Annotated in this window: 50 protein-coding genes, 1 tRNA gene and 1 pseudogene (2 of these 52 cut by a window edge); 36 read left to right on the forward strand and 16 right to left on the reverse strand. The window is 61.3% G+C overall.

The genetic code is table 11. From position 1 onward, the window contains the following. The 6 genes from surE to rlmD all read left to right on the forward strand — a co-directional run. Window positions 1-281 carry the 3' portion of a 5'/3'-nucleotidase SurE gene (gene surE, locus PAN31117_RS13425; protein ID WP_039399092.1) on the forward strand. 481 nt of this gene lie to the left of the window's left edge, so only the last 281 of its 762 coding nucleotides appear in the window; its start codon lies off the left edge, out of view; it ends in the stop codon at window positions 279-281. A 209-nt stretch (window positions 282-490) separates the two neighbouring features. After that, window positions 491-1,465, forward strand: coding sequence for a protein-L-isoaspartate(D-aspartate) O-methyltransferase (locus tag PAN31117_RS13430; RefSeq protein WP_442417693.1), 975 nt, complete (start codon window positions 491-493; stop codon window positions 1,463-1,465). Window positions 1,466-1,550: 85 nt separating this feature from the next. Continuing rightward, window positions 1,551-2,324 carry a peptidoglycan DD-metalloendopeptidase family protein gene (locus PAN31117_RS13435; protein ID WP_150738702.1) on the forward strand — a complete coding sequence of 258 codons (774 nt, stop codon included), beginning with the start codon at window positions 1,551-1,553 and terminating at the stop codon, window positions 2,322-2,324. 15 nt (window positions 2,325-2,339) lie between these two features. Further along, window positions 2,340-3,434 (forward strand): RNA polymerase sigma factor RpoS, encoded by a 1,095-nt coding sequence (rpoS, locus tag PAN31117_RS13440; protein ID WP_150738620.1) that lies wholly within the window; start codon window positions 2,340-2,342, stop codon window positions 3,432-3,434. 107 nt (window positions 3,435-3,541) lie between these two features. Next, on the forward strand, window positions 3,542-4,318 hold the full coding sequence (locus PAN31117_RS13445) for a 3'-5' exonuclease (protein WP_039399083.1): 777 nt from the start codon (window positions 3,542-3,544) through the stop codon (window positions 4,316-4,318). Window positions 4,319-4,471: 153 nt separating this feature from the next. After that, complete coding sequence (rlmD, locus tag PAN31117_RS13450) at window positions 4,472-6,007, forward strand: 23S rRNA (uracil(1939)-C(5))-methyltransferase RlmD (protein ID WP_281349175.1); 1,536 nt, start codon at window positions 4,472-4,474, stop codon at window positions 6,005-6,007. A 175-nt stretch (window positions 6,008-6,182) separates the two neighbouring features. On the opposite strand, the gene PAN31117_RS13455 is transcribed toward rlmD, so the two are convergent. Then, window positions 6,183-6,884 (reverse strand): Bax inhibitor-1/YccA family protein, encoded by a 702-nt coding sequence (locus PAN31117_RS13455; protein WP_150664926.1) that lies wholly within the window; start codon window positions 6,882-6,884, stop codon window positions 6,183-6,185. A gap of 408 nt (window positions 6,885-7,292) precedes the next feature. On the opposite strand from PAN31117_RS13455, the gene ndk reads away from it, so the two are divergent. From ndk to PAN31117_RS13540, 17 genes and pseudogenes are all read left to right on the forward strand, one after another. Further along, window positions 7,293-7,718, forward strand: a complete 426-nt coding sequence (gene ndk, locus PAN31117_RS13460) for a nucleoside-diphosphate kinase (protein ID WP_039399079.1) — start codon at window positions 7,293-7,295, stop codon at window positions 7,716-7,718. A 59-nt stretch (window positions 7,719-7,777) separates the two neighbouring features. Next, window positions 7,778-8,899, forward strand: a complete 1,122-nt coding sequence (gene rlmN, locus PAN31117_RS13465; RefSeq protein ID WP_039399078.1) for a dual-specificity RNA methyltransferase RlmN — start codon at window positions 7,778-7,780, stop codon at window positions 8,897-8,899. A 261-nt stretch (window positions 8,900-9,160) separates the two neighbouring features. After that, window positions 9,161-10,249: a helix-turn-helix domain-containing protein gene (locus PAN31117_RS13470; protein ID WP_174990948.1), complete on the forward strand. Its 1,089-nt coding sequence runs from the start codon at window positions 9,161-9,163 to the stop codon at window positions 10,247-10,249. An 18-nt stretch (window positions 10,250-10,267) separates the two neighbouring features. Further along, window positions 10,268-11,548: a flavodoxin-dependent (E)-4-hydroxy-3-methylbut-2-enyl-diphosphate synthase gene (ispG, locus tag PAN31117_RS13475; RefSeq protein ID WP_039399076.1), complete on the forward strand. Its 1,281-nt coding sequence runs from the start codon at window positions 10,268-10,270 to the stop codon at window positions 11,546-11,548. An 82-nt stretch (window positions 11,549-11,630) separates the two neighbouring features. After that, window positions 11,631-13,007 carry a histidine--tRNA ligase gene (gene hisS / locus PAN31117_RS13480; protein WP_046291602.1) on the forward strand — a complete coding sequence of 459 codons (1,377 nt, stop codon included), beginning with the start codon at window positions 11,631-11,633 and terminating at the stop codon, window positions 13,005-13,007. A 32-nt stretch (window positions 13,008-13,039) separates the two neighbouring features. After that, window positions 13,040-13,669, forward strand: coding sequence for a tetratricopeptide repeat protein (locus PAN31117_RS13485; RefSeq protein WP_150738622.1), 630 nt, complete (start codon window positions 13,040-13,042; stop codon window positions 13,667-13,669). A 104-nt stretch (window positions 13,670-13,773) separates the two neighbouring features. Beyond that, window positions 13,774-14,961, forward strand: a complete 1,188-nt coding sequence (gene bamB / locus PAN31117_RS13490) for an outer membrane protein assembly factor BamB (protein ID WP_174990953.1) — start codon at window positions 13,774-13,776, stop codon at window positions 14,959-14,961. Between the two features lie 79 nt (window positions 14,962-15,040). Further along, the gene (der, locus tag PAN31117_RS13495; protein WP_150576863.1) at window positions 15,041-16,378 is read left to right on the forward strand and encodes a ribosome biogenesis GTPase Der; all 1,338 of its coding nucleotides are present in this window, start codon (window positions 15,041-15,043) and stop codon (window positions 16,376-16,378) included. 126 nt (window positions 16,379-16,504) lie between these two features. Further along, the gene (gene hfq, locus PAN31117_RS13500; RefSeq protein ID WP_010807283.1) at window positions 16,505-16,741 is read left to right on the forward strand and encodes an RNA chaperone Hfq; all 237 of its coding nucleotides are present in this window, start codon (window positions 16,505-16,507) and stop codon (window positions 16,739-16,741) included. A 97-nt stretch (window positions 16,742-16,838) separates the two neighbouring features. Beyond that, window positions 16,839-17,918, forward strand: a pseudogene (gene hflX, locus PAN31117_RS13505) (GTPase HflX); the annotation flags it as partial. Between the two features lie 343 nt (window positions 17,919-18,261). Then, window positions 18,262-19,584 carry an FtsH protease activity modulator HflK gene (hflK, locus tag PAN31117_RS13510; RefSeq protein ID WP_084009692.1) on the forward strand — a complete coding sequence of 441 codons (1,323 nt, stop codon included), beginning with the start codon at window positions 18,262-18,264 and terminating at the stop codon, window positions 19,582-19,584. 12 nt (window positions 19,585-19,596) lie between these two features. Further along, window positions 19,597-20,496 (forward strand): protease modulator HflC, encoded by a 900-nt coding sequence (gene hflC, locus PAN31117_RS13515; RefSeq protein WP_039399063.1) that lies wholly within the window; start codon window positions 19,597-19,599, stop codon window positions 20,494-20,496. Between the two features lie 71 nt (window positions 20,497-20,567). Continuing rightward, a complete protein-coding gene (locus PAN31117_RS13520; protein ID WP_052252941.1) occupies window positions 20,568-20,759 on the forward strand; it encodes a DUF2065 domain-containing protein in 192 nt (63 codons plus the stop codon). A gap of 38 nt (window positions 20,760-20,797) precedes the next feature. Next, window positions 20,798-21,958: an ATP phosphoribosyltransferase regulatory subunit gene (locus tag PAN31117_RS13525; RefSeq protein WP_150738625.1), complete on the forward strand. Its 1,161-nt coding sequence runs from the start codon at window positions 20,798-20,800 to the stop codon at window positions 21,956-21,958. A 73-nt stretch (window positions 21,959-22,031) separates the two neighbouring features. Further along, on the forward strand, window positions 22,032-23,372 hold the full coding sequence (locus PAN31117_RS13530) for an adenylosuccinate synthase (RefSeq protein ID WP_150738626.1): 1,341 nt from the start codon (window positions 22,032-22,034) through the stop codon (window positions 23,370-23,372). A 26-nt stretch (window positions 23,373-23,398) separates the two neighbouring features. Further along, entirely contained in the window at window positions 23,399-23,935 is a 537-nt protein-coding gene (locus PAN31117_RS13535) for a phosphoribosyltransferase (protein WP_046291611.1), read from the forward strand. Window positions 23,936-24,258: 323 nt separating this feature from the next. Continuing rightward, entirely contained in the window at window positions 24,259-24,852 is a 594-nt protein-coding gene (locus PAN31117_RS13540; protein WP_174990949.1) for a DUF4189 domain-containing protein, read from the forward strand. Window positions 24,853-24,903: 51 nt separating this feature from the next. Here the strand turns inward: PAN31117_RS13540 and PAN31117_RS13545 are convergent, their stop codons facing one another. From PAN31117_RS13545 to PAN31117_RS13560, 4 genes are all read right to left on the reverse strand, one after another. Then, on the reverse strand, window positions 24,904-26,982 hold the full coding sequence (locus PAN31117_RS13545) for a M3 family metallopeptidase (protein ID WP_150738628.1): 2,079 nt from the start codon (window positions 26,980-26,982) through the stop codon (window positions 24,904-24,906). A 362-nt stretch (window positions 26,983-27,344) separates the two neighbouring features. Next, a complete protein-coding gene (folD, locus tag PAN31117_RS13550; protein ID WP_150738629.1) occupies window positions 27,345-28,196 on the reverse strand; it encodes a bifunctional methylenetetrahydrofolate dehydrogenase/methenyltetrahydrofolate cyclohydrolase FolD in 852 nt (283 codons plus the stop codon). Between the two features lie 331 nt (window positions 28,197-28,527). Next, window positions 28,528-29,175 carry a response regulator transcription factor gene (locus PAN31117_RS13555; RefSeq protein WP_150738630.1) on the reverse strand — a complete coding sequence of 216 codons (648 nt, stop codon included), beginning with the start codon at window positions 29,173-29,175 and terminating at the stop codon, window positions 28,528-28,530. Continuing rightward, entirely contained in the window at window positions 29,172-31,655 is a 2,484-nt protein-coding gene (locus PAN31117_RS13560) for a PAS domain-containing sensor histidine kinase (protein WP_246189066.1), read from the reverse strand. The genes PAN31117_RS13555 and PAN31117_RS13560 overlap by 4 nt, the downstream gene beginning before the upstream one ends. Window positions 31,656-31,996: 341 nt before the next feature. Between PAN31117_RS13560 and aceE the strand changes: the two genes are divergently transcribed. The 4 genes from aceE (at window position 31,997) to lpdA (ending at window position 38,905) form a co-directional block, all read left to right on the forward strand. Continuing rightward, window positions 31,997-34,684: a pyruvate dehydrogenase (acetyl-transferring), homodimeric type gene (gene aceE, locus PAN31117_RS13565; protein WP_150738631.1), complete on the forward strand. Its 2,688-nt coding sequence runs from the start codon at window positions 31,997-31,999 to the stop codon at window positions 34,682-34,684. A 97-nt stretch (window positions 34,685-34,781) separates the two neighbouring features. Continuing rightward, window positions 34,782-36,464 carry a dihydrolipoyllysine-residue acetyltransferase gene (gene aceF / locus PAN31117_RS13570; protein WP_150738632.1) on the forward strand — a complete coding sequence of 561 codons (1,683 nt, stop codon included), beginning with the start codon at window positions 34,782-34,784 and terminating at the stop codon, window positions 36,462-36,464. Between the two features lie 78 nt (window positions 36,465-36,542). After that, window positions 36,543-37,124 carry an Ntn hydrolase family protein gene (locus PAN31117_RS13575; RefSeq protein ID WP_039403532.1) on the forward strand — a complete coding sequence of 194 codons (582 nt, stop codon included), beginning with the start codon at window positions 36,543-36,545 and terminating at the stop codon, window positions 37,122-37,124. A 20-nt stretch (window positions 37,125-37,144) separates the two neighbouring features. Further along, on the forward strand, window positions 37,145-38,905 hold the full coding sequence (gene lpdA / locus PAN31117_RS13580) for a dihydrolipoyl dehydrogenase (RefSeq protein ID WP_150738633.1): 1,761 nt from the start codon (window positions 37,145-37,147) through the stop codon (window positions 38,903-38,905). Window positions 38,906-39,172: 267 nt separating this feature from the next. On the opposite strand, the gene PAN31117_RS13585 is transcribed toward lpdA, so the two are convergent. After that, complete coding sequence (locus tag PAN31117_RS13585) at window positions 39,173-39,733, reverse strand: phasin family protein (RefSeq protein WP_150576875.1); 561 nt, start codon at window positions 39,731-39,733, stop codon at window positions 39,173-39,175. 505 nt (window positions 39,734-40,238) lie between these two features. Here PAN31117_RS13585 and PAN31117_RS13590 point away from each other — a divergent pair. From PAN31117_RS13590 to pbpG, 4 genes are all read left to right on the forward strand, one after another. After that, window positions 40,239-41,180, forward strand: coding sequence for a histone deacetylase family protein (locus tag PAN31117_RS13590; protein WP_150738634.1), 942 nt, complete (start codon window positions 40,239-40,241; stop codon window positions 41,178-41,180). 71 nt (window positions 41,181-41,251) lie between these two features. After that, window positions 41,252-42,235 carry a DMT family transporter gene (locus PAN31117_RS13595; protein WP_150738635.1) on the forward strand — a complete coding sequence of 328 codons (984 nt, stop codon included), beginning with the start codon at window positions 41,252-41,254 and terminating at the stop codon, window positions 42,233-42,235. 88 nt (window positions 42,236-42,323) lie between these two features. Then, entirely contained in the window at window positions 42,324-43,115 is a 792-nt protein-coding gene (locus PAN31117_RS13600; protein WP_246189067.1) for a nitroreductase, read from the forward strand. 188 nt (window positions 43,116-43,303) lie between these two features. After that, window positions 43,304-44,572, forward strand: a complete 1,269-nt coding sequence (pbpG, locus tag PAN31117_RS13605; RefSeq protein WP_150738636.1) for a D-alanyl-D-alanine endopeptidase — start codon at window positions 43,304-43,306, stop codon at window positions 44,570-44,572. Between the two features lie 120 nt (window positions 44,573-44,692). Here pbpG and PAN31117_RS13610 read toward each other — a convergent pair whose 3' ends face one another. Next, window positions 44,693-45,520 carry an IclR family transcriptional regulator gene (locus PAN31117_RS13610; protein ID WP_150738637.1) on the reverse strand — a complete coding sequence of 276 codons (828 nt, stop codon included), beginning with the start codon at window positions 45,518-45,520 and terminating at the stop codon, window positions 44,693-44,695. A gap of 290 nt (window positions 45,521-45,810) precedes the next feature. Here PAN31117_RS13610 and PAN31117_RS13615 point away from each other — a divergent pair, with 290 nt between their 5' ends. The 3 genes from PAN31117_RS13615 to PAN31117_RS13625 all read left to right on the forward strand — a co-directional run bounded on the left by PAN31117_RS13615 (window position 45,811) and on the right by PAN31117_RS13625 (window position 49,455). Beyond that, on the forward strand, window positions 45,811-47,133 hold the full coding sequence (locus tag PAN31117_RS13615; protein WP_150738638.1) for a hypothetical protein: 1,323 nt from the start codon (window positions 45,811-45,813) through the stop codon (window positions 47,131-47,133). 101 nt (window positions 47,134-47,234) lie between these two features. After that, entirely contained in the window at window positions 47,235-47,960 is a 726-nt protein-coding gene (locus tag PAN31117_RS13620) for a (Fe-S)-binding protein (RefSeq protein WP_150738639.1), read from the forward strand. 85 nt (window positions 47,961-48,045) lie between these two features. Beyond that, window positions 48,046-49,455 (forward strand): lactate utilization protein B, encoded by a 1,410-nt coding sequence (locus tag PAN31117_RS13625; protein ID WP_150738640.1) that lies wholly within the window; start codon window positions 48,046-48,048, stop codon window positions 49,453-49,455. Window positions 49,456-49,545: 90 nt separating this feature from the next. Here PAN31117_RS13625 and PAN31117_RS13630 read toward each other — a convergent pair whose 3' ends face one another. From PAN31117_RS13630 to PAN31117_RS13655, 6 genes are all read right to left on the reverse strand, one after another. Beyond that, window positions 49,546-50,205 (reverse strand): amino acid ABC transporter permease, encoded by a 660-nt coding sequence (locus PAN31117_RS13630; protein ID WP_039399031.1) that lies wholly within the window; start codon window positions 50,203-50,205, stop codon window positions 49,546-49,548. 119 nt (window positions 50,206-50,324) lie between these two features. Beyond that, a complete protein-coding gene (locus PAN31117_RS13635; RefSeq protein WP_150738641.1) occupies window positions 50,325-51,122 on the reverse strand; it encodes a transporter substrate-binding domain-containing protein in 798 nt (265 codons plus the stop codon). A 51-nt stretch (window positions 51,123-51,173) separates the two neighbouring features. Further along, window positions 51,174-52,202 (reverse strand): quinone-dependent dihydroorotate dehydrogenase, encoded by a 1,029-nt coding sequence (locus tag PAN31117_RS13640; RefSeq protein ID WP_150738642.1) that lies wholly within the window; start codon window positions 52,200-52,202, stop codon window positions 51,174-51,176. A 164-nt stretch (window positions 52,203-52,366) separates the two neighbouring features. After that, the gene (locus PAN31117_RS13645) at window positions 52,367-53,155 is read right to left on the reverse strand and encodes an arginyltransferase (protein ID WP_150738643.1); all 789 of its coding nucleotides are present in this window, start codon (window positions 53,153-53,155) and stop codon (window positions 52,367-52,369) included. Further along, window positions 53,152-53,916: a leucyl/phenylalanyl-tRNA--protein transferase gene (gene aat / locus PAN31117_RS13650; RefSeq protein ID WP_150738644.1), complete on the reverse strand. Its 765-nt coding sequence runs from the start codon at window positions 53,914-53,916 to the stop codon at window positions 53,152-53,154. Before aat ends, PAN31117_RS13645 begins: the two co-directional genes overlap by 4 nt. Before the next feature lie 65 nt (window positions 53,917-53,981). Next, entirely contained in the window at window positions 53,982-54,596 is a 615-nt protein-coding gene (locus PAN31117_RS13655) for an NUDIX hydrolase (RefSeq protein ID WP_246179626.1), read from the reverse strand. Between the two features lie 211 nt (window positions 54,597-54,807). Here PAN31117_RS13655 and PAN31117_RS13660 point away from each other — a divergent pair. Both PAN31117_RS13660 and PAN31117_RS13665 read left to right on the forward strand, forming a co-directional pair. Next, window positions 54,808-54,884 (forward strand) — tRNA-Met (locus tag PAN31117_RS13660). 157 nt (window positions 54,885-55,041) lie between these two features. Beyond that, entirely contained in the window at window positions 55,042-55,536 is a 495-nt protein-coding gene (locus PAN31117_RS13665; RefSeq protein WP_150738645.1) for a GNAT family N-acetyltransferase, read from the forward strand. On the opposite strand, the gene PAN31117_RS13670 is transcribed toward PAN31117_RS13665, so the two are convergent. From PAN31117_RS13670 to PAN31117_RS13680, 3 genes are all read right to left on the reverse strand, one after another. Further along, window positions 55,505-56,389 carry an EamA family transporter gene (locus tag PAN31117_RS13670; RefSeq protein ID WP_150738646.1) on the reverse strand — a complete coding sequence of 295 codons (885 nt, stop codon included), beginning with the start codon at window positions 56,387-56,389 and terminating at the stop codon, window positions 55,505-55,507. The genes PAN31117_RS13665 and PAN31117_RS13670 overlap by 32 nt on opposite strands. A 372-nt stretch (window positions 56,390-56,761) precedes the next feature. Further along, on the reverse strand, window positions 56,762-57,022 hold the full coding sequence (locus PAN31117_RS13675) for a pyocin activator PrtN family protein (RefSeq protein WP_150576891.1): 261 nt from the start codon (window positions 57,020-57,022) through the stop codon (window positions 56,762-56,764). Between the two features lie 11 nt (window positions 57,023-57,033). Further along, window positions 57,034-57,671: the 3' portion of a rolling circle replication-associated protein gene (locus PAN31117_RS13680; protein WP_246189068.1), read on the reverse strand. Its footprint extends 145 nt past the window's final position; 638 of the gene's 783 nt are visible here — the last part of the coding sequence; its start codon lies off the right edge, out of view — the gene reads right to left on this strand; the stop codon is at window positions 57,034-57,036.

Consider the following 57,671-nt stretch of genomic DNA (forward strand, 5'->3'; position numbering starts at 1 on the left):
TTCCCAATTTGCCGTATGAGCGCCTCAAAGGCGCGCTGTCGACGCGTCTTGGGAAGCGACATCAATCGCAGCCGGTCATCCGTCAGGTGAATCCGCGCGGTGAAGCGATTTATTGGATCGGTCCGGCTGGCGACGCGCGCGACAGCAGCGAAGGCACTGATTTCCATGCCGTGGCGCACGATTACGTCTCGGTCACCCCCTTGCAACTGGATCTCACGCATACCGCACGACTTGGCGTTGTGCACGATTGGCTGGCCAGCGCAGGGGTGGCCCAACGATGACGACACCGCCGAAGCGTTTTCCTCTCCCTCTGGCCGAAGTGATGACCCGCCGGCAGCGCAAAGCGCCGGTGCTCGACAAGGCGTCGCGTGCGAGCCCGGCCGGTGCGCCGCCCGCCGCGATGACGCGTGGTGCGTCGCAAGCGAATCAGGGAAGTGGGAAGGCGTCGACCGGCGGTAGCAGTAACAATTTGCGGGTGGCGTCGACACCGATGGCGGGTGCGTCCGCGCGACCCGCTGGTGCACAGACCTCGCACGCGGTCGTGCCGAAGGGTTTGGCGCGGCCGGCCGTCGCGCCGCACGCGCAACCAGCACCGCACGCCTCGCACGTCGTTAAACACGCACCGAAGCCGGCAGCCAAGGTGCACGGTGCGGGGGTTGGCCAGAAGGGCGGTTCCGCTGGCGGCGCCGTGGGCAAAGGCACAGCCAAGTCGATGACGAAGGCGGCCGCGACGCCAGTCGGGACGGCCAAGCCTTCAGCGGGCGTAGGCGCGGGGGCCATGGTGCGTACGAATACTGCGTCGGTCCTGAATTCGCCGGAGGGTATCGGGCTGACATCGGAGCGCGTGCGTGCACGCATGGCTGAACGCGTCGCGGCATCGGGCGTCAAACACCCGGGCGTGCTGGCGGCGCTTGCCACCGTGCCACGTCATGGCTTCGTCGACGCCGCGCTTGCCAATCAGGCTTACGAGGATGCGGCGCTTCCCATCGGGCATGGGCAGACGATCTCGAAGCCGTCGGTCGTGGGGCGCATGATCGAGCTGCTGCTCTCGAGCGGACGTCCGCTGGAAAAGGTGCTGGAAATCGGCACCGGATGTGGATATCAGGCAGCGGTGTTGTCGTGTGTTGCGCGGGACGTGTACTCCATTGAGCGGGTTCGTCCGTTACATGAACGTGCCAAAGCCAATTTGCGTCCGTTGCGCGTGCCGAATATTCGCCTGCATTACGGCGATGGGCGGCTCGGATTACCTGCGGTCGCACCATTCGACGGCATCGTGATCGCTGCCGCCGGCCTGGAAATTCCGGACGCGCTGGTCGATCAGTTGGCCGTCGGCGCACGGCTTGTCGCCCCGGTGGGCGGCGAGCAACAAATTTTGACCCTCATCGAGCGCATCGGTGCGCGCCAATGGCGCGAGACGCAGCTTGATAGGGTGTTATTCGTCCCCTTAAAATCGGGCATCATTTAAGCCCGTCGGGTCTATTCTGCGGAGGAATTGAGTGAATTTGCGAGCGGGTTTCCAACAACGCGTCGCCAGTGTCCTGTTGCTGAGCATGCTGGCAGCGTGCGCATCGCGACAAGTCGGGGCGCCGGTCGTCGACCGTACCGTAGGCGGTACGACGACCGACAGCAGTCTGCCGGGCGCGACTGCGCCGGTGATCGACAATACGCCGGTGCCGCCGGGTTTCTATCGCGTCAAACCGGGCGACCGCCTGTACCGCATCGCGCTGGAGAACGGGCAGAACTACAGAGATATCGCACGCTGGAACAATATCCAGAACCCGGATCAGATCGAGGTCGGTCAGGTTTTGCGCGTGAAACCGCCTGCTGGCGACACCGGTACGCCGCTGCCGCCGCCGGTGGCCAGCACACCGCCGACCAATGGCAGCAGCCCGGCTGCCGTGGTGCCGCCGCCTGCGACGTCGTCTAGCGCTACCGCGCCTTCTGCAGTCTCCAGCGGTGCGCTACAACTGTCGTGGCCGGCCGCCGGCAACATCATCGGCCACTTCGACGACTCGAAGAACAAGGGCGTGAATATCGGTGGCAAGGTTGGCGACGCCGTCTTTGCCGCAGGTGCAGGCAAAGTCGTATATTCGGGGGCGGGTCTGCGCGGCTATGGCAACCTCGTCATCATTAAACACGACGGGACCTTCTTGACGGCGTATGCGCACAACAGCAAACTGTTGGTCAAGGAAGGCGACTCCGTGACACGGGGTCAGAAAATTGCCGAAATGGGCAACTCGGATGCAGATCGCGTGATGCTGCACTTCGAGGTGCGTAAAGATGGCAAGCCTGTAGATCCGGAGAAGTATTTGCCGCCTCGATAAAATAGGCAGGGTCGAATGCTCAAGAGAAAGCGTCGCACTTCGCAAGAGGAAGACCTCGCTGTCCCGGAGTCCGATCAGGAAGCAGACGATCGGCAGTCTCGGCAGGATGAGGACGTGGACGACGCTTTCGACGAGCGCGAGGCGGAGGATGATGACGCCTCGTCATCCGAGGGGGAAGGGGAGGCGTCCTCTTCCACTACCGGACGCAAACGCAAGTCCGCCGACGCCGACGACTTCGGCACTGTGCTGCAGGCCGAACTCACGGCCGACACCGTTCAGCACTATCTCAATCGCATCAGTGTCAAACCGCTGCTAACGCCTGCGGAGGAGCTCGACTACTCTACGCGCGCGCAAGCAGGCGAATTCGCGGCGCGTCAGGTCATGATCGAGCGCAATCTGCGACTCGTCGTGAGCATCGCGAAGGGGTACCTCAATCGTGGCGTGCCGTTGCTCGATCTGATCGAAGAGGGCAACCTCGGTCTGATGCACGCCATCGAAAAGTTTGATCCGGGGCGTGGTTTCCGTTTCTCAACGTACGCCACCTGGTGGATCCGTCAAAGCATCGAGCGCGCCATCATGAATCAGGCGCGTACGGTGCGTTTGCCGGTGCACGTGATCCGGGAACTCAATCAAGTCTTGCGCGCGAAGCGTCACCTTGAGAAGAGTGCCGCTTATGTCGATGGTGGCGAGCAGCGCGACGCGCGCATCGAAGACATCGCCGATCTGACGGGGAAGACACCCGACGAAATCACCGATATTCTTGCGCTCAACGAGCATGTGGCGTCGCTCGACGCCCCGCTTGAAATCGACCCTGGCAGCAGTTTGCTCGATCTGCTTTCCGACGATCGCAGCGAGGCGCCGGAACACGAGGTTCAGCATCGCGAACTGGAAGACCTCATGCGGCTGTGGTTGTCGCGTCTGTCGACCAAGCATCGCTATGTCATCGAACGCCGATTCGGACTCAACCGTGTCGAGCCTGCGACGCTGGAAGAACTGGCCGACGAAATGGGCCTCACGCGTGAGCGCGTGCGCCAGATCCAGCAAGAGGCGCTCGTGAAGCTCAAGCGCTATTTCGCCTCGAACGGCGTGCGCAAGGACGCGGTGCTCTGATATTCGGTGCGCCACCGTCGCGTGCGTGGCCGTTACTTGCTGCTCATTTCTCTGATGCGTCGGCGTCGAATGCCGATGTTTTCTGATTTTTTCTTCTGATTTTCATCATGCCATCTCCCGTTCTCGTCTTCGATATTGAAACGATCCCAGATGTCGATGGCCTTCGCAGGCTTGAGCCCGCGTACGCCGGGCTGTCGGACGACGCCGTTGCCGAAGCGGCATTTGCTGCCCGTCGCGAAAAAGTGGGGCACGACTTTTTGCCGCTGCATTTGCAACGCGTGGCGGCGATCTCCTGCGTCTTTCGCGACCGCGACGGCTTTCGTGTGAAGTCGCTGGGCACGCTTGAGGACGGGGAGGGGGCGCTGGTGTCCGGCTTCTATCGCACCATCGAAAAGTACGCCCCGCAACTCGTGTCGTGGAATGGCGGCGGTTTCGACCTGCCCGTGCTCCACTATCGCGCCATGATTCACGGGATTTCCGCGCCGCGATACTGGGACCTGGGAGAGGACGATCGCGAGTTCAAATGGAATAACTACATCAGCCGTTATCACCAGCGCCATCTGGACCTGATGGATGTGCTCGCTATGTATCAGGCGCGCGCAAACGCACCCCTGGACGACCTCGCCAAGCTGTGCGGTTTCCCGGGTAAGCTCGGTATGGACGGCAGCAAAGTGTGGGAGGCGTATCGCGACGGCAAGCTAGAAGAGATCCGAAATTATTGCGAGACCGACGTGGTGAATACGTATTTGGTCTATTGCCGGTATCAGCTAATGCGCGGAGGCCTGCGTCAGGCTGAGTATGAGCAGGAGATCGAATTTGTGAAGCGCTCGCTTGAGCAGGAGCCTGCTGCACACTGGAAGGAGTATCTCGGCGCCTGGGGGTAATCCGTCGCACGCTTGTCCCGCACTTTCGTCTCGCACCTTCGTCCATTTCGGCGATTCGGGCGATTCGGGCGGGGCGGCCAACATTGGCCGTGTCTCACTTGCGGACGAATCGATTAAAATGCCGGGTTTGCTGTCGCACATGAGAACAAAGACGTGACCCGCTCCTCCCGAAACTCCTCGCGCGGCCGGCCCAGTGCCGAGCCCGGCATCATCGATATCGAATCGCTCGACATGGAAGCGCGCGGCGTTGGCCGCACCGCACCCGAGGGCGAACCGGGTACGCCGGAATTCAAGCCCGGCAAGGTCATTTTCGTCGAAGGCGCACTGCCTGGCGAGCGCGTCACGTATCTGAGCTATCGCCGCAAGCCCAAATTCGAGCAGGCGGAAACGGTGAACGTGCTTCGGTCGAGTCCGATGCGTGCCAAACCGCAATGCCCGCATTTCGGCAAGTGCGGCGGATGCTCAATGCAGCATCTGGAGCCGCGCGCGCAGATCGCCATCAAACAACGTGTTCTCGAGGATAACCTCGCCCGACTCGGGAAAGTTAAAGCCGAGTCGATGCTTCGTCCGATTCAGGGCCCGGACTGGGGTTACCGCTTCCGCGCTCGCCTGACGGTGCGCTACGTGCCCAAGAAGGGCGGTGTGCTGATCGGTTTCCATGAGCGCAAGAGCAGTTACGTCGCCGATATGGATTCGTGCGAAGTGTTGCCGCGTCACGTGTCGGACATGTTGGTGCCGCTGCGTCGTCTGGTCGAATCATTGTCGATTCGTGAGCGTCTGCCGCAAATCGAACTGGCGATCGGTGCCGATGTCACGGCGCTAGTGCTGCGCATTCTTGAGCCACTGACGCCTGCGGACGAAGACAATCTCCGCGCGTTTGCGGATGCGAATCACGTTCAGTTCTGGGTGCAGCCGAAGGGGCCGGACACGGCCGTGCCGTTCTATCCGCTCGAACCGGAACTCCATTACACGCTGCCGGAATACCAGATCCGGATGCCGTTCAAGCCGACGGACTTCACGCAGGTCAATCATCAGATCAATCGCGTGCTCGTGCATCGTGCCCTGCGTCTGCTCGCGCCTCAGTCGAACGAGCGCGTGCTCGATCTGTTCTGCGGGCTGGGCAACTTCACGTTGCCGCTGGCACGTCGTGCCGGTACGGTGATGGGGATCGAGGGCAGCACGGCGTTGACCGAGCGTGCACTGGCTAACGCGCAACGCAACGGCGTCGCCGAGCGGACGGAGTTCGCGTGCCGCAATCTGTTCGATATCACGGCGGACGATATGCGTGCGCTCGGCGCGTTCGACCGCTATCTGATCGATCCGCCGCGCGAAGGCGCGCTGGCGGTGTCGAAGGCGCTGGCCGAGCTGGCGCAGCAAGGGTACGAAGGTCTGCCCAAGCGTATCGTGTACGTCTCTTGCAGCCCGGCGACCTTGGCGCGCGACGCTGGTTTGCTGGTGCATGAGGCTGGATATCGTTTGACGCTTGCGGGTGTCGTCAACATGTTCCCGCACACTTCGCACGTGGAATCGATGGCCGTCTTCGAGCACGAGAGCATCGGGCAGCCGTGGGTGCCGCGCGTGCGCATGTCGGGCGATGCGGAGGATGTCATCGAGGGTGCCGCCGACGAGGGTGTCGAAGCGATTGCCGGCGCGGCCGGTGGTGAGGGTGTGATCCACGAGAACGTCTGAGTGTTCGACGGCGGGCCCGGTCGGACGGGCCGGGATATCGCGCGCCGGGTGGGCGATGGCCCACCGCGAATCTGAGCCCGCCAAAGAAAAAGCCAGTCTCGAAGGACTGGCTTTTTTATTGCTGCTGGTCAGCGGCGCTAGCGGTCAGGCTGACCGCCGGCCGTTGGTTCTCCGCTTAGTTGCGGTTGCCGCCCAGCACGCCGAGGATGGCGAGCAGGTTGGTGAAGATGTTGTACAGGTCAAGATAGATCGCGAGCGTCGCGGTGACGTAATTCGTTTCGCCGCCGTTCACCACGCGCTGCACGTCGAACAGGATGTACGCCGAGAAGATCGCGATGGCGAGGACCGAGACCGTCAGCATCAGCGCCGGCAGATGCAGCCAGATGTTGGCGATCGAGGCGAGCAGGATCACGATCACGCCCATGAACAACCACTTGCCCAGGCCGCTGAAGTCGCGCTTGCTGACCGTGGCCACCGTTGCCATCACGGTGAAGATCACGGCCGTGCCGCCGAACGCCAGCATGATAAGCGATGCGCCGTTCGAAAAGCCCAGCACGAAGCTCAGCAAACGCGTGAGCATCAGGCCCATGAAGAACGTGAAGCCGAGCAACAGTGCCACGCCGACGCCGCTATTCTTGAAGCGCTCTATCGCGAACATGAAGCCGAAAGCAATCGCGAGGAACAGGATCACGCTGACCATCGGGCTGCCCGCAAACAGCGCGAAGCCATAAGTCACACCCAGCCAGGCGCCCGCAATCGTCGGCAGCATCGACAGTGCGAGCAGCCAATACGTATTACGCAGCACCTTGTTGCGCACCTGTGCGGTCGCGACGCCCCCCGTTCCGCCGTAGCCGAAGCGTTGGAAATCCTGGTTCATATATTGTGTTCTCCGTGGTCGTTGTGCCTGTTGGCGGGGCCGGCAGGCGCCTGATGACGCATACGATGACCGGCAACCCTTGCCGGCAAATCCCCCGCAGCCGTTGGTCTGGCTTGTCGTCGAAGTGCAAGGATACCGAAATCTCCCGCGGAAAGCGCTCGGACGATTCGTGAAATCTCGGGGCAAAAGTCCCAATTTCAATCGATCGTTGCGCCCTTCAACCCTCCCATCGAGGGAAGGTGCTGGAATCACACCCTTGTGTCAACTTCGCGAAAAGCCGGATCGTCCCGGCCGTCCTGCGTTTGAGCGGTACGCGCACCGTAGGTTCCATCCCCATCATAACAGCCTTCGTGCTACAATTACGGGTTCATGTTGGTTACATAACTGCTTAATTTTTTGGAGTTTTTCATGGCAGTCGAACGCACTTTGTCGATTATCAAGCCCGATGCCGTTGCTAAGAACGTGATCGGCCAGATTTACAGCCGCTTCGAAGCCGCCGGCCTGAAGATCGCCGCTGCCAAGCTGGTGCACCTGTCGCGCGCCGAAGCCGAGCAGTTCTATGCCGTGCACAAGGAGCGCCCGTTCTTCAAGGATCTGGTCGACTTCATGATCTCGGGCCCGGTGATGATTCAGGCCCTGGAAGGTGAAAACGCCATCGCGAAGAACCGCGAACTGATGGGCGCCACCGACCCGAAGAAGGCAGAGAAGGGCACGATCCGGGCCGACTTCGCCGACAGCATCGACGCCAACGCCGTGCACGGTTCGGACGCTGCTGAAACGGCCGCTGTGGAAGTGGCTTTCTTCTTCCCGGGCATGAACGTCTACTCGCGCTAAGCCGCGTATAGTCGCTCAATCGCAGGAAGTTACCGAAGGGATGTTGACGGACCAGGGCCATGACCAACCTTACGAATCTGCTTGATTACGATCCGGACGGTCTGGCCGCCTATTGCGGCACGCTCGGCGAAAAGCCGTTCCGTGCTCGCCAGCTCCAGCGTTGGATCCACCAGATGGGGGCCGCCGATTTCGACGGCATGACCGATCTGGCCAAGTCGCTGCGCGAGAAGTTGAAAACGCGCGCGCACATCGCCGCGCCTGCCGCTATCACCGACCATCTGTCGGCGGACGGTACGCGCAAATGGCTGCTGGACGTGGGCAACGGCAATGCCGTCGAGACTGTCTACATCCCTGAGGAGACGCGTGGCACGCTTTGCGTTTCGTCGCAAGCGGGCTGCGCTGTCAATTGCCGGTTCTGTTCGACCGGCAAGCAGGGTTTCTCGCGCAATCTGTCGCTTGGCGAAATCATCGGTCAGTTGTGGATGGCTGAGTTCGCATTGCGCCGCGATCTGGGGCGCGAAGGTAAGAACGAGCGCGTTATCACCAACGTGGTGATGATGGGCATGGGCGAGCCGCTGCTCAATTTCGACAATGTGGTCGGCGCCATGCGCTTGATGCTCGACGACAACGCCTATGGGTTGTCGCGTCGTCGCGTGACCTTGTCGACGTCCGGTGTGGTGCCGATGATGGATCGCCTCGGTCAGGAGCTGCCCGTGGCGCTTGCCGTCTCGCTGCACGCGCCGAACGACGCGCTGCGCGATGTGCTCGTGCCGCTCAACAAGAAATATCCGTTACGCGAACTGATGGGCGCGTGCGAGCGTTACCTGGAAGTGGCGCCGCGCGATTTCATCACGTTCGAGTACTGCATGCTCGACGGTGTGAACGACACCGAAGCGCATGCGCGCGAGCTTGTCGCACTCACACGCGACGTGCCGTGCAAATTCAATCTGATCCCATTCAATCCGTTCCCCGAATCCGGTCTGCTGCGCTCGAAGGATCCGCAAATCAAGCGATTTGCGCAGATTTTGCTCGACGCAGGCCTCGTCACGACGGTGCGCAAGACGCGCGGTGACGACATCGACGCCGCCTGTGGTCAGCTGGCTGGCGAAGTGCAGGATCGCACGCGGCTTGCACAGCGCGGCAAATTCGGGAAAATCGCGGTCGAGGTGCGTAGCGTATGAGGCTGCGCATGGGCGGGCGTGGACCGTGGCGAGGGCCGTCGGCCCCGCACGTGCCATGCCTTGCGTCGGATCAGTCGTGCACTAAAGCATTCCTTGCGCGGGGCGCGTTTCGCGTTCCGCGCAATTTCGTCAGTGACGTGCAAAATCGCCCGATGCGCCGCGCAGATCTTCACGCCGCGCGCACGGGGGACGATGCAGCGAAACTGTCGCGAGCATATCCTCAGCCGCTGCGGGCGGCTGCTTACGAACGGGGGCGTATCGATGGATAACCAGAATCAGGCGGATGCAGGCGGGCAAACCGGGGCTCAAGGCCAGGACTTGCCGCAGGGAGCACCTGCCGGATGGGCTGAGCTGGGCGCGCAAGTGGGTGCGCAACTGGCCGCTTTGCGCGAGAAGCGTGGCATGTCCATCGAGGACGTGTCGGCGCGTTTGAAGGTCTCGGTGCAGAAGCTCAAGCGTCTCGAAGCCGGCGAGTGGGATGCCTTGCCGGAAATGCCGTTTATTCAGGGGGTGGTGCGTAGCTACGCGCGAATGGTTGGGGGTGATCCCGAACCGATGATCGAATCGCTGCGTCGCGTGAGCGGCGCGGCGCCGGTCCCCATCGATATCCCGCAACCGCAGTCGGGGCAGCCGAGCATTCCGAAGAGCCCGGTGCGCTTCCGCTCGCCGGTTGCAGCGTCTCAGGCCAAGTGGCCCTGGGCACTGGCTGCGCTGGTCGTGATCGCGGGGGCAGCATGGTACTTCGGCAATGCCCACAAGGCCGGGCGCGGCAGCATCGAGGCGGCTGACCTGGCAAGTGGTGCGTCGGCACAAGGTGCGGCAGATGCCGCTGAGCCGGCGAGCCAGCCGGTGGTCGCCGACGCCAACGGCACGCCGCCGGGGGCAGAAGGCGGTGCGGCCACGAACGTCGCCAATGCGACGAACAACGGTAATACGGAAAGCACGGTCAATAACGCATCGGCCAGTGCGGCGGCTGCAGGCCCGGGCCTGATCGCTGCTGTCGATCCGACACACGTGGTCGCCGGGATCGCGAGTGCTGCGGCCGCGACGAGCGTGGCCGCACCTGCGGCGCCGGCCGAGACGAAGGCGTCGAGCGCCGCTACGCCGGGTAATGGCAAGATTGCGTTGCATCTGAAGGCAGACAGTTGGGTGGAAGTGCGTTCGAAGGACGGCAAGGTGCTGTTCTCCCAACTGATGCGTGCAGGTGCCGAACAGGAAATTACGGGCGATGCGCCGCTCAAGATCGTTGTGGGTAACGTCGCGGGCGTCGAATCGCTGGAATTCAACGGTCAACCGGTCGAGATCAAGTCCCGCAATGCGGGCAATGTGGCGCGTCTGACGCTCCAGTAAGACCGAAAGAGGGTAATCATGGCTTCTGTAGAATGCATGCCGATCATCGGTGGTCCGGCCCCCCGCCGTCAGTCCCGCAAGGTCGGGATTCGCTGGGGCGGTCAATTGGTGACGGTTGGCGGCGATTCGCCGATTCGCGTGCAATCGATGACCAACACCGACACGGCGGACGTGATCGGTACGGCCATTCAGGTCAAGGAGCTGGCGCAGGCCGGCTCCGAACTCGTGCGGATCACGGTGAATACGCCGGAAGCTGCCGCTGCCGTGCCGCATATCCGTGAGCAGCTCGATCGCATGGGCGTGATGGTGCCGCTGGTGGGCGACTTCCATTACAACGGCCATAAGCTGCTCGCCGACTATCCGGAATGCGCTGAGACGCTGTCGAAGTACCGCATCAACCCGGGCAACGTCGGGCAGGGCGCCAAGCGCGACACGCAGTTCGCGCAAATGATCGAGATGGCGATCAAGTACGACAAGCCGGTGCGTATCGGTGTGAACTGGGGCAGCCTGGATCAGTCGTTGCTCGCTCGCATCATGGACGAAAACGCCGCGCGTGCCACGCCGTGGGACGCGCAGAGCGTGATGTACGAAGCGCTGATCACGTCGGCGCTCGAATCGGCCGAACTGGCGCAGCGCGTGGGTCTCGCGGCCGACAAGATTCTGCTGTCGTGCAAGGTCAGCGCGGTGCAGGACCTGATCGCGGTGTACCGCGAACTGGCCAAGCGTTGCGACTATGCGTTGCACCTCGGTTTGACCGAGGCAGGCATGGGCTCGAAGGGTATCGTCGCCTCGACGGCCGCGCTGTCGGTGCTGCTGCAAGAAGGCATCGGCGACACGATCCGTATTTCGCTGACGCCGGAACCCGGCGGCGCGCGTACGGGCGAAGTCGTCGTGGCGCAGGAAATCCTGCAGACGATGGGCCTGCGTGCGTTCGCGCCGATGGTGATTGCCTGCCCGGGTTGTGGCCGTACCACGAGCACGGTGTTCCAGGAGCTGGCATCGAATATTCAGACATACCTGCGTGAACAAATGCCGGTGTGGAAGGCTCAATATCCGGGCGTCGAGAACATGAACGTCGCGGTCATGGGCTGCATCGTGAACGGTCCGGGCGAATCGAAGCACGCGAACATCGGCATCAGCTTGCCGGGTTCGGGCGAATCGCCGGCTGCGCCGGTTTTCGTCGACGGCGAAAAGGTGCGCACGCTGCGTGGCGATCACATCGCCGAGGAATTCCAGCAGATCGTCGACGATTACGTGAAGACGCATTACGGTCAGGCGGAAGGTGCAGTGGCCGCTTAAGTCGGTATGCACGAGCTTGCACAAAGCGCGCCAACACACCGGAGCAGCACGTCGCAGGGACGCAGGCAGAACACAAGAGAATATGACTGACGCAAAGAAGAATCGCCTCGCCAAACTGGCCGGGGTCAAAGGCATGAACGACATCCTTCCGCAGGACGAAGCCCTGTGGGAGTTTTTCGAGGAATCGGTGCGCGCCATGTTGCGCGCCTACGGCTATCAGCAGATCCGTACGCCGATCCTCGAACAGACCCAACTGTTCACGCGCGGTATCGGTGAAGTGACGGACATCGTCGAGAAAGAGATGTACAGCTTCACCGATTCGCTCAACGGCGAACAACTCACGATGCGTCCGGAAGGCACGGCGGCAGCGGTTCGCGCAACGCTCGAACACAATCTGCTGTACGGTGGCCCGAAGCGTCTGTGGTACTTCGGCCCGATGTTCCGTCACGAAAAGCCGCAGCGCGGCCGCTATCGTCAGTTCCATCAGGTCGGCGTGGAAGCCCTCGGCCTGGCGGGCCCGGATGCCGACGTCGAAATCATTCTGATGTGCCAGCGTCTGTGGGACGATCTCGGTCTGACCGGTATCCATCTCCAACTGAACTCGCTGGGGCAGGGCGAAGAGCGTGCGCGTCACCGTGCCGATCTGATCGCGTATCTCGAAAAGCACGTTGATCTGCTGGACGAAGACGGCAAGCGTCGCCTCTACACCAACCCGCTGCGCGTGCTCGATACGAAGAACCCGGCGATGCAGGAAATGGTCGAAGGTGCGCCGAAGCTCATCGACTATCTCGGCGAAGCATCGATCAAGCACTTCGAGGGCGTGCAGTCGCTGCTTAAGGCGAACAACATCCCGTTCACGATCAATCCGCGTCTCGTGCGCGGTCTGGATTATTACAATCTGACCGTGTTCGAGTGGGTGACGGACAAGCTGGGTGCGCAGGGTACGGTTGCCGGTGGCGGTCGTTACGATCCGCTGATCGAGCAACTGGGTGGCGATGCTACGCCGGCGTGCGGTTGGGCGATGGGCGTCGAACGTATTCTCGAACTGCTGCGTGAAGACGATCTCGTGCCGCAGGCCGAAGGGGCTGACGTCTATGTCGTGCATCAGGGCGAATCGGCCGTGGCGCCGGCGCTGATCGCAGCGGAGCGCATGCGCGATGCGGGTCTGAACGTGGTGTTCCATTGCAGCCCGGACGGCAACGGCAGCAGCTTCAAGTCGCAAATGAAGCGCGCGAACGCCAGCGGTGCCAACTTCGCCGTCATCATCGGTGAGAACGAAGTTGCGTCGGGCACTGCCGAAGTCAAGCATCTGCGTGCCGCTGAGCAGACGAATAACCAGACAAGCGTGCCGTTCGACGGCCTCGCCGAGTATCTGATCGACGCAATCGTCGCCAGTGCCGACGAAAGCGTGAACGAAAGCCTGGCCGATGGCGGCGCAGGCAACGAAACGCTTCATTAATCCATGACGCCAGACACGGAGAACCCCGGCGAATGAGCAGCTATCACGAGGAACAGGAACAGATCGAGAACGTAAAGGCCTGGTGGAAGCAGTACGGCAATTACGTTATCTGGACACTCGTCGTCATCATGCTGGCCTATGGCGGCTGGAACCTGTGGCGCTATTACGAGCGCAAGCAGGCGGTGGAGGCCGGTGTGCTGTATGGCGAGCTGGAAACGGCTGTCGACGCGAAGGACAAGGCGAAGGTTGCCCGTATCGCATCTGATATGGAAAGCAAGTTCAGTGGCACGCCGTATGCGCAGATGACCGCGCTGCTCGCCGCCAAGACGCTGGCCGATGCCGGTGACACGGCAGGTGCAAAGGCACAACTGCAATGGGCCGCGTCGAACGCCAAGGACGACGAGTACAAGCAACTGGCCAAGCTGCGTCTGGCGGGTGTGCTGCTCGACGAGAAGGCCTACGACGAAGCGCTCAAGATGCTCGACAACCCGCCGGCGCCTTACGCTGCGCTGTTTGCCGATCGCCGGGGCGATGTACTTGTCGCCCAGAGCAAGGTGGCCGACGCGCGGACCGCTTACAAGCTGGCGCTCGACAAGCTCGATAAGCAGGATTCGGGCATGCGCCAGTTCGTGCAATTCAAGCTCGACGCGCTGGGGGCCTGACGCGCGTCGGCATTCCGTTGGCAAGTATTACCCTCCCATAACGCATAACCGGGTACATGATGATCCTTAACGACTTCCGTCGATCGATGCCGCAAACGGTGGCCATGTCACAGTCCGTGCAGGTCGCCCAGACGGTTTCGCCGCGCCGTGGCATTTTCAAGCGCGCGAGCACCGCTGTGCTGACGCTGGCAGTGTTGGGCACGCTGGGTGGTTGCGGGCTGTTCGGCAGCAAGCCGGCGCATGAGCCTACGCCGCTCACGGAGATCAAGCAGGCGCTGACCGTCAAGCAGATGTGGACGGCGAGCGTCGGTAAGGCAGGCGCCTACAGCTTTGCGCCGGTTGCCGTGGGCAATGCCGTGTTCGCGGCTGGCGCGAACGGCAGCATCGTGCGCGTGGATGCGGAAACGGGAGCGTCGACCTGGTCGGCCAAGGCGGATACGAACATCACCGCAGGTCCGGGCAGCGACGGCGAGACGACGGTCGTCGCCACTCACAAGGGCGATGTAATTGCCTTCGATCACGACGGCAAGCAGTCGTGGAAGGCGAATGCGGGCAGCGAAGTGCTGACGGCGCCGCTGGTGGGACGTGGTCTGGTGGTGGTGCGTGCCATCAACAACCGTGTGACCGCGTTCGATTCGGGCACGGGTTCGGTGCGCTGGTCGTACTCGCAACCGGCAACGTCGCTTACGCTGCGTACCGGCACCGGCATGGCGTTCGTGGGTGACCGTTCGGTCATCACAGGATTCCCGGGCGGCAAGCTGGTGGCGCTCGACGCCAATACCGGCAATCCGCAGTGGATCACGCCGCTGTCGTACCCGAAGGGTGTGACGGAAGTCGAGCGTGTGAATGACGTCACGGGCTCGCCAGTCGTGTTCGGTCGTCAGGTGTGTGGCGCGACGTTCCAGGGCCGCGTGGGCTGCGCCGACGTGCAGACCGGCAACGGTCTGTGGGCGCGCGATTTCTCGTCGCCGAATGGTGTTTCGCAAGACGAGCGCGTGGTGGCTGCGGTGAATACCGATGGTGCCGTGTACGCGTTCAACGCTGCCGATGGCAGTACACTGTGGCAGAACGACAAGCTCAAGTACCGCGACCTGTCGGCGCCCCTGGCGCTCGGCCGTGTGGTGGTCGTGGGCGACAAGCAGGGCTATCTGCATTTCCTGTCTCGCGACAACGGCGAACTCCTCGCCCGCGTCAAGCTGAGCGGAGCCATCAGCGCGCAGCCGGTCATCGCCGGTCAGACGCTGGTTGTGCAAACCCGCGACGGCAACATTTATGGCTTCCGTCCGGAATAACCGGTAACCGGCAAGCACCCGGGCATTTTCCGGGAACGGCCGGCAGCGCGCCGGCCGTCTTCGTTTTTAGGGCTTATTCATGAAACCCGTGATCGCGCTCGTAGGGCGCCCCAACGTCGGCAAATCGACGCTATTCAACCGTTTGACCCGCTCGCGCGATGCACTCGTCGCCGACATGCCCGGGCTCACGCGCGACCGTCACTATGGCGAGGGGCGTGTTGGCGAGCATCCGTATCTGGTGATCGATACCGGCGGCTTCGAACCCGTGGCCAAGGAAGGCATCTTCCACGAGATGGCCAAGCAAACACGTCAGGCCGTGGTCGAAGCCGATGTGGTGATCTACATCGTGGACGGCCGCCAGGGCCTGACTCCGCAAGACCAGATCATCGCCGACTATCTGCGCAAGACGGGGCGCAAGATCATGCTCGTGGTCAACAAGGCCGAGGGCATGAAGTATTCCGCGGTCGCGAACGACTTCTACGAACTCGGTCTGGGTGATCCGCTGGCGATTTCGGCCGCGCACGGCGACGGCGTGAAGGAAGTCATCGACGAGGCCATCGCGCCGTTCTATGCGAATCCGGACGAGAATGAGGACGATGACAAGCACGATGGCCGTGTGAAGATCGCCATCGTCGGCCGTCCGAACGTCGGGAAATCGACGCTGGTCAACACGCTGCTGGGTGAGGAGCGCGTGATCGCGTTCGACATGCCGGGCACCACGCGCGATTCGATTCACATCGACTTCGAGCGTCAGGGCAAGAACTACACGCTGATCGATACGGCGGGTCTGCGCCGTCGCGGCAAAGTGTTCGAAGCGATCGAGAAGTTCTCGGTGGTGAAAACGCTGCAATCGATTGCCGATGCGAACGTCGTGATCCTTATGCTCGACGCCCGCCAGGATATTTCCGATCAGGACGCGCATATTGCTGGCTTTATTCTGGAGTCGGGCCGTGCGGTGGTCGTGGGCGTGAACAAGTGGGACGGGCTGGACGAATACACCCGCGACCAGGCGAAACAGGAATTGGAGAGAAAACTCAAATTCCTCGGTTTTGCGAACTTCCACTTCATTTCCGCCGCAAAGGCGACGGGCATTGGTCCGTTGATGCGTTCGGTGGACGAAGCGTTCGCCGCAGCGATGACGAAGTTGCCGACGCCGAAGCTCACGAAGGCGCTGATCGAGGCCGTGGAGCACCAGCAGCCGCGGCGTGCGGGCTTCTCGCGTCCTAAGTTGCGCTATGCCCACCAGGGGGGCTCGAATCCGCCGATCATCGTCATTCACGGGAACAGTCTGGATGGCGTGACCGATAGCTATCGCCGTTACCTTGAGAACCGTTTCCGCGAAACTTTTAAGTTGAAGGGCACTCCATTACGCATAGAGTTCCGCAACAGCGCGAACCCTTACGCCAAGGGCGAGTGAAAGCCCGCCTGGGGCGGGGTTTTGCTGGCGACGCTAGCAAAATCGGCTATAGTGTGGAAGTCAGGGTGGGAAGCGCGCACACGCCCTGGCTTACGGTCATTTGCTAAAAATACAATGGAGTAACTTATGAGCAACAAAGGGCAACTTCTACAAGACCCGTTTCTGAACGCCTTGCGTAAGGAGCATGTTCCCGTCTCGATCTATCTGGTCAACGGTATCAAGCTGCAGGGAAACATCGAGTCGTTCGACCAGTATGTCGTCCTGCTGCGCAACACGGTCACCCAAATGGTTTACAAGCATGCCATTTCGACGGTCGTACCTGCGCGTCCGGTGAATTTCCATCCGGAAGCCGAGCAGTCCTGATTCAGGCTCGCCCGACCGGGAGTCTCCGGCCGGGCGAATTTCTCTTCCCCACCGCCCGCTCTTGTCCAACAGTCCCAATTCCCAATCCCAGCGTAGCTTGACCATCAACGCCGCGCTCGTCGGCATCGATTTCGGCAAACTCGATTTCGAAGCCAGTCTCCAAGAACTCGACCTTCTGACGCAATCCGCAGGCGCCAAGCCTGTCGTGACTATTACTGGCCGTCGCCACAGCCCGGACGCAAAGCTGTTTATCGGCAGCGGCAAGGCAGAAGAATTGCGCGACGCTATCGCCGAGTACGACGTCGAACTAGTGATTTTCAATCACGCACTGACGCCGGGTCAGCAGCGTAACCTCGAACACCTGCTCCAACGCCGCGTGGTGGACCGCACCAGCCTGATCCTCGACATCTTCGCCCAACGTGCGAAGAGTCACGAAGGCAAGCTGCAGGTCGAGCTGGCGCAGTTGCAGTACCTGTCCACGCGCCTCGTGCGCGCCTGGACTCACCTTGAACGTCAGAAGGGGGGTATCGGTCTGCGTGGGCCGGGTGAAACGCAGTTGGAAACCGACCGTCGTTTGCTGGGTGAACGTGTGAAGTCGCTCAAAGTGCGGCTCGAGAAGCTGCAGCGTCAGCACGATACGCAGCGTCGTGCGCGTCAGCGTAGCGGCACGATGTCGATTTCGCTCGTCGGCTATACCAACGCGGGCAAATCCACGCTGTTCAATTCGATGACGAAGGCCAATGCCTACGCCGCTGATCAGCTGTTTGCCACGCTCGATACGACCTCGCGGCGTGTTTATCTTGGCGATGTCGGGAACATCGTGCTGTCTGATACTGTCGGATTCATCCGCGAGTTGCCTCACCAGTTGGTGGCGGCATTCCGGGCGACGCTTGAGGAGACGGTGCACGCCGACATGCTGCTGCATGTGGTGGACGCGTCGAGTCAGGTGCGCAAGGAGCAGATGGCGGAGGTCAATGCCGTGCTGGCGGAGATCGACGCGGCCGATATCCCGCAGATTCTCGTCTGGAACAAGATCGACGCGGTGCCGGAACTGGCCGCACAAGGGCCGAGAATCGAACGGGACGAGGCCGGGCGCATTACGCGAGTCTTTTTGAGCGCGCGTACCGGTCAGGGCCTGGACCTGCTGCGCGAGGCCATCAGCGAGGCGGTTGTGGCTGGCACTGGTGGGTTACAATCGCAGCACGAAGCGCCCGATGTCCGGCTCATCGACCGTTGGGACGATGTGCCGCGCGCAGAAGACAGATAACACGAGACGTCGCACCGTGATGGGCGCGTTGCCACGGGGAACACCGGCAGCACGTCCCGACTCGGGTGACGAACTGGCAAGAGACTAGACGGAGGCCGGGTAAGGCCGCCGATCGGCAAACCAGATTCGGGAAACACGCGCGAACCGGCAGCATGCGCGCTCCGATATGAGGCGCGCCGGTCGCAACGCCCAACCCGCTTCAGTCACCACGCTTCTACCTATGCTTCCAAGAGCTTTGATGCGACGAGTTGGCTTGATTTTCTCCCTGAACGACCCGCGCTGGGGCCGGGACGGCGGTGGCGATTCGCCGTCCGGCAATCAGGAGCCGAACCGCCCCGATCGTGCGAACAATCCGAATTCGCAGGATCAGAAGGAGCCGCAGCGCGGACCGCAAGGACCGCAGCAGGATGGCCCTCCCGATCTCGACGAACTGTGGCGCGATTTCAATCGCCGTCTGAACCGTATCTTCGGCCGTAAGAACGGTGGAGGCGGTAACAATGGCGGCTCGAACAATTTCTCCGGTGGCTCGCGTGGCTCGGGTATCGGCGTGGGCGTTGTCGTCGCGCTGGCATTCCTGATCTGGCTGGCCACGGGTGTTTTCATCGTCCAGGAAGGTCAGGTCGGTGTCGTCACCCAGTTCGGCAAGTACAAGTACACGACCACCTCGGGTATTCAATGGCGTTTGCCTTACCCGTTCCAGTCGGTCGAGATCGTCAACATGTCGCAGATCCGATCGGTGGAAATTGGCCGCTCGAACACGATTCGCGATACGGATCTGAAGGATTCGTCGATGCTCACGGGCGACGAGAACATCATCGATGTTCGCTTCGCCGTGCAGTACCGCATCAAGGACGCGACCGAATTCCTGTTCAATAACGTGGACGCCGAATCGTCGGTGAATCTGGCGGCGCAGACGGCCGTGCGCGAGATCGTCGGCAAGAGCAAGATGGACTTCGTGCTCTACGCCGGTCGCGAAGAAATCGCGAACGAGCTCGTCACGTCGATCCAGCGCATTCTGGATAGCTACAAAACGGGCATTCTCGTCACGAGCGTGACCATGCAAAGCGTTCAGCCGCCCGAGCAGGTGCAGGCAGCGTTCGACGACGCCGTGAAGGCCGGGCAGGATCTCGAACGCGCGAAGAACGAAGCGCAAGCCTATGCCAACGACGTGATTCCGCGTGCCAAGGGTACGGCATCGCGTCTGACGGAAGAGGCGGCGGGTTACAAGGCGCGCGTCGTGTCACAGGCGCAAGGCGATGCCGATCGCTTCAAGTCGGTGCAGGAGGCCTACGCCAAGGCGCCGGGTGTGATCCGCGAACGTATGTATCTCGATACGATGCAGCAGATCTACTCGCGCACCACGAAGATCATGGTGGATTCGAAGAACAACAGCCTGTTGTATCTGCCGTTGGACAAGATCATGGAGCGTTCGCGTAGCGACGCATCGACCCCGGCACCGGCGTCTGGTGCAGGCACGGGGGCTGCGGCAGGTGCGCCTGCCGCGAGCGACAGCAGTGATGTCGACCATGATCGATCGCGTGCGGCACTGCGCAACCGCGACCGCGATTCACGCTAAGGGGATAAGCGCATGAACCGTATTGGAACCGTTATCGTCGCGCTGATCGTTTTGCTGATCGTGCTCGCCTCGACCATGTTCGTGGTGGACCAGCGCCGTTATGCCGTGGTGTTCTCGCTTGGCGAGATCAAGGATGTCTACAACCAGCCCGGACTGAAATTCAAGTTGCCGCCACCGCTCCAGACTGTGCTGTATCTGGACAAGCGCATCATGACCATTGACAACCCGGAGCCTGAGCGCTTCATCACGGCCGAGAAGAAAAACCTGATCGTCGACTCGTATGTGAAGTGGCGCATCATCGACCCGCGCAAGTTCTATGTGAGCTTCAAGGGCGACAACCGCCTCGCACAGGACCGTCTGACGCAGCAGATTCGCTCGGCGTTGCAGGAAGCGTTCACTAAGCGCACCGTGACCGAAGTGGTCTCGACGCAGCGTGATCAGGTCATGCAATGGGTGAAGCAGAAGGTGGGCGACGAAGCCGCGCAAGTCGGTATCGAGATTGTCGACGTGCGCATGCGCCGAGTGGACCTGGCAGCCGGTATCAGCGATTCGGTGTATAGCCGGATGGCTGCTGAGCGTAAGCGCGTGGCGAACGAACTGCGTTCGACGGGCGCGGCCGAAGCCGAGCAGATTCGTGCCGACGCCGATCGTCAACGTGATGTGGTGGTCGCCGAGGCATATGCCAAGGCACAGCAGGTCAAGGGTGAGGGCGACGCCGTTGCCGCGGGTATCTACGCTCAGGCGTTTGGCCGCGATCCGCAGTTTGCCCAGTTCTATCAGAGCCTCGAAGCGTACAAGGCGACCTTCCGCGACAAGAAAGACGTCATCATCGCCGACCCGAACAGCGACTTCTTCCGATTTATGCGTGGTTCCGGTGGTGCTGGCGCGTCAGCCGGAAAAGCGGGAAAATAGCCCCTCTGACATCCGAGTAGCTGCCACCGCCCGCGTCAACGCGGGCGGTGGCGTTTTGGCCGAGCCCTCCTGTGACCAGCAGCACGATAATTCTCGCTTTCGCCCTCATGCTGATCGTGGAGGGATTGTTTCCGTTTGCCGCGCCGGAACGGTGGCGGCAAAGTTTTCGTAAAATAACGGAAATGCCGTCCGGCCAGATTCGCTTCTTCGGCCTGGCCGCCGTCCTGCTGGGGCTGATTCTGATGCTGCTGGCCGATTACTAAATGGCGCTTTCACGCGCCGTCTGAATTCCGAAATACCCATGCCGAACTGGCTACTTCCCGAAAATATCGCCGACGTGCTGCCGTCCGAGGCGCGCAAGATCGAAGATCTGCGCCGACTGATGCTCGATCGTTTCCGTACGTACGGCTATGAGCTCGTCATGCCGCCGATGCTCGAGTATGTCGAGTCGCTGCTGACCGGCACCGGCCACGACCTCGACCTGCGCACGTTCAAGCTCGTCGATCAGCTCTCGGGGCGCACGATGGGCTTGCGCGCCGACATCACCCCGCAGATCGCCCGTATCGACGCCCACTTGCTCAACCGCAAGGGCGTGACGCGTCTGTGCTATGCCGGCAGCGTGCTGTTCACCCGTCCGCGTAATTTGCTGGCGACCCGTGAGCCGTTCCAGATCGGCGCCGAAATCTTCGGTCATAGCGGTCTCGAAGCGGATCTCGAAATCCAGGAATTGCTGCTGTTCTGCCTGCAACTCGCCGGCCTGAAGCAGATTCGTATCGATCTTTGCCACGCCGGCGTGCTTGAGGCGCTGCTGGAAGGCGTGCCGGCTGCCGAAGCCATCGAAAGTCAGTTGTTCGGTGCACTGGCGACGAAGGACGTGCCTCAGTTGCAGGAATTGACGCGCGAACTGCCGACGCACGTGCGCGATGCTTTGCTGAGTCTGACCACGTTGTACGGCGACCCGGCGGATACGCTGGAGCGTGCCCGCAAGGTCCTGCCGGATCTTCCGGGCGTGAAGGCCGCGCTGGACGATCTGGCTTATCTGGCAGCGTCGCAAAGTAAGGACGGTCCGGCCGTGCTGTCGATCGATCTGGCGGACTTGCGTGGCTATCAGTACCACAGCGGCGTGATGTTCGCGGCGTACGTCGACGGCATTCCCAACGCGATTGCGCGCGGCGGGCGCTACGACAAGGTGGGGCAGGCGTTCGGGCGCGACCGTCCTGCGACCGGTTTTTCGCTCGATTTGCGTGAGTTGGCGGCAATTTCGCCGGTGGAAGCGCGCAGTAACGCGATTTTGGCCCCGGCCGACGATGTGCCGGGCCTGCGCGTCAAGATCGACAGCCTGCGCGACGCGGGCGAGGTCGTGATCCGCATGCTGCCGGGGCACGATCAGGATTTCGAGGAGTTCACGGGAGACCGCGTACTTGTCGAGAAAAATGGCCAGTGGGTTGTGACGCCCCGGTGAATTCGCTGAAAAAAGCGGCACCCCCCTGCGCCAACACGGGTAGAATACGTTTTTAACCAAACCAACTATTGTTATGTCCGGCAATGCTTTGAATCAGGGACGCAACGTCGTCGTTATCGGAACCCAATGGGGCGACGAAGGTAAGGGTAAGGTCGTCGACTGGCTGACCGATCACGCGCAAGGCGTGGTGCGTTTCCAGGGCGGCCACAATGCCGGACATACGCTCATCATCGGTGGCAAGAAGACGATCCTGCGCCTGATCCCGTCGGGCATCATGCACAAGGAAGTCACGTGCTACATCGGTAACGGTGTGGTGCTCTCGCCCGAAGCCCTGTTCAAGGAAATCGAAGAGCTTGAAAGCGCTGGCCTGAACGTTTGCGGCCGTCTGCGCATTTCCGAAGCCTGTACCTTGATTCTCCCGTACCACGTTGCCATCGACCAGGCGCGCGAAGCACGTCGCGGCGCGGGCAAGATCGGTACGACCGGTCGTGGCATTGGCCCGGCCTACGAAGACAAGGTCGGCCGCCGTGCACTGCGCGTGCAGGATCTGTTCGATCCGAAGGCGTTCGCCGAACGTCTGCGCGAAAACCTCGACTATCACAACTTCGTTCTGACGCAGTACTTGGGCGCGTCGGCTGTCGACTTCCAGGAAACGCTGGACAAGATGCTCAGCTACGCTGAACGCCTGCGCCCGATGATCGCCGACGTGTCGCAAGAGCTTTACGCCGTCAATCGCGAAGGCAAGAAGCTGCTGTTCGAAGGTGCGCAAGGCACGCTGCTCGATATCGATCACGGCACGTATCCGTTCGTCACCAGCAGCAACTGCGTGGCAGGTGCTGCTTCGGCTGGCGCGGGTGTCGGTCCGCAACAACTCCACTATGTGCTCGGCATCACCAAGGCGTATTGCACGCGTGTTGGCGCCGGTCCGTTCCCGAGCGAACTGTACGACGCGGATAACCCCGCCCGTCAGGAAGCCATTGGTCTGCAACTTGCGACGGTGGGTAAGGAATTCGGTTCGGTCACGGGCCGTCCGCGCCGCACGGGCTGGATGGATGCTGCGGCGCTAAAGCGTTCGATTCAGATCAACGGTGTGACCGGTTTGTGCATGACGAAGCTCGACGTGCTCGACGGTCTCGAAACGGTGCGTCTGTGCGTCGGTTACAAGATCGACGGCAAGGCGATCGACATTCTGCCGCGCGGCGCAGTGGACGTGGCCCGCTGCGAGCCGGTCTACGAAGATTTCCCGGGTTGGACGCAGAGTACCGTTGGCGTGACGTCGTGGGATCAACTGCCGGTTCAGGCGCAGAACTATCTGAAGCGTATCGAAGAAGTGAGCGGTATTCCGATCGATATGGTGTCGACCGGCCCGGATCGTGACGAAACGATCCTGCTGCGCCACCCCTTCAAGAACTGAAAACAGCGCGACAAGCAAGACACACCATGAATCTGCCCCAAAACGACGATAAGAACCTCTGGGTCTCGTGGGACGAATATCATCGACTGATCGAGCGCCTGGCACTCAAAGTCCATGAGTCCAACTGGAAGTTCGACAAGATCCTGTGTCTGGCCCGTGGCGGCTTGCGTGTGGGCGACCAGCTCGCACGCATTTACGACGTGCCGCTTGCGATCCTGGCGACGAGTTCGTATCGCGAAGCCGAAGGCACCATTCGCGGCGACCTCGATATCGCTCAGTACATCACCATCACGCGCGGCGAGCTGGAAGGCCGTGTGCTGCTGGTCGACGATCTGGTCGATTCGGGTGTGACGCTGGAGCGCGTCGGCAAGCACCTGAAGGAGCGTTTCACGAAGGTGACGGACGTGCGCTCGGCTGTGCTGTGGCATAAGGCCTGTTCGAAGGTGGCGCCGGATTACGCGGTCGATTTCCTGCCGACGAATCCGTGGATTCACCAGCCGTTTGAAGAGTACGACACGCTGCGTCCGCACAATCTGGCGGCTTGGATCAAGCGCGGCACCTAAGTCGTTCCGACGCATCTGGCGCACCCTGAGGTGACGCCCCGCCCGAGGGAGACTTCGGGCGACACAGGCGGTGACATCGAAAGATGCACCGCCTGTTTTGTTTGGATCGCTGTATTCGCAGTTGGTCCACCTTTGTTCCGTCTTGATCCTCAGCTCCACCCCCCCCACCTCAGGCGCAATTAGCGGGCAATTCCCCCTTTGATTGCCGCTTGTGTCCGTTTCGCCCTGTGTTCTGATGGGGCTCTCACCATCCCTTGCAGGGTTTTTCTCGCCGTCTTGCCATGATCAGGTTGTTTTGCCTCTTTCCCGCAACGTGCGCGATAGTGCTTGCAGGCCTACTGGCCTCGGTGAGCCCGTCGAGTCTCGCGGCGTCTGCTGTGGCGGGCGTCCACACGGCAAGCGGGCTTCGATATGTCTACGTCACCAATCAGACGTCGATGGCGAAGGCCAAGCTGGCCGCGTTGAACCGATGCAGAACCCAACTCGCATCGGGAAGTCGAGGAGGGCGATGCGAAGTCCTGATGGCGGGCAATGGACCGGCATACTGGGCCGTGGTGCATGCCAGCAATGGGGAAATTGGGGTGGCGCTGGGCGACGCGCAGGATTCTGCGTTGCAGGATGCCTTTGTCGTTTGCCAGCGAGGTGGACAATGCTCGACGGACGGCGCGCAAGTGTGGTTCGACAGCGGTCAGCGTCCTGGGAAGCGCTTGCCGCCACCGCAGGCTCTTCAGGCCGTCCCGGCTCAGTGTCGGATACCCACTGGGCAGGTGGTCCGCATGCGCACCCAATGTGTCAATGGTGAGTGCACGCGAACGTATGAGAACGGCTGCACCATTCGCTTTCAGGCCGCGCGCTGCCTCGATAAGGAGACGCACAGCTATACGTGGCGGCCGAACGGTTGCGACGACGATAGCTGAGGGCTGAGGGCCGACGCCCGTCAGCCCTCAGCCCTCATGTGATGTAAGGCGTCAGCTCGCCGACATTCCGCTGTGGCGCAGCAATGCATCGACTTGCGGTGCGCGCCCTCGGAATGCGATGAACGACTCCATCGCCTCGCGACTACCGCCTACGGCGAGAATCTCGTCGCGATAGCGTGCCCCGGTCGCAGTATCCAGCACCGTGCCACTCACCTTGGCCGCTTCCTCGAAAGCGGCATAGGCGTCGGCCGAGAGCACTTCAGCCCACTTGTAGCTGTAATAGCCTGCCGCATATCCGCCCGCGAAGATATGGCTGAATGTGTTCGGCCAGCGCGAGAAATCCACTTGCGGGGTGACGTGCAGACGATCGTTGATGCGTCGCGACACTTCAAGCACCGACTCCGGGCCACGCGGATCGAAGTCGTAGTGCAGATGCATGTCAAAGTCCGAGAACACCAGTTGGCGCAGCATCATCAGGCCGCTCTGGAAATTGCGTGCGGCGATCATCTTGTCGAACAGCGAGCGCGGCAGGGCGGCTCCCGTATCGACATGCGCTGTCATGTGCTCAAGGACGTCCCACTCCCAGCAGAAGTTCTCCATGAACTGCGACGGCAATTCCACAGCGTCCCATTCGACGCCATTGATGCCAGCAACACCGGCATCTTCGACTTGCGTCAGCATGTGATGCAGGCCGTGACCGAACTCGTGGAACAATGTGATGACATCGTCGTGCGGCAGCAGGGCGGGCTTTTCTCCGACTGGGGCGGGGAAGTTGCAGACGAGGTAGGCGACCGGGGTTTGCAGTCCGCCGTCGTGCAGACGCTTGCGCGTGCGCGCGCTATCCATCCATGCACCGCCGCGTTTGCCTTCGCGGGCAAACAGATCCATGTAGAACTGCGCGACCAGTTCGCCATTGCGTTCGATGCGGAAGAAGCGCACGTCGGGATGCCACGTCTCAGCCTCTTGCGGACGAATCGTCACATCAAATAATGTGCCTGCAACACGGAACAAGCCGTCGAGTACCTTCGGGAGCGGGAAATACTGACGCACTTCCGTTTCGGAAAAAGCGTACCGTTGCTGGCGCAGCTTTTCAGATGCGTATGCTGTATCCCAGGGCTGCAACTTGTCGATGCCGAGCGACTCGGCCGCAAACGCTTGAAGCTCTTCCCAGTCATTCTCAGCATACGGACGGGCACGGCGCGCAAGGTCTTCGAGGAATTCGAGCACTTGCGCGGGCGATTCGGCCATCTTCGGCTCGAGTGAGACTTCTGCGTAGTTCTTGAAGCCCAGCATTTGCGCTTCTTCTCGGCGCAGCGCGAGTTGCTCCACGACGATACCGGTATTGTCCCAAGCCGCGTCGCCATCGCCGAACTTCGGTCCGAGTTCGGATGCGCGTGTCACGTTCGCCCGATATAGTTTTTCGCGTAGTGCGCGATTGTCGGCGTACTGGAGCACGGGGAAATACGACGGGAAGTGCAGCGTGAACTTCCAGCCTTCCACGCCATCGCGATCGGCAGCGGCGCGTGCGGCCGCCTTGTCGTCGTCAGGCAGACCCGCGATCTCCGTTTCATCGGTCACGACGAGGGAGAACTTGTTGGTCGCATCAAGGACGTGATCGGAGAAGCTCTTCGCGAGACTGGCCTGTTCTTCCTGAATCTCGGCAAATCGCGGCTTCTGATCTTCGGGGAGTTCTGCGCCGCCCAGGCGGAAGCCGCGCATTTCGTTGTCGAGGATCTTCTTGCGAGCGGTCGATAGTCCGGCAAACTCCGGTCCAGCGGCAATGGCCTTGTACTTGTCGAACAGCGCGAGATTCTGGCCGACACTGGCTGAAAACTCGGTGACACGGGGCAGGTTTTCGCTATAGGCGGCGCGCAATTCCGGGGTGTCGGCGACTGCGTTCAGGTGTCCGATGATTTCCCAGGCGCGTCCAAGGCCTTCCGTGCCGTCTTCGACAGCGTCGAGGATATTGGCCCATGTCGCCGGTGTTGCGGGGTCGGCTGCGCGATCGACGGCCGCACGCGCCTGCTCCAGTAGCACGTCGACGGCCGGCGTCACATGCTCGGGGCGAATTTCGGAAAAACGGGGGAGTCCCTCGATGTCGAGAAGAGGATTGCTTTTCGGCGTATTCATGCGTTCGTTATCCACTTGAAGGGGCTTACGAAGAGTGTGGGGGCAACCTGTCGAATTTTCCAGTCGTTTTTTTCAACTGATGTCATTGATGTCGCCAACCGGGTGTTGTCCGCGAAGCCTTGGTGGGATTGACTTGGCGGCGTTTTGCGAAGGCCGTGCGTCGGTGTGAGGATCTGTTTTGTTACTCGGTGCAGACCGGGTTTTCGGGGGATTCCGATGTACCGCTTGGGTATTTCTCATCGGGCCCGCGTGGCGTGTGGCCCATGAATGAAGAGGGCGCGTACGACCTTTCGGCCGTGCGCGCCCCATAAGGCGTTGCTGCGGAAAGAACCGTTGCTTCTGGTCAACGTTCCAATTGGCGATCAGCCAAGCGCACGCTCCGCCGCTTCGATCGTGTTGACCAGCAACATGGTAATGGTCATCGGGCCCACCCCGCCGGGCACCGGTGTGATGAAGCCAGCGACTTCCTTGACGCCGTGGAAATCGACGTCGCCACAGAGCTTGCCTTCGTCGTCACGATTCATGCCGACGTCGATCACCGCAGCACCCGGCTTGACCATATCGGCAGTGACGATATTGCGCTTGCCCACTGCGGCAACGATCACGTCGGCATTGCGCGTGTGCGCCGCCAGATCACGCGTCTTGCTGTTGCAGATGGTGACGGTGGCACCAGCCTGAAGCAGCATCATGGCCATGGGTTTGCCGACGATGTTCGACGCACCGATCACGACAGCGACAGCGCCACGCAGCGGGAACGCCACGGATTCGAGCATCTTCATGCAGCCGTAAGGGGTGCAGGGACGGAACAGCGGTGCGCCCGTCATGAGCGCCCCGGCGTTCGAGACGTGGAAGCCGTCGACATCCTTTTCCGGCGCAATGGCTTCGAGCACCTTGTGGCTGTCGATGTGCTTCGGCAGCGGCAGTTGCACGAGAATGCCGTTGATCTTCGGATCGCGATTCAGCTCATCGATTCGTGCAAGCAAATCGCTCTCGGTCAGATCCGCCGGGTACCGATCGAGCGACGAATACAGGCCATTGTCTTCGCAAGCCTTAACCTTGTTGCGTACGTAGACCTGGCTGGCCGGATCCTCGCCGACCAGAACCACGGCGAGGCCGGGTTGATGGCCGCGGGCGGTGAGTGCGGCGGCGCGCGTGGCGACTTCGGCACGAATACGTTTGGCGAGGGCGTTGCCGTCGATGAGGGTGGCGGTCATGATGCGTGGATATCGTATGAAGGAAGGGGGCTGGCCCAAGGGGCCGTATACGGCGACGCGGGTCGGGCGGACGACGAGCGCATAGGCCGTATTATACCGGCGCGCTGGGGCTCACGGGAGTGGGGCGCACGGCGTAACGCGTTAACGTCAGCGTTAGTCAGCGCTAGTCAGCGCTAGCGAAAGCGCCGTTGGCGAGGGGAAGGAAGGGCGTAACCCGAGGGGCGCGACCGGTGGTCGGTCGTCGGAGGGGCCCGGTGGGGCACCGAGCTTGGCATCAGCACAGTGCTCGAAGGCTCGATACCCTGCACCCTAAGGTGCAGGGCGATCCAGTTTATCGCTTGGACAGTGCCAGGCGGAGTAGATCGGCAACGGTGTTAACGTTGAGCTTCTCCATGATGTTGGCGCGGTGCGCTTCGACCGTCTTGATGCTGATGCCCAGATCGTCGGCAATCTGTTTGTTCAGGCGGCCGGCGATGATGCGCTCGAGCACCTGGTGCTCTCGGCTCGTCAGCTTCCTGAGCAGTTCTTCCGCAGCTTGCTGTTCTCGATGGCGGCCAGCCTCCTCGCGAGCGGTTCTCAGCATGTTTTCGACCTGCTTGCGCAGCTCGCCCTCGTCGAACGGCTTTTCGATGAAGTCCGTAGCACCTTTCTTCATCGTTTCGACAGCCATCGGCACGTCGCCGTGGCCCGTCACGAAGATGATCGGCAGGTTGATCCCGCGCTCGATCAGGGCGTCCTGAAGCTCCAGTCCGCTCATGCCCGGCATGCGGACGTCGAGAATCAGGCAGCCAATCAGGTTGTTCGGGCGGTTGCTTTGCGTAACGTCTGCGCAAAACTGCAGAAAATCGTCTGCACTGCCAAACCCTCGTACGTGATATCCATTGGCTTCAAGAAGCCAGCGAAGCGAGTCGCGGACAGCTTCGTCGTCATCGACAACAAAGACGGTTTCTTGATCGGTACTGATATTGGGTGTCGTCATAGTCCTCCCCCGGATCCGGATGTCGTATCGCTTTCTAACGGTAACAGAATACAAAAAGTACAACCATTCCGCACGCCGTCGATTTCATTGTTTTCTACCCACAGACGGCCGTGGTGCGATTCGATGATCGAACGGCAGATGTTCAGGCCCATGCCCATGCCGTCCGACTTGGTACTAAAGAACGGTTCAAACAATCGTTCGATAGTCGCTTCGTCAACCCCAGGCCCGTGATCGGACACCTGGAATTCAACAGATTTATCCCGCCGTTCCACATGCAAACGCACCGTCGGGTCGCGTCGCTGCCCCGGCGGGGGCGTGTAGCCGTGCATCGCTTCGGCGGCGTTCTTCAGAAGGTTCATGAGGACCTGCTCGATCAACACCGGGTCGACGTTGATCTGTGGCAGTCCTGCCGGTAGCTCTGTGACGATACGGATACGACGCTTACGCGCTTCGATCTCTGCGAGGCCGACGGCGTCCGCCACGATCTCATAAATGGATGACGGTTGTCGCTTCGGCTCGCTCCGTTTCACGAAGGCGCGAATCCGCTTGATGATCATCCCGGCACGCACCGCCTGCTGAGACGTCTTTTCCAGCGCCGGTAGCAGTGTTTCAGGGGACGTGCGGCCAGCACGCACGAGGGCGGCCGTGCCCATACAGTAGTTGTTGATGGCTGCGAGCGGCTGATTCAGCTCGTGAGCCAGCGACGATGCCATTTCACCCATCGTCGTCAGGCGGCCGGTGAATTGCAGGCGTTCTTCTTCCTGGCGGGCCAGCTCTTCTGCATGACGGCGAGCCGTAATATCCGTCGCCACTTGCAATTGCGCAAGGTGGCCGTCCACCCACTGAATGTACTGACGTCGGACTTCAAACCATTTCTGGTGCGTTGGCAGGTAAATTTCCTGTGTTTCTGCCGCCGTGTCGGTCAGCGACGCCGCGGGCAGTCCGGCAAAAGCATCGACCATGTCGATGTGGTCGAGCGACGTCGGTGACAATTCGCCCCCGCCCGACAGTTCGAGGTGGCCTTCGGGGCGCGTGCCGAACAGTTGCCGGTAATAGCGGTTGGCGAAGAGTAACTCTGCCTTGTCGACGGCCAGCACCGATACCGAGGCATCAAGGCTTTCGAGCACCGTCGTGAACCGTTCGTGCGCAGCGGCGAGTTCTTCGCGGGCGCGTTTGGGCTCGCTGATGTCGGTCAACGAGGACATCCAACCGGTCTGGCGGCCGTGGGCATCGACCAGCGGCGAAACGAACATACGCGCGTAAAAAATCGTGCCGTCCTTGCGCTGCACCCGAATTTCGAAACCGTGCGACGGAGCTTTGCCACGCAGCGTCATATCGATGCGGCGCTGCATTTCGTGGATATCGTCCTTCGGCCAGTACGGGTAGGGCGGCGCACGGTTCATGAGATCTGGCTCGTCCCAGCCCGTCATCCGACAAAACGCGGGATTCACATAGGTGATATGGCCTTGCAGGTCGAGGACTCGCATACCGATCACGATGGAGTTCTCCATCGCCCGGCGGAACGACGTCTCATTAAACAGCGCTTGCTGTGCTTCGAATCGCTGGCGCGTGTGACGCCATAAACTCCAGAGACTCCAGAGCACGAAGCAGGACAACCCGGCGATCAGCCAGACGAGCGTGTTGTTGACGAAGTTGCCGACCGCCGGATACGAGTAGATGCGCACAGCAAGACTGTGGCCGGGCGGATCGAGCAACAATTCGTACGACACGTCGCGTGGCAACGGTGGTCGCGTGGACGTCGTCGCCAATTCGTTGTTGTGCGTGTCGATGAACGACACCTTGAACTTGTCGCCGAGTTCCTGGGGCAACTCGTGAATCAGCAGACCCTCGACCGAATACACCGCGCTGATCGTGCCGAGGAACTCGCGCTCGCGCAGTACGGGCACCTGAACGACGATGTAGCTGGCCCCCGAGGCGTCGTAGATCAGCGTGGAGTAGGCGGAGCGCCGCGAGTCGCGCGCCGCGCGAAACGCCACTAACAGCTCGTCCTCCATCGGATGCTGGGCCGAGCCTTGTAACCGGGAAGCGAACGGGGAGTCCGCCGGAACGGCCCACTTCGGCCGTTGCGATGCATCGAGCCAGTTCATGAAGACGATGTCTGCATGATTTTGCATCAGCTCGCTTGCCGTGTTCTGGAAGTGCGCCACGTCCTGCGGTTTGGCCGCCGTATCGCGCGCAAGGGAACTGATCTGGTCCTGAATGGCCAGCATATTGAGGCGGATCTGCTGCTGCGCCCACGCGACGTTTCGATAAAGCGTGTCCTGCTGCTGTTCCGTTTCGCGACGGTTCAGGCTCCACAGAATCAAACTCATCACCACCAGGAAGATCACAATGGAGACGAGCGGAACCAGCAAGTAGTAGTGCGACTCCGCAAACCCCTGCAACCAACGGTTGGAGCGGGCTGGCGTAGTAGCGGACCGGGACGGCGGGGATGAGTTTGCGAGGCGTGGCGAAAGCATGCCGAGATTGTAGCGCAGGCCGACCGGTTTCCCGCTGTCCGAGTCTGTCAGGTACTGCTTTTCGGAAGCGTCCGATCTTTTTGGTAAGACGGCTGCTTAATTCGCCCGCGAGACCGATCGGTACACCCAAAATCGTGATCTGATGGTGTCGGCAACCCATTGATTTTATGTGCAGTGCAGCAGATTTTCGCATTATGAAAATTGCTATCGTAATCTGAAATTTCGCTTGCGAAGGCGGGAATAACCTTCGTACAATGCCCCGGTAAAAATGCCGGTAGGCCCGTCCATGAAGCGGGTTACGACCATTACGCCAACCCGCTAACGACAGACAAGGAGACACCATGTCCGCCGTACCTGAAGAAGCCCTGAAGATCGTATCCCCTGCGGACGCCGATCCCCAAGAAACGCAAGAATGGCTGGCCTCGCTCGAAGGCGTGCTGGCTGCCGAAGGCCCGGAGCGCGCGCACTACCTGCTCGAAAAGCTGATCGAATTCGCCCGCATCAACGGCGAGCATCTGCCTTTCTCGGCAAATACCCCCTACATCAACACCATCCCCGTCGACCAGCAGGCCCGTATTCCGGGCGATCAGGACATCGAGCACAAGATCCGCTCGTACACTCGCTGGAATGCGATCGCGATGGTGCTGCGTGCCGGTAAGGACACGAACGTCGGCGGCCACATCGCCTCGTTCGCCTCGGCCGCGACCCTCTACGACGTCGGTTTCAACCACTTCTGGCACGCTCCGTCCGACAAGCACGGTGGCGATCTGGTCTTCGTGCAGGGCCACTCGTCGCCGGGTGTGTACAGCCGCGCGTTCCTGCTGGGTCGTCTGGAAATGACGCAGCTCGAGAACTTCCGTCAGGAAGTGGACGGCGGCGGTCTGTCGTCGTACCCGCACCCGTGGCTGATGCCCGACTTCTGGCAATTCCCGACGGTCTCGATGGGTTTGGGCCCGATCATGGCGATCTATCAGGCTCGCTTCATGAAGTACCTCGAGTCGCGCAACATCGTGAAGACCGAAGGCCGCAAGGTCTGGGCATTCCTCGGCGACGGTGAGACGGACGAGCCGGAATCGCTGGGTGCGATCGGCATGGCCGGTCGTGAGCAGCTCGACAACCTCGTGTTCGTGATCAACTGCAACCTGCAGCGCCTGGACGGCCCGGTGCGAGGTAACGGCAAGATCATCCAGGAACTCGAATCGGAATTCCGTGGTGCTGGCTGGAACGTCATCAAGGTGGTCTGGGGCAGCCGTTGGGATTCGCTGCTTGCCCGCGACAAGCAGGGCTTGCTGATGAAGCGCATGATGGAGTGCGTGGACGGCGAATATCAGACGTACAAGTCGAAGGACGGCGCTTTCGTTCGTGAGAACTTCTTCAACACGCCGGCATTGAAGGCGATGGTTGCCGACTGGTCGGACGAGGATATCTGGGCGCTGAACCGTGGCGGCCACGATCCGCACAAGATCTACGCGGCCTATCACTCGGCCACGACGCACAAGGGTCAGCCGACCGTCATCCTGGCCAAGACCATCAAGGGCTATGGCATGGGCGAGGCCGGTCAGGCCATGAACATCACCCACCAGCAGAAGAAAATGCCGGTGGAGTCGCTCAAGAAGTTCCGCGACCAGTTCAAGCTGCCGATCTCGGACGATCAGATCGCCGATGTGCCGTACATCAAGTTCGAGGAAGGTTCGAAGGAACTGGAATACATGCGCGCTCGCCGCATGGAGCTGGGTGGCTACCTGCCGCAACGCCGCACCAAGGCCGCTTCGCTGCCGGTGCCGGCGCTGAACGCATTCGATGCACTGCTTAAGGCGACCGCCGAAGGCCGTGAGATTTCGACGACGATGGCGTTCGTGCGTATTCTCAATGTGCTGCTCAAGGACAAGGCGCTGGGTCAGCGCATCGTGCCGATCGTGCCGGACGAGTCACGCACGTTCGGTATGGAAGGCTTGTTCCGCCAGATCGGTATTTGGAGCCAGGTCGGCCAGCGCTACATCCCGCAAGATCAGGATCAACTGATGTTCTACAAGGAATCTGAGAGTGGTCAGATTCTGCAGGAAGGCATCAACGAAGCCGGCGGTATGTGTGACTGGATCGCTGCCGCAACGTCGTATTCGACGCATGGCGAGACGATGATCCCGTTCTACATCTTCTATTCGATGTTCGGTTTCCAGCGTATCGGCGATCTGGCATGGGCCGCTGGCGATATGCGCGCGCGCGGTTTCCTGGTGGGCGGTACGGCCGGTCGTACGACGCTTAACGGCGAAGGTCTCCAGCACGAAGACGGTCACTCGCTGCTGTGGGCGTCGTCGATTCCGAACTGCCTGCCGTACGATCCGACGTTCGCCTATGAACTCGCCGTGATCGTTCAGGACGGTCTGCGCCGTATGGTGCAGGATCAGGAAGACGTGTACTACTACCTCACCGTGATGAACGAAAACTACGCACACCCGGCGATGCCGGAAGGCGTGGAGAACGACATCCTGAAGGGCATGTACGCGTTCCGTCGTGGCACAGACGACAGCAAGGCACCGCGCGTGCAACTGCTGGGTTCGGGTACGATCTTTAACGAAGTGATCGCGGCTGCCGAAATGCTCAAGAACGACTGGGGCGTCGAATCGGATCTGTGGAGCTGCCCGAGCTTCACGGAACTGGCTCGCGAAGGCAACGACGTGGCACGTCACAATCTGCTGCACCCGACCGAGACGGCTCGCCTGTCGCACGTCGAGAAGTGCCTGAACGATACGCGTGGTCCGGTCATCGCATCGACCGACTACATTCGTACGTATGCTGATCAGATCCGTCCGTTCGTTCGTGGCCGTTATGTTGTGCTCGGTACCGACGGTTATGGCCGTTCGGACACGCGCGAAAAGCTGCGTCATTTCTTCGAGGTGGATCGTAACTGGGTCACGGTTGCTGCGCTCAAGGCGCTGGCCGACGAAGGTACGCTGCCGGCCAGCAAGGTTGCCGAGGCGATTGCCAAGTACAACCTGGATCCGAACAAACCCAACCCGATGACCGTCTAACGGCCGCTGCGTGCGGTGAGCGTGTCGGTCAGTTGCCCCCCAGCGACAGACCGGCGTGTGCCGCACGTCAAGCGCAGCCTCGAGGAGACTGTGGAAAATGAGTCAAGTGATCGAAGTGAAAGTCCCGGATATCGGTGACTTCAAGGACTTGCCCGTAATTGAAGTGCTGGTGAAGGCGGGCGACAAGATCGACGCCGAGCAGGCCCTGATCACGCTGGAGTCGGATAAGGCCACGATGGACGTGCCGAGCCCGGCCGCAGGTGTCATTAAAGCGCTGAGCCTGAAGGTCGGCGATGAAGTATCCGAAGGTTCTGTGATTTTGACGCTCGAAACCGCTAACGGCTCGGGCGCACAGGCCAATGGCGCCGCTGCACCGGCCGCTCCGGCTGCGGCACCGCAAGCTGCTGCACCCGCCGCTGTATCGGCCGCCGCCCCGGCAGCGCCTGCTGCCCCGGCCGCTAGCGGCGGTAGCAGCAAGATCGACGTCAAGGTGCCGGATATCGGCGGTTATGACGACGTGCCCGTGATCGAAGTGCTGGTGAAGGTGGGCGACATCGTCACTGCCGAGCAATCGCTCGTGACGCTGGAATCGGACAAGGCCTCGATGGACGTGCCTAGCCCGGCCGCAGGTGTGGTGAAAGAACTGAAGGTGAACGTCGGTGACAAGGTCTCCGAAGGTTCGCTGATCCTCGTGCTCGAAGGCGCGGCTGCCGCTCCGGCTGCGGCACCCACCAAGGCAGCAGCCCCGGCCGCCGCACCGGCACCCGCCGCCCAAAGCGCAGCGCCCGCACCAGCACAGGCTCCGGCGGCAGCACCGGCGCCGGCCGCTGTTCCTGCGGCAGCACAAGGCAGCCAGCCGATCAGCCACGCCAGTCCGTCGGTGCGTAAGTTCGCACGCGAACTGGGCGTGGATATCACGCAGGTCAAGGGCACGGGGCCGAAGGGCCGCGTGGTCGTCGACGACGTGCGCAACTTTGTCAAGAGCGCACTTTCCGGCAACCGTCCGGCCGCTGCAGGCGCTGCGCCGGCGGGTGGTGGCGAGTTGAATCTGCTGCCGTGGCCGAAGGTCGATTTCGCGAAGTACGGTCCTGTCGAGCCGAAGGCGCTCTCGCGCATCAAGAAGATCTCCGGCGCGAACCTGCATCGCAACTGGGTCATGATCCCGCACGTCACGAACAACGACGAAGCGGATATCGGTGAACTCGAAGCGTTCCGCGTGCAGTTGAACAAGGAAAACGAAAAGGCTGGCATCAAGGTCACGATGCTTGCGTTCGTCATCAAGGCCTGCGTGCTGGCCCTGAAGAAATTCCCGACGTTCAACGCCAGCCTCGACGGCGACAATCTGGTCTTCAAACAGTACTTCCACATCGGTTTCGCCGCCGACACGCCGAACGGCCTCGTGGTGCCGGTCGTTCGCGACGCGGACAAGAAGGGTGTGTTCGAGATCGCTCGCGAAACGTCGGAACTGGCAAAGCTCGCCCGCGAAGGCAAGCTCAAGCCGGATCAGATGCAAGGTGGCTGCTTCTCGATTTCGTCGCTCGGCGGCATCGGTGGCACGACCTTCACGCCGATCATTAACGCACCGGAAGTTGCCATTCTGGGTCTGTCGCGTTCGTATCAGAAGCCAGTGTGGGATGAGCGCAAGCAGCAGTTCCTGCCGCAACTGACGCTGCCGCTGTCACTGTCCTACGATCACCGCGTGATCGATGGCGCAGAAGCCGCTCGCTTCAACGCCTACCTGGGGCAGCTGTTGGCGGACTTCCGTCGCGCGATGCTGTAATGGATTTTGCCGCCGGCGGCGCGTGAGCGCACCGGCGGCATTCGCGCAAGCTTCAGGATTCTGGACGGGGAGGGCATCATGACCACCGTGGTAGTCGTCAAGAAGGCAGGGGAAATCGCCATTGCCGCCGATTCGCTCGTCACGTTCGGCGATACCCGGCTGTCGCAATCCTACGAAGAGAACCGCAAGGTTTTTCTCGTGGGGGATTCCTATGTCGGTCTGGCCGGCACGACGGCACATTTTCCGGTCATGCGCGCCATTCTTTCCGGTATGGCGGATGAGTGCCGTCTCCATTCGCGAGACGAAGTTTTCCGCACGTTCTGCCGGGTCCATCAGAAGCTCAAGGAAGAGTATTTCCTCAACACAAAGGAAGAGGAAGACGACCCGTACGAGTCGTCGCAGATCACGAGCGTGATCGCGAATCCGACAGGGATCTACGGGGTGTATTCCTACCGGGAAGTGTTCGTTTTCGATCGGTTCTGGGGGATCGGTTCGGGGCGCAATTTCGCGCTCGGCGCCATGTATGCCCTCTACGACCAGGATCTGAGCGCACGTGCCATCGCCGAAGCCGGCGTGAAGGCGGGGGCGGAATTCGACAAGAGTTCGGCCGGTCCGTTTCAGGTGCATGAGTTTCCGATCGATACCACCATCAAGTCATAAATGCGACAGGGAGACCCCGCATGAGTCTCATTGAAGTCAAAGTGCCGGATATCGGCGCAGAGGGCGTAGACGTCATCGAAGTGATGATCAAGCCCGGCGACAAGATTGCCAAGGATGCGTCGTTGATCACGCTCGAATCCGACAAGGCTTCCATGGAAGTGCCGTCCGAAGTAGCGGGCACGGTCAAGGAAGTGAAGATCAAAGTGGGCGATAAGGCCAGCGAAGGGACGTTGATCGCTATTGTGGAGGCGGAAGATGCGGGCGCCGCCAAGGCTGCCGCGCCTGCCGCAGCGCCGGCACCTGCAGCGGCACCTGCTGCTGCAGCGAGCGCACCGGCCCCGGTTGCTGCCAAGCACAGCGGCAGCGCCGACATCGAATGTGAAGTGCTCGTGCTGGGCGCAGGACCGGGCGGATACTCGGCTGCATTCCGCAGCGCGGACCTCGGGCGCAAGACGGTGCTCGTCGAACGCTACGCAACGCTCGGTGGTGTCTGCCTGAACGTGGGTTGCATTCCGTCGAAGGCCCTGCTGCACACGGCAGCCGTGCTTGAAGAGGCGCAGTCGCTGGGCCACCACGGCATTTCGTTCGCCAAGCCCGAAGTCGATCTCGACAAGCTGCGCGCATACAAGGAAAGCGTCGTTGGCAAGCTGACCGGTGGCTTGGCTGGTATGGCTAAGATGCGTAAGGTCGAAGTCGTGACTGGCGTCGGTGCGTTCCTCGATGCGAATCACGTCGAAGTCGTCGACAAGGACGGCAAGAAGACGGTCGTGAAATTCGCGCAGGCTATCATCGCGGCAGGCTCGCAAGCCGTGAAGCTGCCATTCCTGCCGGAAGATCCTCGTATCGTCGATTCGACCGGCGCGCTTGAACTGCGCCAGATTCCGAAGAAGATGCTGGTGATTGGTGGCGGCATCATCGGTCTGGAAATGGCCACGGTCTACAGCGCGCTGGGCGCGGAGATCGACGTCGTCGAAATGCTCGACGGTCTGATGCAGGGCGCTGACCGCGATCTGGTCAAGGTCTGGCAAAAGATGAACGACAAGCGTTTTGGTCGCGTCATGCTCAAGACCAAGACGGTGGGCGCGGAAGCCAAGGCCGACGGCATCTACGTGAAGTTCGAAGGAGAAGCTGCACCGGCAGAGCCGCAGCGTTACGACCTCGTGCTGGTGGCCGTGGGCCGTAGCCCGAACGGCAAGAAGATCAGCGCCGAGAAGGCCGGTGTGGTGGTGGGTGATCGCGGGTTCATCTCGGTGGACAAGCAGATGCGCACCAATGTGCCGAACATCTTCGCGATCGGCGACATCGTCGGTCAGCCGATGCTGGCGCACAAGGCGGTGCATGAGGCGCACGTCGCGGCTGAAGCCGCGAACGGTGAGAAGGCTTACTTCGACGCGATCCAGATCCCGTCGGTCGCTTACACCGATCCGGAAGTGGCTTGGGCCGGTAAGACGGAAGATCAGCTCAAGGCGGAAGGCGTCAAGTTCGGCAAGGCCGTGTTCCCGTGGGCCGCATCGGGCCGCGCGATTGCAAACGGTCGCGACGAAGGTTTCACCAAGTTGCTGTTTGACGAAGAGACGCACCGAATTCTCGGCGGCGCTATCGTCGGCACGCATGCGGGTGACCTGATCGGCGAACTTTGCCTGGCTGTCGAAATGGGCGCGGACGCTGTTGATATCGGCAAGACCATTCATCCGCACCCGACGTTGGCTGAGTCGGTCGGTATGGCCGCTGAAATCTACGAAGGCGTTTGCACCGACGTTCCGCCGCCGCGCAAAAAGTAAGACTGCGCATTCGGCATCCTGCGCACGCGAGCGCGCAGGAACAAAAAACCGCCACTCCCTGGGGAGTGGCGGTTTTTTATTGGGTGTCACAAGTGGGGGGGCGTGCCTCTTGCTATCGCGAATGCGGCGACACAAAAAGAAAACCCGGCTCAAGGCCGGGTTCGAAAGGTACCTGCGGTACCGAGGAGACAACTGGGTGTCGCTACGACTTGGGGTGCAGCGACAAACGGTTGGCGTCCCGGATAACGACTGGCAGGACGCTATCGATTACTTCTTGGCGGTGGCAGCACGCGAAGCCTGAGCCGCAGCCTTCGAGGCGACGTTCGTCGCAGCAGCGAAGTTCGTCTCAGCGATTTCGACGGCTTGCTTGGTGGCCTTCTGGACGCTGTCGAACGCGCTGTTGGCAGCGGACAGGGCCGACTTGGCCAGTGCAACGGCGGACTCCGAACCGGCCGGGGCGTTCTTGGCCAGGTTGTCGAACAGCGCTTGCACGTTCTGCGAGCCTTCGGCCAGTTGGGCTTCAGCCACCTTGGTCACTTCGGCTTGCGTCGACGAAGCGATTTCATACAGGTGACGGCCATACGCGAGTGCCTTTTCGGCAGCCGGCTGAACCAGGTTAGCTTGCAGGGCGAGCAACTCTTGCGCGTCCTTCACAGCGAAAGCCTTTTGTGCGGTCGATGCGGACTCGGCCAGCGATGCCTTCACGGCTTGCAGGTTCAGTTCGACCAGCTTTTCAACGCCTTCGAAGGCCTTGTTGGTCAGACCGAACAGGGTTTCCAGATTGGCTTTGTGTGCGGCGGCGAGTTGCTCGGGGGTCAGAAACGACATGGCGTTCTCCTATGGTGTCATACACAACATATCGACCCACTCCGTGTTCGCTCGTTGGTTCTCACCTTATCCCGGTGAAAACACGGTTGGGGCCTTCTCAGTAAGTGCGATCTCTTTTGTGCATCGCACAATTGCAAGTTTAGAGATATTTTTGTGACTGTCAAGTCATTTTTGTGCATTGCACAAATTCAACAAAAGCTTACAAAATCAGCGACTTGGGATCCCGTAACGGATTGATGACACCGCGTTGCGGCGAGCAATCGTTAAGACGCAAATCCTGTCGTGGTGCGGCTTTGCACCGTATGCGGCATCGGATTTTGCACCACTTTGGCGCCCCGACGGACCCCGGCGGCCGATGGTACTATCGATTCGTTTCGGCACTGGTGGAGCGGTCACGTGTGTCTGGCATGCCTGCGTTTGGAGGAATGCCTCGCGACTACCGTTCTCCAGTGCCGCTGTCATTCAACGCTTTTTTCGCGCGCCGTTCCGTCGGCCTCTCGCATCGATGCAAGCGTTTTACAGCGATCACTTCGTTCTGCCGCTTCCCCCTGGACATCGTTTCCCGATGGAAAAGTACGCACGGCTGCGCGAACGCGTCGCCGGTGAACTGCCGCACGTCGAATTGACGGAGGCGCTGCCCGCAGATGACGTGATGCTCGGGCGAGTGCACTCGCGGGAGTACGTCGAGCGCGTAAGTGCAGGCGAGTTGGATCCGAAAGAGCAGCGCAGTATCGGGTTTCCATGGTCGCCGCAGATGGTCGAGCGCTCGCGACGCTCGGCCGGTGCGACGGTGGCAGCGTGCCGCGCAGCGCTTACCGACGGCGTGGCGGCCAATCTGGCCGGTGGTACGCACCACGCCTACGCCGATCGTGGGGAGGGCTTCTGCGTCTTCAATGACGCCGCCGTTGCGGCGCGAACGATGCAAGCCGAGCTGGGGCCGGGGACACGTGTGGCGATCATCGATCTCGACGTGCATCAGGGCAACGGCACCGCAGCCATTTTCGAGCACGATCCGAGCGTCTTCACGCTCTCGCTGCATGGCGAACATAATTACCCGTTTCATAAGGCGACCGGCGACCTCGACGTGGCGTTGCCTGACGGTTGCGGCGACGACGAATATCTCGTCGCGCTCGGTCATGCGCTGACGGATCTGTTCGCGCAATTTACGCCAACGCTCGTCATTTACCTTGCTGGCGCCGATCCGCTGGAAAACGACAGGCTCGGCCGTCTCTCACTGACGCACGATGGTCTGCTCGCGCGTGACCACCGTGTGCTGAGCGCCTGCGTCGAGCGCGGGTTGCCGGTAGCGATTGCGATGGCGGGCGGGTACGGTCGCGATATCGACCAGACGGTTGCCGCGCATTTCGCCTCGATTCGTCTTGCCAGTCGGTTCCATCGGGCCGTTCGCGGCAGATTTCACGCAAGCGCTGGCGGTGTTCTCGTATGAGCGAGCATCGAACGGCCCCGCCTGCGCAGTCCCCGTCGGCCACTTCAGCATCGAGTTCAGCGCGCGCACCAATGGCATCGACCGGTTCGGTCACGGCGATCTGGAGCGCGACCATGCCGTGGTGGTTCGTGTTGATCTGGAGTACCGGGTTCGTCGTGGCGAAGTACGGCATGCCGAACGCCGAACCGCTGACGTTCCTCGCGTGGCGCTTCGGCTTTACATTGGTCGTTATGTTGCCGATTGCGCTGCTGACGCGGACCCCGTGGCCGATGCGTCCGGTCGCGACAGAGGGTGACGTAACGCGCGCGTCTGCGACGACTGCGATTCACCGCCAACGTATCGACTGGCCGCTGCTTGCACACCTGGCCGTCTCCGGCATCCTGATTCAGGCGGTGTACCTCGGCGGCGTCTGGGCGGCGATCAAACAAGGGGCACCGGCAGGATTGGCCGCGCTGGTCGTCGGCATTCAGCCACTCCTGACGGCGATCTTCGCGCGCGTTGTCGGCGAGCCGGTGTCGCGTCGCCAGTGGCTGGGGCTGCTTTGCGGCTTTATCGGCGTCGGCCTGGTGGTGGCGAACAAGGTGGGCGTTCGCGGCGTCGGCACTGGTGCCGTGCTGCTGTGCGTGCTGAGCCTGTTCGCGATTACGGCGGGCACGCTCTACCAGAAGCGTTTCTGTGCGCATTTCGATTTACGTGTGGGCACCGTCGTGCAGTTCGGTGCGGCCTTCGTGGTGACGCTGCCCGCCGCATGGGCGCTGGAGACTATGCAGGTGCGGTGGAATCTCGAGATGATCGGGGCGCTCGCCTGGTCGGTGCTGGCGCTGTCCATCGGTGCGATTTCACTGCTTTTTCTGCTGATCCGTCACGGCGCGGCGACCAAGGTCTCCAGCCTGATGTATCTGACGCCGCCGACCACTGCCGTCATGGCGTGGCTGTTGTTCGGCGAGACCCTCTCGCCACTGAGCGCTGCCGGTATGGTCGTCGCAGCCCTCGGCGTCGCGCTCGTCATCGAACGGCGGGCGACGACATCCGCAGCGACGTCGTCAGGGACGTGAGCCTCGTGCGCGACATCCACTTTGCACGCCTTGTTCAGTCCGGGCAGGGCGTTGCCTTCCATTCACAGTTTGTTGCGAGCGTATTGCTATGAAGCATCACTCTGCATTCCCGCATGGTGCCCCGGCCACGACCTCGACATCGACGCAAGTGGCTGGGGAAAGTACGCATCCCTCGTCTGTCAACGAGAACACCGCGCTGCGCGTGAAATATGTTGACGAGGCGATTCGTAGTCGACGTTCGATCCGAGCCTATTTGCCGACGCCGGTGCCGCAAGCCACTATCGCGGACATCCTGTCGGTAGCATCGCGAGCGCCCTCCGGCAGCAACATCCAACCGTGGCAAACGTATGTGCTTACCGGCCAGGCATTGAAACGACTGACGTCGCGTCTGCTGGATGCGTTCAACGATCCGGCGCAGCGATTGATACATCAGGAGGAGTACGCGTACTACCCGCGTGAATGGACCGAGCCGTATCAGGCGAGGCGTCGCAAGGTGGGCTGGGATCTGTACGGCTTGCTGGGCATCGGTCGCGCCGACAAGGCACGCATGCATGGTCAGCACGCCCGCAACTTCACCTTTTTCGACGCGCCGGTCGGGTTGCTCTTCACGATCGACCGGCATCTGGAGCAGGGGAGTTGGCTGGATTACGGCATGTTCCTGCAAAGCGTGATGGTCGCGGCGCGGGCACGGGGTCTGGACACTTGTCCGCAGGCGGCATTTGCCACGTTTCATCAAGTAATTGCTGCGGAACTGCATCTGCCAGAGACTCGAATGGTCGTGTGTGGCATGGCGATGGGCTATGCGGACCCTGCTGCCGTGGAAAACGGTCTCGTCACCGAACGCGCGCCGCTCGACGAGTGGGCGCACTTTTTGACCTAACGTATATCAAGAGGTTGGCGTAATTTGGCAAAATTTGGCGAATGTGTAATTTGGCGCGTTGCGGTGCACAAAACTGCCAGATGCCGGTTTAAGTATTTCAGCTAAGTCGTTCATATTGCTTATTTTTTCGGAAGTTACTAAACTTCTCCCAAACTCGTTGCCTGCCAACCCTACGCTACCCCCAATCTATGTACGCGATCACCACCCTTGCGCGTCTGTGCCGCTCCCGTCTCTGGGGTGCTGCCGTCGTGGCGATCTCGCTCGCCGCCGGTGCCCCGGCAGTCGTTCACGCCGCCGGTAAGACGAGCGAATGCTCGCCGAAGACGGCCAAGACTGCCGCTCAGAAACGCGCGTGCGCGAATCCCAAGGCGACGAAAGCCGTCGCCACGTCCAAAGCCGGCGCCAAACGCGCTGCCGCCACACCTGCCGCTCGTGAAACGAAGAGCGCCAAGGCTGGCGGCAAAGCCCGCAAGCTCGCTGCCGTCGAGGATGACGGACCCGCAGCGAAGAAGGTCGCCGTCAAACGCGTCGTCTACAAGAACGGCAAGCGCCGTGTAGTGACGTCGTATCGCACCGTCAACTTTGCACCGCAAGCCCCGGAGCGTCTCTCGACGGGGCGTGCTTTCGGTCTGCATGAAACGCCGGACGCGCTCGCGCTGCGTTCCTCCGTCGCCTACGTGGTTGACGAGCGCACCGGCGAATCGCTGTTCGACAAGAACTCGCAAGCCGTGCTGCCGATCGCCTCGATCTCGAAGCTGATGACGGCGATGGTGTCGCTCGACGCCGGCGTGCCGATGACCGACGTCATGGAAGTGACCGACGAAGATCGCGACTACGAGAAGGGCACGGGTTCGCGCCTGTCGGTGGGCTCGCGACTGTCGCGCGAAGACATGCTGCACATTGCGCTGATGTCGTCGGAGAACCGTGCGGCGGCAGCGTTGTCGCGCTACTTCCCGGGCGGCCGCCCGGCGTTCCTCGCTGCGATGAACGCCAAGGCGAAGCAACTGGGCATGAACGACACGCACTTCAACGATCCGACGGGTCTGTCGAGCCAGAACGTGTCGAGCGCACGTGACCTCGTGAAGATGGTCAAGGCGGCTTATCAGTATCCGATGATTCGTCGATTCTCGACGGATAGCAATTACGACGTGAACACCGGTCGTCGCGAACTGCACTACGTAAGCACGAACCACCTGATCGGTCATTCGGGCTGGGAGATCGGCCTGCAGAAGACGGGTTATATCAACGAAGCAGGCCAGTGCCTCGTGATGCAAGCCAACGTCGAAGGTCGTCCGGTGATCATGATTCTGCTGGACTCGACCGGCAAGTATTCACGCTTCGCCGACGCCACGCGTGTTCGCAAGTGGCTGTTGGAAGGCGGCGGCGCTACGCCGCAACGTACGGCCGGTACCACGCCGACGGCGCAAGTGGCGACCAATAACGGACACGCGCTGTAATTCGCATTACGGTGCAGATGTAAAAGAAAGGCGCTCCCTCGGGAGCGCCTTTTGTTTTGTGCGACGGGATGAGCGTTGGTGTGGGGCGCAAGAGTATCGCGCCCTACACGCCATGGCGAATCACTCTGCCGTGGCGACCTGCGACATGCCGCCACCCATATCCGGGTTCGGCGCATGAAAGCCGAGCGACGACGAGATTTGCAGCGCCGTCTCGTTCAGATTCGCCAGCCAGGCGTCTTGCAGGCGATCGGCCGGGGCGGAGAGCGAGAGGCCTGCCACGAGCTTGCCGCTGTCGTCATAGATCCCGGCAGCGATGCATCGCACCCCTAACTCAAGCTCTTCATTGTCGCGCGCATAGCCTGACTTGCGTACGTGCGTCAGCTCACGTTCGAGTTTTTGCAAATCGGTGATGCTATTGCGCGTGTGGCCCGAGAGTCCGGTGCGCGTGGCATAGGCGCGCACGCGCGATGCTTCGTCGGCAGCCAGGAACAGCTTGCCGACCGACGTCAGGTGCAGCGGCGCGTGACCACCGATGGCGCGAACCACCTGCATGCCGGAACGCTCGCTGTAAGCGCGTTCGATATAAACGATTTCGTCGCCCTGACGGACCGACAGGTTGACGGTCTGTCCGGTGATGCGGTGTAGGCCGCGCATGGGCGTGAGCGCAGCGTCACGCACCGACAGGCGCGCTTTGACCAGATTGCCGAGTTCCAGCAAACGCATGCCGAGACGGTAAGTGCCGGGATCACAGCGGTCGACGAAGCGGCACGCCACCATGTCGTTCAGAATGCGGTGCGCGGTCGACGGATGAAGTTCGGTGGCTTGCGCCAACTCTTTGAGACTCACGGGATCGGCATGTCCGGCAAGGGCGTCGAGCAAACGCATCATGCGCTCGATCACCTGAATGGACGTGCGCGACTCCGCGCCTTGACTGGTGTCGTCTTTCATGAGGTAGGGCCGGGTTTCGTATAGCGTCGATTCTATATCATATGGTGAAAAATTCGCAGGTTTCGGGTAGACGATTCCTGCAAATAGTCGGTGCATCAATCCTGATTTTGCACACGATTTGCAGGACATCACGACGCCATCGACCGATTTAAGTGGCGAGTAGCGTTCATTCGGTGCCAGAAATCTAAAGTGAACTGCCGATCGCCTCACTACCATGCACTTCAGTTCAGCAACGATGTGGAGCCCTATGTCGCATTGGGGACGTCGACATCAGCAAAGTGAGGGGAGGTATGCACCACGAATATGTGAGTTATCCGGGGTATTCCCATTTTCCGATGGTGATCGATCGACTGGATATGCCGGTGAGGGTGTACGAAAAGGGTGCATCGATCGCGCAAAAACGTGATGAGATCGTTTCGCAATTGGCGCACATTCGAAACACACAGCAAGCGAGGGGGGCGAGCACCTATTCCGTCGACAACCTGTCGGCCGCGTTCGAGAAGTCCTTCGGCAAGGCGACATCTGGTTACTGGCGTGGGGGGCTGCGCGATCCGTTTTGGCGATGCTTGCTTGTACCGGATTCGCCTGGATTTATTTGTTCGATGGTCGCTGACCAACTCGATGAAGCGTGCGAGGAGCGCTTGACGCCATCCGCGAAGCGATTCCTAAAGATTCTGACTTGTCTGAGCGAGGCGCTGGCGCTTCATCGTGAAATGTTGCGCGGGCGTGAGTCGCTCCTGGCGCAGTCTGACCGACTCGGGAACCGCGCGCTCGACGATGTCAATGCCGATTGGGGGATGTTGGATGACAGAAAGCGTAAGCACATGGTGTTTCGCGCTGAAACAGCATTGTTCGTCGAACAGATGCGATGCGCAGTGGATGAGGCGCGCTCAAACGTGAGGCAGGAGAAGAAGCATCACGGTAAGCGTGAGGCGATCAACGGTGGGCTATACACCATTGCAGCAGTCGTGTCCGGTATTGCTTTGATTGTGTCGACCTGGGTCGTGGCGATCATTGGCTTTTGCATCGCCATGGTGATCCGGTGTGTCAGTTTAGGGAGTATTCGTGGCTTCGACAGAGAGAAGGGCTGGAAGGCTGTAGAGAGCCTTCTCGATCAGACGAAGGACTTCATCAATAGAGAGGAGAACGCTATGCACTTATCGTTAAACACAGTGATTTCGTTGGAGCAAGCCAATCAGGACCGGTTGGTATGGCAGCAACTGCAAAAAACCTTGCATACCGTCAATCGGAACTCTGAACAGGGGGAAAAGACGTGGGGCGCCGTTTGCGCGCTTCAGCAAGCCGTCGCCTCGGACCAGGGGAGGAAGACATGGGACGCGGTTTGCGAGCTTCAGCAGGCCGTCGCAGCAGGCACGGCTGAAACCAGTTCGATAAAGCAGGAGCTCCAGCGGACATCGACGTCGCTGCGTGACGATATAGCAAAGTTGCGCAACATGATTCTGTTCGATACGTCATCGCGCCAATCTTCGACTCCGGAAGGGCGGCCTGCGTCGTGTGGTCCCGAGAGCGTCACGCCCCGCGTGCCTATGGAGCGTGCCACGTCGCTCGACACGTTCCGTCCGTCTTCGATTTCGCCTCAGCTAAGGGCGTGAGGCGTCGCAGCGCACAAGCCATAGGTCCGGGAATCTACGCTGGGCCGGTTCGGCCCGGCGACTTATAATGGCGCATTATTCCCGAAAAGAGGATTCCCCCAATGCGCGTCGGACTGTTTGTCACGTGTCTGATCGACATGATGCGGCCGGAGATTGGCTTTTCTACGCTCAAGCTGCTCGAGACAGCCGGCTGCGAGGTCGTGATTCCCGATTCCCAGACCTGCTGTGGCCAGCCGGGCTACAACTCGGGTGAGCGCGCCATTGCTCGCGACCTCGCCCAGAAATTCCTCGACGAATTCGAATCGTTTGACTACGTCGTCGTACCGTCCGGCTCATGCGGCGGTATGGTCAAGGCGCACTACGGCGACCTCTTTGCCGACGATCCCGAACTCATGGGCCGTTACGAGCGTCTGCGTCCGCGCGTGTATGAACTCACGGACTTCCTCGTCAACGTGCTGCACGTCGACACCGTGCCCGGCGACTACAACGGGGAGGTGACGTATCACGATTCCTGTTCCGGTCTGCGCGAACTTGGCGTGAAGACGCAACCGCGCACGCTGCTCGCCAAAATGCCCGGCGTGAAGATGACGGAGATGAAGGACTGTCAGGCGTGCTGTGGCTTTGGTGGTACGTTCGCGCTCAAGTACGGCAACATCTCGACGGCAATCGTCGACGAGAAGTGCGCCAACATCGCCGCCAGCGGTGCGCCTGCCGTTGTGCTGGGCGACCTGGGGTGCATGCTCAACATCGAAGGGCGTCTGCGCCGCACCGGTGACACGCGCACGCGCGTGCTGCACATTGCGCAGGTGCTCGCTGGCGATGCCTGAGCACGCCGCCATCTTCCCGACCTTCTGGCTTGTGCGCGCCGACACCGTTGCGCGCGCATGCCGTCATCACATCATGTGAGTCGCGATGCAAGTTCAATCGATGCAATTCAAGGCGCGTGCCGGGCAGAAGCTTGCCGACCAGCGTCTGCAAGCCAACCTCAAGAAGCTCTCGACCAAGTTTGTGACGGCGCGCGCGAGCGCCATGGAAGAGATCGATTTCGAGGCGACACGTGAGGCGCTCAAGGAGCGTCGTAATCGCGGGATCGAGAATCTCGACGTCTGGCTGGAGATCTTCGAGCGTGAAGCCACGCGACGCGGCGCGACCGTCCTGTTCGCCGAATCGACGCAGGACGCCGCGCGTCTGATTGCCGAGATCGCGCGCAAGCACGACGTCAAGAAGGTGATTAAATCGAAATCGATGGTCACCGAAGAGCTGCAACTCAACAAGGTGCTCGCCGACATGGGCGTGCAGTCGGTCGAGACCGACCTTGGCGAGTACATTCTTCAGATCAACGATAACGAGCCGCCGTCGCACATCATCGCGCCGGTCGTACATAAGGATAAGGACGAGGTCGCGGACCTGTTCGCGCGCGTGCACCAGAAGCCGCGTCTGACCGAAATCCCGCTGATGACCCGCGAAGCCCGCGAGATGCTGCGCCCGCAGTTCCTGTCGGCGGACATGGGCGTGACGGGCGGTAACTTCCTCGTCGCAGAAACCGGTTCGGTGGCCGTGGTGACCAACGAGGGCAACGAAGGCATGTGCACGATCATGCCGCGCGTGCACGTGGCTGTCACCGGCATCGAGAAGGTACTGCCGACGCTGGAGGATCTCGCCACGGCGATGCGTCTGCTGCCGCGCTCGGCCACCGGGCAAGGCACGTCAAACTACTTCTCGTTGCTCACCGGTACGCGCGCCGAGGGTGAGGTCGACGGGCCGGATCACATGTACTTCGTGATCGTCGACGGTGGACGTTCCGGTCTGATCGGCGGCGCGTTTCAGGAGATGCTGCGCTGTATTCGCTGCGGTGCGTGCATGAATCACTGCCCGGTGTATCAGAAGATCGGCGGCCACGCGTATGGATGGGTGTATCCGGGGCCGATGGGTTCGGTGCTCACGCCGAGCTACGTCGGGCTGGAGAAGACGCTTGATTTGCCGCAGGCTGCGACCCTGTGTGGCGAGTGCAATCGCGTTTGTCCGGTGGGGATTCCGATTTCGGATTTGCTGCGCAAGCTGCGCGAGCGTCAGGTGGATCGGGGGCTGCGTCCGTGGCGCGAGCGGGCGGCGCTGGCGGCGTGGGCGTTTACTGCGCGTCGACCGCGTTTGTACGCCACGCTGTCGGGTCTCGGTTCGTGGGCGTTAAAGCGCATGGGCCGCGATCGCGGGAGTATCTCCAGGCTGCCTTTCGCTGGCGGATGGACGGATACGCGCGAGATGCCTGCACCGAGCGGCAAGACTTTCCGCGCGATGTATCGCGAGCGTCGCGCACCGCGCTGATTGCGTCGACACCCAACAAAAAAAGCTGGCCTCCCTGCGGAGTGCCAGCTTTTTTTACGTCCCGCCGAAGTCGGTGGTGTTCGGCTGTGCTCAGGTACGGGAGGGCAGGGCAAGGCGCTTTTCAATGCGACGTTGCAATGCCGACAGTCCCGTCGACAGCACCCAGTAGATGGCAGCGCATGCGAGGTACAACGGCAACGGCTGATACGTCGACGCGATGACTTCCTGTGCCGAGCGCAGCAACTCCGTCACGGTAATCACGGAGACCAGCGACGTGTCCTTGATCAGGCTGATCAGACTGTTACCGAGGCTCGGCACGGCAATGCGCAGCGCTTGCGGTCCGATGATGTAACGCAACGTTTGCCAGTACGACAGTCCGAGACTGTACGCGGCGAGCCATTGTCCACGCGGCATGCCTTCGAGCGCGCCGCGCATGCTCTCCGACAGATACGCGCCGACGTTCAGGCTGAGCGTGAGCACGCCGGCGGCCGTCGGTTCGAGAGAGATGCCGACGCCCGGCAGGCCGTAATAGATGACGAAGATCTGCACCAGCAGCGGCGTGCCGCGCATGATGCTGACGTAGGCACGCGCAATGGCCCGGAACACGCGCACCTTGCCGATGCCCATGACCGCCACGATGATGCCGATCGCCAGACCGAACACCATCGACATCAATGCGAACTTGATGGTGAGCACGGTGCCCTGCAACAGCACTGGCAAGGATTGGGCCGCGAGTTCGAATGGATTCATGGGGGAGTGTCTTAGGGAATGTCTTGCGTCGGATAGACAACGGCCGGCATCCGCAACGTTGGCGTGATGCCGGCCGTGAGTCCTATGCGATTGTCGTCTCTATCGCCGTCGTTACCGTATTACTGGGCCGGTTTGGACGTGTCCTTGCCAAACCACTTCTGCGCAATCTTGGCGAGCGAGCCGTCCTGCTTCATGCCGGTCAGCGCGTCGTCGATAGCCTTGGCGAATGCCGGATTGCCCTTGCGGAACGGAATGCCGACGGCCTGATTCGTGCCCGGCAACACCGCGCCTGCCTGGAGCGGCAGCTTAGCGTTCTGAAGCAGATACGCCATCATCAACTGGTCATTGAGCGCGGCATCGACACGGCCGGCGGCGAGATCGGCGAGGTACTCGGGCGCGCCAGGGTAGGTGCGCACGTCGATACCGGCCACTGCCTTCGCCATCTTGTCGTAGTTGCTGCCAAGGCTTACGCCGAGCTTGTGGCCCTTGAGATCGTCAAGCGTCTTGAATTCGCGCTTGTCGTCCTTGCGACGAATCAGTTGCGCCGCCGAGTACGTGTAGGGCTCGCTAAAGTCGAGCGACTTCTTGCGCTCGTCGGTGATGGCGACCTGATTGACGATGACGTCGAACTTGCCTGCCTGAAGACCGCCGATGATGCCGCTCCATTCGGTCGTGACGAACTGGGGCTTCACGCCGAGGCGCTGAGCCACGGCTTTGGCGACATCGACGTCGAAGCCGTCGAGCTGACCGGACTTGTCGCGATAGTTGAACGGCGGGTAGGTGCCTTCGATGCCGATCTTCAGCACGCCCGCGGACTTCACGGTGTCGAGCAGGTCAGCGGCGCGGGCGGGCGACGTGCCGATAAGGGCGGCCGCGGCCAGGGGTACGAGGCAAAGCGTCTTGAGCCAGGATTTCATGATGTCTGGTTATCCCTGTGTCAGATGAAGGGGACGCTGACGTTCGACCTGTCAGACCGTGCGCAGCGCTTGTACGCATTCTCGCACCAGCTCGGGGCCGCGGTAAATCAGGCCGCTGTACACCTGAACCAGACTGGCGCCGGCGTCGAGCTTCGCCTGCGCGTCCGCACCCGACAGAATGCCACCGACACCGATGATCGGCAGTGCGCCACCCAGCTCGGTGGCCAACGCGCGGATGACGCGGTTGGATGCGTCGAACACCGGACGTCCCGACAGTCCGCCCGTTTCGTTGGCGTACGGCAGGCCGGCGACAGCCTCACGCGAGAGCGTGGTATTGGTCGCAATCACACCGTCGAAACCGTGGCGCGTGAGCGTGCCGGCGATCACCTTGATTTGCTCGTCGTCGAGATCCGGTGCGATCTTCAAGGCGATCGGAACGTACTTGCCGTGACGGTCAGACAGCGCGCTCTGTTTGTCCTTGAGCTTGCCGAGAAGAGCATCGAGTTCGTCGCCGCCTTGCAGTTGACGCAGGTTCTTGGTGTTCGGCGACGAGATATTCACCGTCACATAGGTGGCGTACGGATAAACCTTCTCGAGGCAGATCAGATAGTCGTCGACGGCGCGCTCGATGGGCGTATCGGCGTTCTTGCCGATGTTCAGGCCCAGCGGTCCCTTGTAGCGCGCGGACTGTACGTTCTGCAGGAATTGCTCGACGCCGCCGTTGTTGAATCCCATGCGGTTGATGATGGCTTCGGCTTGCGGCAGACGAAAGATGCGCGGCTTCGGATTGCCCGCCTGCGGGCGCGGTGTCACCGTTCCCACTTCGACGAAACCGAAGCCGAGGGCGGCGAGACCGTCGATGCAACTGCCGTCCTTGTCGAGGCCGGCTGCGAGGCCGACGGGGTTCGGGAAGCGGATGCCCATGACCGTGCGCGGCGATTCGGGGAGCGTCTGACCGACGAGACCGGCCAGGCCGAGCGAGGCGGCGCCGCGCAGCGTAGCCAGCGTCAGATGGTGGGCTTGTTCGGCGTCAAGGCAGAACAGGGCGCGACGGGCCAGAGGGTAGAGAGGCGCAAGCACGATGTCGGGTTCGGCAGAATCGGAAAGTCGCCATTTTACCGGTATCCCGGGCGCGGAGCGCGTCTTTTTCTACGCTCTGCGTACTCCTGTTTTGCGTAGGTGCGGAGGGCGGATGAGCGCGATGCGCACTGACGCGAAGCGGACCCGTGCGACAGGCGGGTGGACTATTGACCCGGTGACTGACCGGCCGCGTCAAGCATGGCCTCGGGCATGTCTTGCCATTGGCCGTCGAGCAGGCCTTGCAGCGGGCGGAAATTGGCCTTGTAGACCATTTTGCGGCTCTGCTGAATCCAGTAGCCGAGGTAGACGTGAGGCAGTCCGAGCGCGCGTGCCTGTTCGATCTGCCACAGGATGTTGTACGTGCCGAAGGACGCCCCTTCGACATCCGGATCGAAGAACGTGTAGACCGACGACAAGCCGTCGCTCAGGATGTCGACCATGCTGATCATGCGCAGCGTGCCTGCCCCCTGATGGCCCGGCGGCTCGCGAAATTCCACCAGACGCGAGTTCACGCGGCTTTGCAGCAGGAACTGCTCGTACTGCTCGCGGCTGTCGTGATCCATGCCGCCGCCGGCGTGGCGTCGCGACTGGTAGCGCATGTAGAGCTGGTAGTGCTCTTCGGTGTAGTGCAGTCCGGAAACGTTGACGGCAAGTGCCGCGTGGCGCTTCCAGATACGACGTTGCGTGCGGTTGGGGACGAAGCGGGCGATCGGCACACGCACCGGAACGCAGGCGCGGCAGCCGTCGCAGTACGGGCGGTATGTGAACACGCCGCTGCGACGAAAGCCGGAGCGCACGAGTTCGCTATAGACGTCCGAATTGATCAGATGGCTGGGGGTGGCGACCTGCGAGCGTGCGGTGTGATTGTCGAGATAGCTGCAGGGGTACGGCGCTGTTGCGTAGAACTGAAGGGCGGACAGCGGGGAGAGCGGCAGTTCGTTCGGATGGGTCACTGCGAAACCTCGTGAGCCTTGTCTGCTGCGTTACCGTAGGCCAGTGCGCTGAGCATCTGTTTGTCCAGACGCCAGACCGGCGCGGGGGCCACGACCGCCTTTTGCACATGCGCCAGAAAGGCCTGGCGGGGGATTTCGCTGCCGCCAAGTGACGCCAAGTGCGCGGTACTTTGCTGGCAGTCTATCACCTCTATTGCGTGTGTGCGTGCAAACGAGACGAGCGCGGCCAGCGCGATTTTCGAGGCGTCGGTGCGTTTGGCAAACATCGATTCGCCGTAGAACATGCGCCCGAGCGCGACACCATACAGGCCGCCGACGCGCTCTCCTTCGTAGTACGTCTCCACGCTGTGCGCGAGTCCTGCGTCGTGCAGCGCGCGGTAGGCGTTGACGATGGCGGGTGTGATCCACGTGCCGTCTTGACCGCGACGCGGCGCTTGGGCGCACTCCTGCATGACGGCGGGGAAGTCGACGTCGAGGCGAATTTCCCAGGCATCGTCGCGCAGCACGCGGCGCAGCAATTTGCGGAAGTTGTGACTTATGACGAAGTGCTCGGGCCGCAGCACCATGCGCGGATCGGGGCTCCACCAGAGTACCGGCTGGCCTTGCGAGTACCACGGGAAGATGCCTTGCCGATACGCGGCAAGCAGGCGTTGCGGTGAGAGGTCGAGCCCGGCCGCGAGCAATCCCGGCGCGTCGCTCGATGCGTCGAGCGCTTCGTCTACAGAAGGGAAGGGATCGTTTGCTTCGAGCCAGACGACCATGACGACGTCAACCTTGCAGGGTTTTCGTCGACATCACAGGGCAGGCGCAGATGTCGACGGTGCGTTCAGACACGCAGCATCGGCGTGAGGATGTCCTCGGTGTGCGCCGTGTGCACGGGCAGCGAGGGGACCGGTGCGCCCGGGACGGCGGCATCTGCCGAAGCTTCGACGTGCACACCGAAGGCACCCGCGCGGCGGTCTTCGAAGAAGAAGCGCAGCGTCTTGGCGACGGTCGGGAACGCGATGTCGTCCCACGGGATTTCGTCTTCCGAGAATAGGGCGACTTCCAGGCTCTCTTCACCGGCGGCAAACTGCGGCTCGCGCATCTGGGCCAGATAGAAGATGTGCACCTGATTAACGTGCGGCACGTTGAGCAGCGAGAACAGCGCACCGACTTCGACGACGGCGCCGGCTTCTTCCAGCGTCTCGCGCGCGGCGGCTTGCGACGTAGTCTCTCCGATTTCCATGAAGCCAGCGGGTAGCGTCCAGTATCCGAGTCGCGGCTCGATGGCGCGCTTGCACAGCAACACCTGGTCGCCCCACACAGGCACTGTGCCGAGCACGTTGCGCGGGTTCTGATAGTGGATGGTGCCGCAATGGGTGCAGACATGCCGCTCGCGGTTGTCACCGGGCGGAATGCGCAACTCGACCGTATGGCCGCAGGCGGAACAGAATTGGATGGGAGGACGTCGGTTCATGGTTGCTGCGAGTGTATCACCGGCGACGCGCGCTGTGCGGCGACGCATACTGGGTGCCGGGATAACCCCGGTATTGACGATGTACGGCGGTTTGCGAAGATGTGCGCGGCATGTGCGAACGCATCGCAGGAAAAATATTCGGCGCGCCATGTTGCACTGCGATGGCAATTGTCATATAATCTAATTCTTCAGACGCGGGGTGGAGCAGTCTGGCAGCTCGTCGGGCTCATAACCCGAAGGTCACAGGTTCAAATCCTGTCCCCGCAACCAAATTCGAAAGCCTGATTTCCACAAGAAATCAGGCTTTTTGCGTTTCGGCTTCTGCTTTGCTCGATGTTCACGATTGGTCTCGCGATTGCGCTAGGGATCGTTGGCAAAGCGGCGCAGGTCGAACGGTCACGCTAACGAAATCCAATCACGGGTCTCTATGTCTGGCATCTTCACTCCCGATGAAAACGAATTCGACGCTATCACCGAACTCTGGGAGGCGTCTGTGCGTGCCACGCACGATTTCCTACGCGACGAGGATATTGCGTGGTTGCGTCCGCGAATTCGCAACGAGTATCTGGGCGCGGTGACGTTGCGTGTGTTCCGCGATGACGGTGGCGTCATTCGCGGCTTTCTTGGCGTGTCGCCGGGCAATGTGGAGATGCTGTTCGTCGCCCCCGAGGCACGTCGGCAGGGGATCGGCGCGACGTTACTCGCGTATGCGGTGCGTGAGTTGGACTGTGTCGGTGTCGACGTCAACGAACAGAATCCGCAGGCGCTGGCGTTCTATCGTCGCGAGGGTTTCGAGGTGATGGGACGTTCCGAACTCGATGGTCAGGGGCGTCCGTTCCCGATCCTGCATATGCGGCTAGCAACGGCAAAACCCGTTGCGTCGACTTCAGCTACTGCGACGCCGGCAGCAGGCGCTGTTTAATCTTCGCGCCGAAGACGTTCACCACGAGACCCGTCATGACGAGCACGGCACCGGCGATTTGCGGAGTCGTCAATTGTTCGTCCAGCAACAATGCTGCCGACGCCAGTCCGATGATCGGCACCAGCAGCGAGAACGGTGCGACCTGGCTGGCGGGGTAGCGCGTCATGAGACGCCCCCAAAGCGAGTAGCCGACGAGTGTGGCGATGAAGGCGAGGTAGGCGATTGCGAAGATAGACGACGCCGAGATGTGCTCGAGAGATTGCGTGATCTGCTGCGGACCTTCGAACCAGTATGAGAGTAGGACGAACGGAATCGGCGGAATCAGGCTTGCCCACACGACGAGTCCGACGAGATCGACCTTGCCGATTTTCTTCGTGACGATGTTGCCGGTGGCCCAACTGAGCGAGGCGCACAATGTCAGCACGAAGCCGATGAGCGTCATGGCGCCGCCGCCCTGCATGCCGATGACGGCGAGCCCCGCCGCAGCAATCAACAGGCCGATGACGTTTTGCGCGCGAAAGCGTTCGCCGAGGCACATTGCCGCGAGGCCGAGCGTGAAGAAGGCCTGCGCCTGCAGCACGAGCGACGCGAGTCCGGCGGGCATGCCGACGTACATCGCAGTAAACAGGAGGGCGAACTGGCCGAACGAGATGGTGGCTCCGTAGGCGACCAGCCATCCGAGCGGCACTTGCGGGCGTTTGACGAAGAAGATCGCGGGGAACGCGGCAAGCAAAAATCGGAGTGCGCCCAGCAGCATGGGCGGAACGCCATGCAGGCCGACTTTGATGACGACGAAGTTCACGCCCCAGGCGAGTACGACGATCAGTGCCTGCAAGAGGTCCTTCGGTGCCATGTTGGCGTCTCCTGTTGCCGAATAGTTAATTTGTTATCGACGGAAGGCGAAAGTGTACTCCCGGTGCGTCGGCCTGTCGTGCGGGAAAACCTGTCGGAAGGCTTGCTGGCCGGAGGACGTACGTATGCCCCCTAGGCGCCTCTGGCCCCGGCGGCCGATGATGGATTGGACGGTTTGGAGGCGTGAGAGGCCCGTCGTTTGGACGATTGAGGGCAGGGCGGCGGTCGATGTAGCACGGATGTAGCACTTCTTTGTGCGGTTTGCCGTGCGTCGATCAACCTCAAAATGCGCCCCAAGGGTTTGATTTGCATCGCCCCCTCGGGGCAGAGCTTACGCGTCGAGCTTCAAGCTATTCCGGTTGACCTGCTCGACTCAGTGGCAGAGTTGCTGGCACTCCTTCACAGCCGCTGCCCGGCGGTCGTCGATATACTTCGCAAGATCCTCCACATGCACTCCCTTCGCGCTTTTCTGAGAGCCTTCCATGCGAACTAGCGGAAGCGCGATGTCGCCTGCGCCAATCTTTCGAGTCAGCTTCTCGGCGCTCAGGTGAGAGAAGTAGTCACGGCACACGAGGTCGATAGGGACTACCGCGACGGCACCGTACTGGGCCATAAGAAGAAAAGTGGTGTTCATCGGCTACCTCCTCACGCTTTGCCGGAATCGGTTGGCCGCTCTTTTGTCGCCATCCAAAAGTAGCCGTTGTCCTGACTCCAATACCACGCGTGGTCCTCAAGCGTCGCACCGGTCTCTAGTGCCGAGTCGTAGGCAGCGACGATGGCCTCAGCGGCGCAATCCGCGAGGAAGTGCTTGACGGTCTCCGATTCAGGAATCGTGATCCCGCGACTCGCCCAATATCGCTTCTCGTTCAACTGATGCTCGTCAAAGTTCTTGACGATGTATTTGCCGATGTAGGACGCGATCTTGTGACGCAGACCCACTTCGCGATTCGGATTGCGAACGTCGACGTTGCCGTTGTCTTCACCGACGACGCGCAGCCACAGCGTCCGCAGCACTCGGTAGTTCTGTCGCCCCTTAACGGCGATGTGAAGGTGCCACGCGCCGCGCTTTTGACGCTCTGCCACCGCGACGTACTGGAAGTTCTGAACCCGGCCTAGGAGGCGTCTCAGCGCGTCGAAATCGCGCTTGAGTCGTTCCTTGTCCAGCATGTTCTCGCGATACGTCAGGGTGATCATCCTGTCTGCACCAATGGCTTTGCAGCGCAAGCGAACTTGCTGTTTCGCGCGCTTGGCGGCCATCAACTTGTTCTCCTCCGTGGTCTGCG

Source organism: Pandoraea anapnoica (assembly GCF_902459765.1).
GTDB lineage: Bacteria > Pseudomonadota > Gammaproteobacteria > Burkholderiales > Burkholderiaceae > Pandoraea > Pandoraea anapnoica.

Coding starts and splice junctions, on each gene's coding strand:
- PAN31117_RS13430 (WP_442417693.1), top strand. CDS start 491: ATGGCGGGTGCGTCCGCGCGACCCGCTGGTGCACAGACCTCGCACGCG.
- lpdA (WP_150738633.1), top strand. CDS start 37,145: ATGAGTCTCATTGAAGTCAAAGTGCCGGATATCGGCGCAGAGGGCGTA.
- PAN31117_RS13595 (WP_150738635.1), top strand. CDS start 41,252: ATGGCATCGACCGGTTCGGTCACGGCGATCTGGAGCGCGACCATGCCG.
- PAN31117_RS13665 (WP_150738645.1), top strand. CDS start 55,042: ATGTCTGGCATCTTCACTCCCGATGAAAACGAATTCGACGCTATCACC.
- aceE (WP_150738631.1), top strand. CDS start 31,997: ATGTCCGCCGTACCTGAAGAAGCCCTGAAGATCGTATCCCCTGCGGAC.
- PAN31117_RS13560 (WP_246189066.1), bottom strand. CDS start 31,655: ATGCTTTCGCCACGCCTCGCAAACTCATCCCCGCCGTCCCGGTCCGCT.
- PAN31117_RS13525 (WP_150738625.1), top strand. CDS start 20,798: ATGCCGAACTGGCTACTTCCCGAAAATATCGCCGACGTGCTGCCGTCC.
- PAN31117_RS13590 (WP_150738634.1), top strand. CDS start 40,239: ATGCAAGCGTTTTACAGCGATCACTTCGTTCTGCCGCTTCCCCCTGGA.
- aceF (WP_150738632.1), top strand. CDS start 34,782: ATGAGTCAAGTGATCGAAGTGAAAGTCCCGGATATCGGTGACTTCAAG.
- PAN31117_RS13675 (WP_150576891.1), bottom strand. CDS start 57,022: ATGAACACCACTTTTCTTCTTATGGCCCAGTACGGTGCCGTCGCGGTA.
- rlmN (WP_039399078.1), top strand. CDS start 7,778: ATGACCAACCTTACGAATCTGCTTGATTACGATCCGGACGGTCTGGCC.
- PAN31117_RS13555 (WP_150738630.1), bottom strand. CDS start 29,175: ATGACGACACCCAATATCAGTACCGATCAAGAAACCGTCTTTGTTGTC.
- pbpG (WP_150738636.1), top strand. CDS start 43,304: ATGTACGCGATCACCACCCTTGCGCGTCTGTGCCGCTCCCGTCTCTGG.
- PAN31117_RS13545 (WP_150738628.1), bottom strand. CDS start 26,982: ATGAATACGCCGAAAAGCAATCCTCTTCTCGACATCGAGGGACTCCCC.
- PAN31117_RS13600 (WP_246189067.1), top strand. CDS start 42,324: ATGAAGCATCACTCTGCATTCCCGCATGGTGCCCCGGCCACGACCTCG.
- folD (WP_150738629.1), bottom strand. CDS start 28,196: ATGACCGCCACCCTCATCGACGGCAACGCCCTCGCCAAACGTATTCGT.
- PAN31117_RS13485 (WP_150738622.1), top strand. CDS start 13,040: ATGAGCAGCTATCACGAGGAACAGGAACAGATCGAGAACGTAAAGGCC.
- aat (WP_150738644.1), bottom strand. CDS start 53,916: ATGGTCGTCTGGCTCGAAGCAAACGATCCCTTCCCTTCTGTAGACGAA.
- PAN31117_RS13470 (WP_174990948.1), top strand. CDS start 9,161: ATGGATAACCAGAATCAGGCGGATGCAGGCGGGCAAACCGGGGCTCAA.
- PAN31117_RS13435 (WP_150738702.1), top strand. CDS start 1,551: ATGCTGGCAGCGTGCGCATCGCGACAAGTCGGGGCGCCGGTCGTCGAC.
- PAN31117_RS13630 (WP_039399031.1), bottom strand. CDS start 50,205: ATGAATCCATTCGAACTCGCGGCCCAATCCTTGCCAGTGCTGTTGCAG.
- hfq (WP_010807283.1), top strand. CDS start 16,505: ATGAGCAACAAAGGGCAACTTCTACAAGACCCGTTTCTGAACGCCTTG.
- ndk (WP_039399079.1), top strand. CDS start 7,293: ATGGCAGTCGAACGCACTTTGTCGATTATCAAGCCCGATGCCGTTGCT.
- PAN31117_RS13635 (WP_150738641.1), bottom strand. CDS start 51,122: ATGAAATCCTGGCTCAAGACGCTTTGCCTCGTACCCCTGGCCGCGGCC.
- PAN31117_RS13585 (WP_150576875.1), bottom strand. CDS start 39,733: ATGTCGTTTCTGACCCCCGAGCAACTCGCCGCCGCACACAAAGCCAAT.
- rpoS (WP_150738620.1), top strand. CDS start 2,340: ATGCTCAAGAGAAAGCGTCGCACTTCGCAAGAGGAAGACCTCGCTGTC.
- PAN31117_RS13620 (WP_150738639.1), top strand. CDS start 47,235: ATGCGCGTCGGACTGTTTGTCACGTGTCTGATCGACATGATGCGGCCG.
- hflC (WP_039399063.1), top strand. CDS start 19,597: ATGAACCGTATTGGAACCGTTATCGTCGCGCTGATCGTTTTGCTGATC.
- PAN31117_RS13575 (WP_039403532.1), top strand. CDS start 36,543: ATGACCACCGTGGTAGTCGTCAAGAAGGCAGGGGAAATCGCCATTGCC.
- PAN31117_RS13610 (WP_150738637.1), bottom strand. CDS start 45,520: ATGAAAGACGACACCAGTCAAGGCGCGGAGTCGCGCACGTCCATTCAG.
- bamB (WP_174990953.1), top strand. CDS start 13,774: ATGTCACAGTCCGTGCAGGTCGCCCAGACGGTTTCGCCGCGCCGTGGC.
- PAN31117_RS13615 (WP_150738638.1), top strand. CDS start 45,811: ATGCACCACGAATATGTGAGTTATCCGGGGTATTCCCATTTTCCGATG.
- PAN31117_RS13535 (WP_046291611.1), top strand. CDS start 23,399: ATGAATCTGCCCCAAAACGACGATAAGAACCTCTGGGTCTCGTGGGAC.
- PAN31117_RS13445 (WP_039399083.1), top strand. CDS start 3,542: ATGCCATCTCCCGTTCTCGTCTTCGATATTGAAACGATCCCAGATGTC.
- PAN31117_RS13530 (WP_150738626.1), top strand. CDS start 22,032: ATGTCCGGCAATGCTTTGAATCAGGGACGCAACGTCGTCGTTATCGGA.
- hisS (WP_046291602.1), top strand. CDS start 11,631: ATGACTGACGCAAAGAAGAATCGCCTCGCCAAACTGGCCGGGGTCAAA.
- ispG (WP_039399076.1), top strand. CDS start 10,268: ATGGCTTCTGTAGAATGCATGCCGATCATCGGTGGTCCGGCCCCCCGC.
- PAN31117_RS13455 (WP_150664926.1), bottom strand. CDS start 6,884: ATGAACCAGGATTTCCAACGCTTCGGCTACGGCGGAACGGGGGGCGTC.
- der (WP_150576863.1), top strand. CDS start 15,041: ATGAAACCCGTGATCGCGCTCGTAGGGCGCCCCAACGTCGGCAAATCG.
- PAN31117_RS13670 (WP_150738646.1), bottom strand. CDS start 56,389: ATGGCACCGAAGGACCTCTTGCAGGCACTGATCGTCGTACTCGCCTGG.
- PAN31117_RS13625 (WP_150738640.1), top strand. CDS start 48,046: ATGCAAGTTCAATCGATGCAATTCAAGGCGCGTGCCGGGCAGAAGCTT.